The 47,093-nt window shown below is 39.3% G+C and carries 44 protein-coding genes and 2 tRNA genes; 39 read left to right on the top strand and 7 right to left on the bottom strand.

Going from position 1 to position 47,093, the window contains the following annotated elements; genetic code table 11:
• The first annotated feature begins 80 nt into the window (after positions 1 to 80).
• The 3 genes from FC85_RS12735 to FC85_RS12725 all read left to right on the top strand — a co-directional run bounded on the left by FC85_RS12735 (position 81) and on the right by FC85_RS12725 (position 2,666).
• Positions 81 to 154, top strand: a tRNA-Met gene (locus tag FC85_RS12735).
• Between the two features lie 4 nt (positions 155 to 158).
• Positions 159 to 233 (top strand) — tRNA-Asp (locus FC85_RS12730).
• A 258-nt stretch (positions 234 to 491) separates the two neighbouring features.
• A complete protein-coding gene (locus FC85_RS12725) occupies positions 492 to 2,666 on the top strand; it encodes a copper-translocating P-type ATPase (protein WP_057865918.1) in 2,175 nt (724 codons plus the stop codon).
• Between the two features lie 199 nt (positions 2,667 to 2,865).
• On the opposite strand, the gene FC85_RS12720 is transcribed toward FC85_RS12725, so the two are convergent.
• Positions 2,866 to 3,369 carry a hypothetical protein gene (locus FC85_RS12720; protein ID WP_057865917.1) on the bottom strand — a complete coding sequence of 168 codons (504 nt, stop codon included), beginning with the start codon at positions 3,367 to 3,369 and terminating at the stop codon, positions 2,866 to 2,868.
• Positions 3,370 to 3,515: 146 nt separating this feature from the next.
• On the opposite strand from FC85_RS12720, the gene FC85_RS12715 reads away from it, so the two are divergent.
• The 3 genes from FC85_RS12715 to FC85_RS12705 all read left to right on the top strand — a co-directional run bounded on the left by FC85_RS12715 (position 3,516) and on the right by FC85_RS12705 (position 5,561).
• Positions 3,516 to 4,256, top strand: a complete 741-nt coding sequence (locus tag FC85_RS12715; RefSeq protein WP_057865916.1) for an MBL fold metallo-hydrolase — start codon at positions 3,516 to 3,518, stop codon at positions 4,254 to 4,256.
• 119 nt (positions 4,257 to 4,375) lie between these two features.
• The gene (gene spx / locus FC85_RS12710; protein WP_057865915.1) at positions 4,376 to 4,774 is read left to right on the top strand and encodes a transcriptional regulator Spx; all 399 of its coding nucleotides are present in this window, start codon (positions 4,376 to 4,378) and stop codon (positions 4,772 to 4,774) included.
• 115 nt (positions 4,775 to 4,889) lie between these two features.
• The gene (locus tag FC85_RS12705) at positions 4,890 to 5,561 is read left to right on the top strand and encodes an adaptor protein MecA (RefSeq protein ID WP_057865914.1); all 672 of its coding nucleotides are present in this window, start codon (positions 4,890 to 4,892) and stop codon (positions 5,559 to 5,561) included.
• 118 nt (positions 5,562 to 5,679) lie between these two features.
• Here FC85_RS12705 and FC85_RS12700 read toward each other — a convergent pair whose 3' ends face one another.
• The 3 genes from FC85_RS12700 to FC85_RS12690 are packed head-to-tail and all read right to left on the bottom strand — an operon-like array spanning position 5,680 to position 9,443.
• Entirely contained in the window at positions 5,680 to 6,675 is a 996-nt protein-coding gene (locus FC85_RS12700) for a glycosyltransferase family 2 protein (RefSeq protein ID WP_057865913.1), read from the bottom strand.
• A gap of 13 nt (positions 6,676 to 6,688) precedes the next feature.
• Positions 6,689 to 9,007, bottom strand: a complete 2,319-nt coding sequence (locus FC85_RS12695; RefSeq protein ID WP_057865912.1) for a glycosyltransferase family 39 protein — start codon at positions 9,005 to 9,007, stop codon at positions 6,689 to 6,691.
• Complete coding sequence (locus FC85_RS12690) at positions 8,991 to 9,443, bottom strand: GtrA family protein (RefSeq protein WP_225427588.1); 453 nt, start codon at positions 9,441 to 9,443, stop codon at positions 8,991 to 8,993. The genes FC85_RS12695 and FC85_RS12690 overlap by 17 nt, the downstream gene beginning before the upstream one ends.
• A 113-nt stretch (positions 9,444 to 9,556) precedes the next feature.
• Between FC85_RS12690 and FC85_RS12685 the strand changes: the two genes are divergently transcribed.
• Both FC85_RS12685 and FC85_RS12680 read left to right on the top strand, forming a co-directional pair.
• Positions 9,557 to 10,249, top strand: coding sequence for a response regulator transcription factor (locus FC85_RS12685; RefSeq protein ID WP_057865911.1), 693 nt, complete (start codon positions 9,557 to 9,559; stop codon positions 10,247 to 10,249).
• Complete coding sequence (locus tag FC85_RS12680; RefSeq protein WP_057865910.1) at positions 10,246 to 11,559, top strand: sensor histidine kinase; 1,314 nt, start codon at positions 10,246 to 10,248, stop codon at positions 11,557 to 11,559. Before FC85_RS12685 ends, FC85_RS12680 begins: the two co-directional genes overlap by 4 nt.
• A gap of 357 nt (positions 11,560 to 11,916) precedes the next feature.
• Here the strand turns inward: FC85_RS12680 and FC85_RS12675 are convergent, their stop codons facing one another.
• Positions 11,917 to 13,449, bottom strand: coding sequence for a gamma-glutamylcysteine synthetase (locus FC85_RS12675; RefSeq protein ID WP_057865909.1), 1,533 nt, complete (start codon positions 13,447 to 13,449; stop codon positions 11,917 to 11,919).
• 159 nt (positions 13,450 to 13,608) lie between these two features.
• Here FC85_RS12675 and FC85_RS12670 point away from each other — a divergent pair, with 159 nt between their 5' ends.
• Entirely contained in the window at positions 13,609 to 14,748 is a 1,140-nt protein-coding gene (locus FC85_RS12670) for a competence protein CoiA (RefSeq protein ID WP_057865908.1), read from the top strand.
• A 38-nt stretch (positions 14,749 to 14,786) separates the two neighbouring features.
• Positions 14,787 to 16,592, top strand: a complete 1,806-nt coding sequence (pepF, locus tag FC85_RS12665) for an oligoendopeptidase F (RefSeq protein WP_057865907.1) — start codon at positions 14,787 to 14,789, stop codon at positions 16,590 to 16,592.
• Positions 16,593 to 17,214: 622 nt separating this feature from the next.
• On the opposite strand, the gene FC85_RS12660 is transcribed toward pepF, so the two are convergent.
• The gene (locus tag FC85_RS12660) at positions 17,215 to 17,835 is read right to left on the bottom strand and encodes a DsbA family protein (RefSeq protein WP_057865906.1); all 621 of its coding nucleotides are present in this window, start codon (positions 17,833 to 17,835) and stop codon (positions 17,215 to 17,217) included.
• A gap of 302 nt (positions 17,836 to 18,137) precedes the next feature.
• Here FC85_RS12660 and yjbM point away from each other — a divergent pair, with 302 nt between their 5' ends.
• The 6 genes from yjbM (at position 18,138) to FC85_RS12630 (ending at position 24,353) form a co-directional block, all read left to right on the top strand.
• Complete coding sequence (yjbM, locus tag FC85_RS12655) at positions 18,138 to 18,791, top strand: GTP diphosphokinase (RefSeq protein ID WP_057865905.1); 654 nt, start codon at positions 18,138 to 18,140, stop codon at positions 18,789 to 18,791.
• Positions 18,769 to 19,581, top strand: coding sequence for an NAD kinase (locus FC85_RS12650; protein WP_057865904.1), 813 nt, complete (start codon positions 18,769 to 18,771; stop codon positions 19,579 to 19,581). Before yjbM ends, FC85_RS12650 begins: the two co-directional genes overlap by 23 nt.
• Positions 19,574 to 20,470 carry an RluA family pseudouridine synthase gene (locus tag FC85_RS12645; protein WP_057865903.1) on the top strand — a complete coding sequence of 299 codons (897 nt, stop codon included), beginning with the start codon at positions 19,574 to 19,576 and terminating at the stop codon, positions 20,468 to 20,470. The genes FC85_RS12650 and FC85_RS12645 overlap by 8 nt, the downstream gene beginning before the upstream one ends.
• Before the next feature lie 98 nt (positions 20,471 to 20,568).
• Complete coding sequence (locus FC85_RS12640; RefSeq protein ID WP_057865921.1) at positions 20,569 to 21,417, top strand: methyltransferase domain-containing protein; 849 nt, start codon at positions 20,569 to 20,571, stop codon at positions 21,415 to 21,417.
• Positions 21,418 to 21,432: 15 nt separating this feature from the next.
• Positions 21,433 to 21,945, top strand: coding sequence for a tRNA (cytidine(34)-2'-O)-methyltransferase (locus FC85_RS12635; RefSeq protein ID WP_057865902.1), 513 nt, complete (start codon positions 21,433 to 21,435; stop codon positions 21,943 to 21,945).
• Between the two features lie 95 nt (positions 21,946 to 22,040).
• Positions 22,041 to 24,353: a DNA translocase FtsK gene (locus FC85_RS12630; protein WP_057865901.1), complete on the top strand. Its 2,313-nt coding sequence runs from the start codon at positions 22,041 to 22,043 to the stop codon at positions 24,351 to 24,353.
• 163 nt (positions 24,354 to 24,516) lie between these two features.
• Here the strand turns inward: FC85_RS12630 and FC85_RS15570 are convergent, their stop codons facing one another.
• Positions 24,517 to 24,660 (bottom strand): DUF4044 domain-containing protein, encoded by a 144-nt coding sequence (locus FC85_RS15570; RefSeq protein WP_225427590.1) that lies wholly within the window; start codon positions 24,658 to 24,660, stop codon positions 24,517 to 24,519.
• Between the two features lie 64 nt (positions 24,661 to 24,724).
• Between FC85_RS15570 and FC85_RS12625 the strand changes: the two genes are divergently transcribed.
• The 23 genes from FC85_RS12625 (at position 24,725) to FC85_RS12515 (ending at position 46,964) form a co-directional block, all read left to right on the top strand.
• The gene (locus FC85_RS12625) at positions 24,725 to 25,108 is read left to right on the top strand and encodes a DUF3397 domain-containing protein (RefSeq protein ID WP_057865900.1); all 384 of its coding nucleotides are present in this window, start codon (positions 24,725 to 24,727) and stop codon (positions 25,106 to 25,108) included.
• A gap of 346 nt (positions 25,109 to 25,454) precedes the next feature.
• Positions 25,455 to 25,880, top strand: a complete 426-nt coding sequence (mraZ, locus tag FC85_RS12620; RefSeq protein ID WP_057865899.1) for a division/cell wall cluster transcriptional repressor MraZ — start codon at positions 25,455 to 25,457, stop codon at positions 25,878 to 25,880.
• A gap of 29 nt (positions 25,881 to 25,909) precedes the next feature.
• The gene (rsmH, locus tag FC85_RS12615; RefSeq protein WP_057865898.1) at positions 25,910 to 26,857 is read left to right on the top strand and encodes a 16S rRNA (cytosine(1402)-N(4))-methyltransferase RsmH; all 948 of its coding nucleotides are present in this window, start codon (positions 25,910 to 25,912) and stop codon (positions 26,855 to 26,857) included.
• Between the two features lie 21 nt (positions 26,858 to 26,878).
• Complete coding sequence (gene ftsL, locus FC85_RS12610) at positions 26,879 to 27,256, top strand: cell division protein FtsL (RefSeq protein WP_057865897.1); 378 nt, start codon at positions 26,879 to 26,881, stop codon at positions 27,254 to 27,256.
• On the top strand, positions 27,253 to 29,412 hold the full coding sequence (locus tag FC85_RS12605) for a penicillin-binding transpeptidase domain-containing protein (RefSeq protein WP_057865896.1): 2,160 nt from the start codon (positions 27,253 to 27,255) through the stop codon (positions 29,410 to 29,412). The genes ftsL and FC85_RS12605 overlap by 4 nt, the downstream gene beginning before the upstream one ends.
• A 23-nt stretch (positions 29,413 to 29,435) precedes the next feature.
• On the top strand, positions 29,436 to 30,395 hold the full coding sequence (gene mraY, locus FC85_RS12600) for a phospho-N-acetylmuramoyl-pentapeptide-transferase (protein ID WP_057865920.1): 960 nt from the start codon (positions 29,436 to 29,438) through the stop codon (positions 30,393 to 30,395).
• A 132-nt stretch (positions 30,396 to 30,527) separates the two neighbouring features.
• On the top strand, positions 30,528 to 31,910 hold the full coding sequence (gene murD / locus FC85_RS12595; protein WP_057865895.1) for a UDP-N-acetylmuramoyl-L-alanine--D-glutamate ligase: 1,383 nt from the start codon (positions 30,528 to 30,530) through the stop codon (positions 31,908 to 31,910).
• Positions 31,907 to 32,998 carry an undecaprenyldiphospho-muramoylpentapeptide beta-N-acetylglucosaminyltransferase gene (murG, locus tag FC85_RS12590; protein WP_057865894.1) on the top strand — a complete coding sequence of 364 codons (1,092 nt, stop codon included), beginning with the start codon at positions 31,907 to 31,909 and terminating at the stop codon, positions 32,996 to 32,998. The genes murD and murG overlap by 4 nt, the downstream gene beginning before the upstream one ends.
• A gap of 24 nt (positions 32,999 to 33,022) precedes the next feature.
• Complete coding sequence (locus tag FC85_RS12585; RefSeq protein WP_057865893.1) at positions 33,023 to 33,826, top strand: cell division protein FtsQ/DivIB; 804 nt, start codon at positions 33,023 to 33,025, stop codon at positions 33,824 to 33,826.
• Between the two features lie 124 nt (positions 33,827 to 33,950).
• Positions 33,951 to 35,255: a cell division protein FtsA gene (ftsA, locus tag FC85_RS12580; protein WP_225427589.1), complete on the top strand. Its 1,305-nt coding sequence runs from the start codon at positions 33,951 to 33,953 to the stop codon at positions 35,253 to 35,255.
• A gap of 26 nt (positions 35,256 to 35,281) precedes the next feature.
• Entirely contained in the window at positions 35,282 to 36,574 is a 1,293-nt protein-coding gene (ftsZ, locus tag FC85_RS12575) for a cell division protein FtsZ (RefSeq protein WP_057865891.1), read from the top strand.
• A gap of 53 nt (positions 36,575 to 36,627) precedes the next feature.
• A complete protein-coding gene (locus FC85_RS12570) occupies positions 36,628 to 36,996 on the top strand; it encodes a cell division protein SepF (RefSeq protein WP_057865890.1) in 369 nt (122 codons plus the stop codon).
• 52 nt (positions 36,997 to 37,048) lie between these two features.
• A complete protein-coding gene (locus FC85_RS12565; protein ID WP_263862678.1) occupies positions 37,049 to 37,324 on the top strand; it encodes a YggT family protein in 276 nt (91 codons plus the stop codon).
• Between the two features lie 21 nt (positions 37,325 to 37,345).
• A complete protein-coding gene (locus tag FC85_RS12560) occupies positions 37,346 to 38,137 on the top strand; it encodes a YlmH family RNA-binding protein (RefSeq protein WP_057865889.1) in 792 nt (263 codons plus the stop codon).
• A 15-nt stretch (positions 38,138 to 38,152) separates the two neighbouring features.
• The gene (locus FC85_RS12555; protein ID WP_057865888.1) at positions 38,153 to 38,830 is read left to right on the top strand and encodes a DivIVA domain-containing protein; all 678 of its coding nucleotides are present in this window, start codon (positions 38,153 to 38,155) and stop codon (positions 38,828 to 38,830) included.
• A 267-nt stretch (positions 38,831 to 39,097) separates the two neighbouring features.
• Positions 39,098 to 41,905, top strand: a complete 2,808-nt coding sequence (gene ileS / locus FC85_RS12550; RefSeq protein WP_057865887.1) for an isoleucine--tRNA ligase — start codon at positions 39,098 to 39,100, stop codon at positions 41,903 to 41,905.
• A 225-nt stretch (positions 41,906 to 42,130) separates the two neighbouring features.
• Positions 42,131 to 42,334 carry a cold-shock protein gene (locus FC85_RS12545; protein ID WP_057865886.1) on the top strand — a complete coding sequence of 68 codons (204 nt, stop codon included), beginning with the start codon at positions 42,131 to 42,133 and terminating at the stop codon, positions 42,332 to 42,334.
• A 66-nt stretch (positions 42,335 to 42,400) separates the two neighbouring features.
• Positions 42,401 to 42,943 (top strand): NUDIX hydrolase, encoded by a 543-nt coding sequence (locus tag FC85_RS12540; RefSeq protein WP_057865885.1) that lies wholly within the window; start codon positions 42,401 to 42,403, stop codon positions 42,941 to 42,943.
• Between the two features lie 11 nt (positions 42,944 to 42,954).
• Positions 42,955 to 43,254 (top strand): hypothetical protein, encoded by a 300-nt coding sequence (locus tag FC85_RS12535; RefSeq protein WP_057865884.1) that lies wholly within the window; start codon positions 42,955 to 42,957, stop codon positions 43,252 to 43,254.
• Between the two features lie 12 nt (positions 43,255 to 43,266).
• Positions 43,267 to 43,956: a 5'-methylthioadenosine/adenosylhomocysteine nucleosidase gene (locus FC85_RS12530; RefSeq protein WP_057865883.1), complete on the top strand. Its 690-nt coding sequence runs from the start codon at positions 43,267 to 43,269 to the stop codon at positions 43,954 to 43,956.
• A gap of 18 nt (positions 43,957 to 43,974) precedes the next feature.
• On the top strand, positions 43,975 to 45,138 hold the full coding sequence (locus FC85_RS12525; RefSeq protein ID WP_057865882.1) for a cysteine desulfurase family protein: 1,164 nt from the start codon (positions 43,975 to 43,977) through the stop codon (positions 45,136 to 45,138).
• Positions 45,138 to 45,479 carry a DUF1831 domain-containing protein gene (locus tag FC85_RS12520; protein ID WP_057865881.1) on the top strand — a complete coding sequence of 114 codons (342 nt, stop codon included), beginning with the start codon at positions 45,138 to 45,140 and terminating at the stop codon, positions 45,477 to 45,479. Before FC85_RS12525 ends, FC85_RS12520 begins: the two co-directional genes overlap by 1 nt.
• 453 nt (positions 45,480 to 45,932) lie before the next feature.
• Positions 45,933 to 46,964: a branched-chain amino acid aminotransferase gene (locus FC85_RS12515; RefSeq protein WP_057865880.1), complete on the top strand. Its 1,032-nt coding sequence runs from the start codon at positions 45,933 to 45,935 to the stop codon at positions 46,962 to 46,964.
• The last annotated feature ends 129 nt before the right edge of the window (positions 46,965 to 47,093 follow it).

Below are 47,093 nucleotides of genomic sequence, written 5' to 3'. Positions count from 1 at the left end.
GGTTAAGACACCGCCCTTTCACGGCGGTAACATGGGTTCAAATCCCGTACGGGTCATTCACATAAACAATATAATATTATCGCGGGATGGAGCAGTCTGGTAGCTCGTCGGGCTCATAACCCGAAGGTCGTTGGTTCAAACCCAGCTCCCGCAATTTTGGTTCGTTGGTCTAGTTGGTTTAGGACGCCTGCCTGTCACGCAGGAGATCACGAGTTCGAGTCTCGTACGGACCGGTGCTTACAAGTTACAGAGGTAGCTTGTTTTTTTTGCACTTAACGTTTACAATTGTAGTCGAACGGTAAGACTCATTGTTAGGAAAAACGAGTCAAAAGGGGTTATGATTTTTCGATAGATAATTGAAAGGGGATTGTTAGTGATTCAAAGTGATTGGTGTATCTGAGAAAAAGTTAACGCCTGCGTCAACTCGTAGCAAAAGGTGATGATAACATTTTCACCTTAAGTTTGAGACTAAATCACTAGGGAGTGATTAAATGACAAAGAAAAATGAATCAATGAATATGGAACATCTGGATTCTGAAAATAGAAATATGCATATGACAGATAAGATGGCTCACAGTCATGAAGAAACTGAGCATGAAAAAAGCCCAAATATGCTGGATTCAGCCATGCAAAAGCCTGATGACCACATGAATCATGATATGCCCAATATGAATGTGACGAATAACTCCCATGATGGAATGTCGGGTCATCACATGATGATGGACATGGCGGATCTAAACCGTCGTTTATGGATTTCAATTATTTTGACGATTCCAGTTGTCTTATTATCTCCAATGGCTGGCATGGGTGGCTTTAATATTCATTTTAGTTGGTCACCGTTATTGTTGGTTATCATTGGTTCCATTCTTTATTTTTATGGTGGTAAACCATTCTTTTCAGGGGCCAAAATGGAAGTTCAAATGAAACAACCAGGCATGATGTCGCTAATTACTTTAGGAATTACGGTTGCTTATTTTTACAGCATGTACTCCGTTATCGCAAATAATATTTTCCATACTACGCCAATGGTTGATGAGTTTTTCTGGGAGCTTTCAACATTAATTGATATTATGCTGCTTGGCCACATTATTGAAATGAAATCAGTTGATAGTGCTGGTTCAGCGGTTGACTCTTTAGCAAAGCTGCTGCCTTCAAAGGCAAAAGTTATTCGTCATGGAGAACCCGTTGAAATTGACGTTGCTGAGTTAAAGATTGGTGATGTTGTTCAGGTCCAAGCGGGTGAAAAAATTCCAGCAGATGGGAAATTAACGACTGGTTCTACAACCGTTAATGAATCACTTGTAACTGGAGAATCTAAACTCATTTCAAAAGGGGTCAATGATGAGGTGATTGGCGGGTCAATCAATAACGATGGCACATTTGAATTCAAAGTTGATAAGGTGGGTAACGATAGCTACTTGAACAAGGTTATGAATCTGGTAATGAATGCCTCTAACGATAAGTCGCATACCCAAACGCTTGCGGATAAGGTTGCAGGTTATCTCTTTTATGCAGCTTTGGCCGGGGCCATCATTGGTTTGGTAGTCTGGATGGGGATCAGTGGTGTTAATGTTGCGTTGCCAATTGCCGTTACAGTTCTCATCATCGCCTGCCCCCATGCACTCGGGTTAGCGATTCCACTGGTTGTTTCACGATCGACAGCTTTGGCAGCTAAGAATGGACTGCTGATCCGTGATTCGAATGCACTCGAACATACTAACAAGGTGAAATTTGTTCTAATGGATAAGACGGGGACGTTAACTGAAGGTAATTTTAAACTTAATATTTATCGTAGTTATGATCCTAAATATAGTGATGATCAAATATTGTCACTTGCTGGTAGTCTTGAGGAAACTTCAAGTCATCCACTTGCAAAAGGGGTGATGGACGCTATTTCAACAAAGAAAATTAAAATCAGCGAAGCAACAAATGTCCAACAGATCCCTGGATTTGGTGTTACCGGTGATGTTGATGGTGAGCAGTATCAGTTGGTTTCGGTTAAATACTTTGAAACTCATCATATCGACTTTGACGAAGCTAAGTTTGAAAAGTTGATCGCGGATAAAAATAACTCTATTAGTTTTCTACTAACTCGTCAGCGAGTGATTGGTGCCATTGGTGAGGGCGATGAAATTAAAGCTAATTCGAAAAAAATGGTAACGTTCTTAAAGCAACGTGGTATTCAACCAGTCATGTTGACTGGTGACAACCGCGCGATTGCTAAGAGTGTTGCCGATCAACTTGGTATCCAGAATTATCGATTTGAATTACTACCGGAGAATAAGCAAAAAATTGTCGCCGAATATCAACAAAAAGGCCAGACAATGTTTATTGGCGATGGCGTGAACGATGCCCCAAGCTTAAGCCGGGCAGACGTTGGGGTGGCAATTGGTGCTGGAACTGACGTAGCAATTGATTCCGCAGATATTGTTTTAGTTAGAAGCGATCCGAAGAACGTGATTGATCTGTTCGGTCTGGCACAAAAAACAGCAACCAAGATGAAGCAGAATCTTTGGTGGGGGGCCGGATACAATATTGTGGCAATTCCATTGGCTGCAGGTATTTTGGCGCCAGTTGGCATTATGCTGAGTCCAATGGTTGGGGCTGTGTTGATGTCATTAAGTACCGTTGTTGTTTCTGTGAATGCATTAACTTTAAAGGTGTAAAAATGAATTCAGTTGTTGATCGTGAGTATTCATCCAGATGGTAAAAATAGAACAACCATTGCGTACATTGGTTATCAGTCAGCGATATTTTCATTGAGTTGAATGTTTATAAAATTGATTGGTTAAAAAATAAGTGTCACTCGGATAAGGATTACAGTAACGTAATCGGGTTATCCAAGTGACACTTATTTGTAACCAATTATTCTGCTTCTTTTTTCTCAGCGGGCGTGTAGTAAGCTTCGTGTGAGTAAAAACTTGGTGAATCTCGATATTCTTTAGGAATAAATTCATGTGAGCTATTCTTCCAAATTTCAAAGTTGGAATAGGAATCCCATGTTCCTAGAATCACTCGTTGATTAATATCTTTATGGTAGTTTAACGAATAGATCGAATGCATCCCAATTGGTAATCCATCACTCATCAGCTTATTTAGCCGGGCATCAAACACTTTTTGCTGATCAAAGTTTAAATCTAATGTAGAAAAACTAATAAAGCCTTCCCATTTATCAGTGCCAGTGTGTCCTAAGATATCATAATAAACTGGTGATTTAAAAATTGATTCTTTGCCAGAATAATCTAACATCATCATTTTTCCCTGCTGATTCAAAGCTTGGTAAATAACTAAATGCCGATCTGGATATTTGTCTCTAATTGTTGATAATATTTGCTCATTTCCAAAAGTAATTGCAATCTGTTGTTTCACGATGATCCACCTCCTAGACTCACTTTAATTATACTTTCTTTCATGCCATTCACCAAACATTTACTTTTGATAATGTGACACCTATACTAGCAAATATAAGAGATCGTTTTATAAATCACTTAACTCATTATCAAGGAGATGCTTTTTTGAAATTAACAGTGTTAGGTTTTTTGGGCGGATATCCCGCAAATGGTAACGGGACCAGTAGCTATTTGCTAGAATCAGGAGATTTCAAACTTCTGATTGATTGCGGAAGTGCAGCTTTGCTAAGTTTGGAGGAGGTTAGCGATCCTTTGAAACTGAACGCAGTAATTCTAACCCACTACCATCATGATCACACGGCCGACGTTGGTGTTTTGCAATATTATTGGCAGCTTCATGAAAAACGTTATGCTGAAGCGGTGTTGCCGATTTATGGGCATCAGCTTGATCAGGAGAATTTTGCTGGCCTTAGCTGGCCAAATTCAACGAAAGGGATTGCTTATGATCCTAAGGAAACACTTGATCTGGGACCATTTTCCATCACCTTTTTTAAAACTCATCATCCTGTTGCTGCATTTGCATTGCGGATCGTGGAAAAGCTGACAAAGAAAGTTCTGGTTTTTACTGCCGATACAGCTTATTTTTCTGAGCTGACAGCCTTTGCAAAAAGAGCTGATTTGTTAATGACCGATACCAACTTTTTTGCTGACAAAACTGGTCAAAAATGGCATATGACCTCAACGGAATCCGGTAAACTCGCAAAAGATTCTGCAGCCAAACAGTTATTGATCACTCATTTACCAGCTAACGGTGATTACAATCAATTGCGCGCAGAAGTTGAAAAGTCGGCTGGTGTTCAGATCCCGGTGACAGTTGCTAGCCGTCACTTAACAATTGAGGTATAAAAACGGTTAATTTTGATGAAAGTTTGTTATTTGTAAGTTTATTCTGTGAAACTTATGATTTTTATAAGTTAATCCTTTATAATTTGGTTACAAGCTAAATTACTAGGAGGATGAAAATCATGACAATTCAATTCTTAACAACCCCAAGTTGCACTTCTTGCCGAAAAGCCAAAAAATGGCTCGTTGAACATGGCATTGAATTTAAGGAACGAAATATGTTTGCCAACCCGTTAACGCGAGATGAATTAAAGCAAATCTTAATGTTATCGGAAACCGGGACGGATGGCTTGATTTCCACCCGCTCATACGTTTATGATCAATACAAGGATAAGATTAATTCATTAACGATTGGTGACTTATTAACATTACTTGCTGCACATCCTGAAATGATTCGACGGCCAATTATGATTGATCATAACCGGCTTCAAATAGGCTTCAATGATGATGAAATTCGTTGCTTCTTACCAAGGAAGGTTCGAAAGAGCGATCTTGAGCGGATGATTCGAAACGTTCAATAACAATGTGTTTAATTACTTGTTAATCACCATTTTTAGCCGTATTATTTACTTGGACAATATTCATGTTACAATGTTAGTATTAATGACCCTCAGATATTGAAAGGGGTGGCTAAATATGGAAATGGAACGGATCAACGAAAATACAATTCGTGTATTAATTGGCAACGACGATCTTGATAAACGTGGGATTACAGTCCTTGATTTGTTAGGAAACCACAAACAAATCGAAAGCTTCTTCTATAGTATTCTTGAAGAAGTTGATAAAGATCATCAATTTCAGAATAACGATGCCGTCACTTTCCAAGTTCTGCCAAATCAAAATGGGCTTGAACTGTTCATTAGTAAGGATGTTGATATGTCCGATAACGAGATGCTGCTTGATTCAAGTAAGAGCCATGATAAGCGCGATCGGGTATCAAAATATATTGATGACCATGCTGGTGATAAAAAACACATGAGTGATAGTGATAATAAGACGGATGATGAAAACAAACGGCCTAATCGGACAATAATTCTCGAATTTGATCAATTTGATGATTTTATCTCTCTAGCTAAGGCATTACGGCTGGAAGATGGCACATCTGATTTGTATCTATATCAGGGTAAGTATTACCTGGAACTGGTTCTCTACAGCAGCGATCCAGTTGACATGATTGTGAGCGATGAGGTTGCGATTGCTAACGAGTACGGGAAAAAGACAACTGTTACCGATGATGTGTTACATGAATATGGTGAACACTTGATGGAAAACAGTGCCTTGGAATTAAGTCGGTATTACTTTAAGTAACTCGGTTGTGATTATCCACTGGAATACTTGTAGTTAATTAACAAAGAATCAGACAAAAAGCTTTATCATCAAATAGCCTAATAAGGGCACTGATGATAAAGCTTTTTTATTTAATCTTTTAGTAGGTATTGGTTCTTGGTCTTACCGTAGTCGTGTAATACGTCGATGATTGACCATTAGTTTTCTTTGAGGGGTGAAATCCACTTGTTTTGGAAACAATGTAAAGAGGCCGATTACGTGATGCTTCAAAAATTCTGTACAGGTAAGCCCCAATCATTCCTAGTGACAATAGGATAACACCAACCATTAAGAAGAGTGAGAAGACAGCGAAATGAACGGTGTTCATTGTTGTTAGTAGTGAGACAAGCAGGTATCCCATGCTAAAGATGATCGAAGCCGACCCCAGCCAATTTGCCATCTGGAGAGGAAATGAGGAGAACGAAGTAACCCCATCCATTGCGAGACGAATCATCTTTGATAATGGATACTTAGAATAACCGGCAATTCGTTCTTGACGTTCATATTCAACCTTGGTCTGTTTGAAACCAACCCAGCTAACCATTCCACGAACATATGGATCTGGTTCGTTCATTTTTTGTAATTCACGGACCACCTGGCGATCCATTAAGCGAAAGTCTCCCGTGTCCAGAGGAATATTAACGCTGGTTATTTTCTGCAGAATTCGGTAAAAAACAGCTGCCGTCAATTTTTTAAACCAACTTTCACCGTCTCGAGAGACTCGTTTACCATAGACAACGTTAAAGCCTTCATGCCATTTGCTGATCATGTCAACGATCACTGCCGGTGGGTCCTGTAGGTCAGCATCCATTACGATAACGGCTTCACCACGGGTATAGCGGATACCGGCTGTGATTGCTAATTGATGGCCAAAGTTTCGTGAGAACTGGACTAATTTGATATTATTGTGGAACGCTGAGGCATCGCTGATTAATTCAGCGCTTTTATCTTTTGATCCATCATCCACGAAAATAAGTTCAAATTGTTGTGGTTGATTGGTAATAAACTTTTCCAGAGTATCGATTGTATTTTCAATGCCTTCAGCTTCATTAAAAACAGGCAGGACAATTGAGATGAGTTCTGAGCTTTCTTTCATAAAAAAACCTCCTTTATTTATAAATAGTTGTCAGATCATACAGAACGCCACTAGCTCCCATGCCACCCATACCACCGGTTGGTTGCTTTTGGCTGTTCTTATGTTTAACGGTTGTTTTCTGGGCTGTTTGATTCGGCTTGTGCTGTTTATTACCATCACTTGGCATTTTTTGCTTGTCATCCTGTGGCTTTGTTGGCATTTTGGAATTTGACTTTTTGCCATTGAATTTTGATTCGGCTTGTTTACTTGGTTTTTGAGAAGTCATTGATTTTGAAGTAGAGGCTGATTTACCGGTAGTGCCGAACTGGCCAAACCCCTGTTGCATATTTTGAGAACTTGAGCTTTGATACAGACTTGTTTTGACCTTAGTCGCGTGTTTCTTAATCCAGTTGACAATTTTGGTGTTACCGGATCGACCAGATAAATAGTAATACTTTAACTGGCCTGTTTTAACGAGTTGTTTAAATTGCTTAAGGGTAATTGCCGGATCAGTTCCGTTGAATCCACCCATCGCCATGACTGCTTTACCGGTCTTAATAATATAAGGCGCTGCGGTGGATGAATCACTTGTAGCAAACAGATATTTGGCGTTTCCCTGATGTTTTTCAAGGTATTTGAGCATTTTTGTATTAACTTGACTGGATCCCATACCGCCACTCATACCTGACCCTTGCCCAGAAGTTAGTAGCGATGGTCCCGCCGTTGGAATCATTGCGGATTCGGCCGCGATTGTTGGTGTAAGCGACCACCAGGTTGGGGCAACAAGAATCGTGATGATTCCAGCAACTGTTAGTGGTTTTGCCAATGAACGGTACCCGACCACAATCAGTGTGATGGCAATAATCAAGCCGGCTGCTAAGATTAACCATGTCAACCATGGATAGTAGCTGAAAACGTACCATGATTGAAGGGCTGCGGTTGCAACAATGGCGAGTGGTAATAAATAGAATTTCCAGTCAGTCCGCTGACTTTTCTTAAATAAACTGGTCAATGCAGTGACACCAACTCCAAATAGGGCAGCAATTGGTGGTGCCAGCATAATCATGTAATAGGGATGAAAGAAACTGGCAACGCTAAAGAAACCGTAAACGGGAACTAACCAGCCAGTCCATAAAACGAGTTGTTTTTGTTGATGAGTTAGGTTATACCAACGCTTTCGTCTATCGCGGAAGAATGCTAGCGCCCCGATTAAACCAATTAAAGCAAATGGTAATAGCCAGCTAATTTGTGGTCCAAGTGACGATTGGAATAATCTAAATGGTCCAATCGTCCCAATATCAAAGGCACCACCACCGCCACCACCAGTTCCCATTTTACCGGGACCACCTTTTTTACCAGTGTTACCACCTGGCATGTTGGTCATCTTTTTACCGCCAGGAGTACCTTGTCCCTGTTTGGCTCCCTGTTTCATATTCCCAGGGGCCTTGCCGCCGGTGGGCATACCACCTTTCTTATTTGAGTTTTTACTGTTCATACCGCCGCCAAACGTCCCACCAGTCCCGGTTGTTTGGCCTAGGAGCCGCTCGGTACCATTGTAGCCAAATGCGAGTTCCATTAAGGAGTTGGTTTCTGAACCACCGATATAAGGCCGCTTGCTGGCAGATGTCATATCAGTTGAGAGTGGCAGTGCGAGTGTAAAGACGAGCAGTGAAACAGTTGCAAATGTTAATTTCTTAAGCTTTTGTTGCCATTTTTCATTGGCTGCCAACCAATAAAATAGGTACATTGCGGGTAAGATCATGAAAGCTTGGAGCATTTTGACGTTAAAAGCGATCCCAATTAAAGCAAAGCTAATGAGCAATTGAAAAAGTTTTTGACTGGTAATTGCTTTTTCGAGCATTAATAAGGCCAGTAACAAGAAGAAAATTAATGTAGCATCCATGTTATTTGTTCGCGAATTTGCGACAACAATTGGTGTCAGTGTCATTGCCAGAGCTGACAATCGGCCAGCTGTTGTTCCGAAATATGGTTTTACCAGCCGATATATCAGGTAGACAGATCCAATTCCGAAGAGAACTGAGGGGAGAACAACGCTCCATCCGTGGACGCCGAAAATTTTCGCACTGATTGCCATAAACCACAGTGCAACGGGTGGTTTATCAACAGTAATATAGCCTGCAGGGTCAAAGCTGCCATACCAAAAATTTTTAAAACTTTCGGTCATGCTTTTAATTGCTGCAGTATAGAAAGCATTGGCTGAGCCTGCTTTCCAAATTTGCCAGCCGTAAAGAAAGGCTGCCAGAAGTAAAATGAGACCCAAAATCCAATCAAATGTTAAGTTACGATATCGCGAATTTTGGGAACGAGGGGTTGTATCATGGTTGGTTGCCATTCTGGCGGACCTCCTTTAATTTTTGTCTATGGAATACCCAAAACTTTGAAAGTAAAAAGTTTGTGGGAACAGTTAAAATTAAGCTAAACAATGGAATTAAGGTGGTATTCATTTGGCTCCAAGAGCTCGCTGCATTGGCGAATCCGACACTTATTATCCAAGTAAACAAATATGTCACATAGTATTTCATAACGACAGATTTGAACTGTGCATGGGCATTAAAGACCCAGCGGTTATTAAGTGTTAGGCCGATCAATGACGTCACACCATAACCAATTGCCATTGCAAAGGTTGCGTTTGTTGCTTTGATCAACAGTAAATAAATGACATATGTTAGCCCGGTATTTAACAAACCGATTATTCCAAATTTAAATAATTGCTTTGCTGCTTTGATTGCTGTTGCCTCCTTTTTAGATATTGAGATGAGTTTATCCAAAAGAGCATAAATCAAGCTTAAAAATTTAAAATCCCTAAAATTAAAGATTATTAGTTGACTGGTTTTAAAAAAAACATTATTTTATGAACAGCAGACAAAAGGAGAAAAAAGTTATGAAAGAACTTCACATTTTAATCATTGAAGATGATGTGCCACTGGCTAAGAGCCTCCAACTATTTTTAAGCGAAATTGCTCAGACAACTGTTTCAAATGATGGTTTTGAAGGTCAAATGCTGGGTGAAGAGGGTATTTATGATTTGGTAGTTCTTGACTTAATGCTCCCACAAATTAGCGGATATGATATTTTAAAACATTGGCGGACGGAAAATCATTTGAGTATGCCCGTTCTTATCTTGACAGCCAAAGACACCCTGGATGATAAGGTCCATGGTTTTGAACTTGGTGCTGACGATTATTTAACCAAACCTTTTCATCGCGAGGAGTTATTGCTGCGGGTTAAAGCATTACTGAAGCGTAGTGGTCATCTTGGCAGTGATAATCAGTTGACAGTTGGCCCGTTTACCGTTAATTTAAGTAATCGGACAGTAGCAGTAAAAACAACCCCCTTAGAATTAAATGGCAAGGAATTTGATTTGCTTGTATATTTTATTCAAAATCCAGATACAATTATTACCAAGGATCAAATTTTTGATCGTCTTTGGGGGTTTGAGTCCGAAACAGCAATTTCCGTGGTTGAAGTTTATATGAGTAATTTACGAAAAAAAATTAAGAAAGCAACGTCATTACAGCCAATAAAGACCTTACGAAATGTTGGCTATATGTTTGAAACGGAGGAACTTGATTGAAGAAAGGTGATCCGCAGCAAAAACAACAGTTATCACTATTCGTGAAAGAATTGATTGGTTTTGCGTTACTTTTTGCAGTATTGGGATTAGTTGTCAACTTCTTTTTCCACCAATCAATATATAAGAATATTGATCGGGGATTAGTCACACAGAAGCAAGTGGTATTAGATAATCGGAAGCAGCCTCAATTTCGGCGACCAAATAGCAACTCCAATCCGACTATTGGAAGTTCACCTTCCAATGGTGATACGCCCTTTCGAACCAACATTTTAGTGTTTAACCAAAAAGGCCAAATTGTGAATGCTCAAATGTTAGGAAATCGGATCTACAATTTGTTTATTAATACGCGCTTGGATAAGGCACAGATTAATAAGGTTCAGGAAACCGCCTTAATGTCAACGGATAATACGTGGCATTACTTTAGGTCGTTGTTGATCAAAGTGCCCGCAACAAATAAAAACCCATTATATGCTGGTCGATATGTGCTAATTATGGAAAACATTGATACCGATTTATTAGCAATTAGTAGCTTTAAAAGATCGTTATTAATTACATTAGTTTTCTTTTGGATCGTTGCGATTGGCATTGCTTACTTTTTGTCGCGGTCGAGTATGAAACCAATTCTAAAATCTTGGAAACGACAGCGTCAGTTTAGTGCAAATGCAGCCCATGAGTTGCGAACACCGTTGACGGTGATTCAAAATCAGATGGAATATTTATTGACTCAGCCTAAAGCCAGGGTGGTGGATCAAGTTGAACCAATTTCAACTTCGCTGGATGAGGTTCGCCATCTACAAACGCTTACTAATCGATTGCTGATGTTAGCTCGTTCGGATGCCGACATTATTCAAATTAATCGGCAAAGTACAGACCTAAAACCGTGGTTGGAACATGCATTGAAACCTTATGTTGAAATTGCAGCGAGTCAGCGCAAATCGCTGGTTCAATTAATTAAGGTGACAGGTCATGGGAACGTCGATAGTGATTTAATTCGCCAGTTATTAATCATTTTGTTGGATAACGCGATTAAATATACTCCGGAAGGTGGCACGGTAACCGTCAGTGCGGAACGAGTCCGGGATAAATTAAAATTGGAAGTCCGAGACACGGGGACAGGGATTCCAGACGCTGATAAAGGTCGGGTGTTTGAACGCTTTTATCGTTCAGATAAATCCAGAAATTCCAAAACGGGTGGTAATGGGCTGGGATTAGCAATCGCCAAGTGGATTGTAACTCAGCATCATGGCACGATTACGGTCAAGGATAATCACCCAAAGGGAACCGTATTCGCGGTGATAATTCCGCTGTAACCCGGATGTCTAGTAGCGTGGATAGCCTCGAAATTTGCCATTTTTTTGATTTCGAAGGCGATTTTACTTAAAAATCACTGAAGATCCAACAATGTAAAAGAAAAATAGGGTGAGACAAAAGGCGGTTAACTTCCAGAGTACAACCGAATTATCCGAATATGCTCCGGGTGGAATAGTGGGATAATTCAGTTGTATGGCAGGAAGTTGCCTTTTATCTCACGTTTTCGCTTGGTAATAGTCGTGATTACACAAAACGGGACTGGGACAAAATTACTTTTGTCTCAGCCCCGTTTGAGTTTCTAAATGATTAAGGCGCATTTGCGATAATTAATTTTATTTATCGATGTAAAAGTTGTTCTAGAGTGTCCATTTTTCAAAGGCGTCTTTTTTGATTTCCGGAAACAATTCGTAAAGATAATCAACTGGATTTTTTAGGCTAACCTTACTTGAATAAACAACTTGAGTGACGTTTTCGTAAGTCAACATTAACAATTCTTCACCATGCTCGTCACGGACTTCGTAGTAACGAATGCCTAATCGGATTGCATGAAAGATTAATTTTTGAGCGGCACCAGATAGATTGGCCATTGCTGGCAATAACTTTGGATTATTGATTCGATGGGCCTTCCATTTTTTGGCAACTTCAACCCCAAACGTCATCAAGCTATGATTTTTAATGTGTGGTAAAAGCATGGCCGATGCAGTCAGTTCGGGATGGGTAACCACCTCGCTAAAATCGTCCAGTGCCTGTAATTGCTCTGAATGAGCATGGAGCGACCTGGCCATTGAGATGAGGTCATCAAAAATGTGCACGGCTTCCGCTTCCTTAAAAGTTGGTTGATCAGGTGATTCCAAAGCGACCCGATTGTTATTCTCAAAAGATTGTTTAAGCTGCTCTTGAATATTATCCTGATTAACCGGTTTAACTAACAAATATATTAAAAAGAATTTAATAAAATACAAGGCATGACGACTAATTCCATTTGGAGTGAAGGGGGTGTTATCAAGGACCCGGAATTCTAAATATGAAATTCCCTTAGTTTGGTAATCTTTTAATTTTTCCTGACCACGAAGCCTGACAGGGCCATAAAATTCGGCGGGTGAGTACAAATGTCGGTTATTAATTGCCTTGGTAATTCCGTCGATATAGTGATGCAAGCTTGAATAAACAGTCACATTAACCTGGTCATCCTGGTTGTTAACATAGCCGTAAATACTATTGCGAATGCTTCGAACCGGATGGACTAATTCAGCAACTGGTTTTGGAAGATAGCCCATTTCGGCAATTGGACTGGCACCAAAAAGATAGGTTAGCAGCCATCGATGAAGGACAAAATTTTGAGCGAGTTGAAAGTAAAGGGCATTCTTAAACTCAACCAAACTTTTAAATTGATCCTCATAGTGGGTATATAAGCGATTGATAACGGGTTCAGGAACGCTAAAGTTAACATGAACACCAGTCACAATTTTTCTTTGAATACCATATTTATCCGTGAGGTAGTTACGATATTTGGCAAAAGCCGGCCGCTCGAAATGATTCTTAATAAATGAAATGTCATCTGATTCTAACACGGGTGGCATACTAAGCGGCCAGATGAACTCATCTTGACCCATTGATCGATAAAGAACGGTTTGTAATGTGTCCAACTGATCCAAAAAGCCGCCAATATTTGGATTAGGATCGGTTACAACTTCGTTCATTGATTCAGAAAAGTCCGATTGCAGGTAAGGATGATATTTTCTTGAGCCTAAGTTTGCGGGGTAAGGGTGTTGGCTTAATTTGCCATTCTTGTCGATTCGATGTTCCTCGATTTCAATGCCAACTAAACTGTGGTAAAGCTGTTCAGCGACGTCTTCCTGTTTTATGTATGTTAATAGGTTTTTAAGCATGGTTAAATCTCCTACTCGGAATAATTTACTGATAATTATAAACAATTTCAGACTAATTAGTAGCAATTCTGCTTTGCTTATCAAAATATTTCCTTTTTCTGATTTGGTTTACTGGAAAAAGCCTGAGTTTTTCGTAATTAGTATTTGGAAGGTGATTTTATGTTGATTGCGATGTCGGAAGGTCAATTAGTTCAGGCAGCGAAAATCAGTAGAACAAAAGCAACTCAATTAAACTTTATTTGTCCCGGTTGTAAACAGCGGGTTATTTTAAAATCTGGTAAGTATCGAATCCCACATTTTAGTCATCAATCTAAAGTAGCATGTGCTGGCTTTAGCGAAAACGAGAGTCAAACCCACCTTGAGGGCAAATTGTTTTTCAAGCAGGAAGTGGAAGCAATGGGCGAACAGGCAATCTTAGAATTTAACATGCCAGTCATTAACCAACGTGCTGATTTATTCATTGCGGGTAAAAACATCATTTTGGAGTATCAGTGCAGCCCAATTTCATTTGAAAGTATCCAGCAGCGAACAGCTAATTATCGACAACTCGGAAAAGAGACTTTTTGGATTCTTGGTGATCGACACCGTAAACGGCTATTTACAAACGAAATGATTGCAAAATTTGCTCGGTTTCATTCCCGGATTGGCTTTTACATTATTTTTTATTCAGCAAAGAATCACCAATTTTGGTTACACTATCAGATCCATGAAGTTGCCGGCAGGTTAGACAGCCGGGTAGAATTGTTTGATCACTTAGGAGAGGTTTTTAAGTTTATTAAACAGTTCGAATATCTGACTAATGGCAGAAGTAAAAAATCAAAAAACCAAATTCTGATGCTTAATCAATTGAAGCGGATTCAGCAGAGTAATACGAGGAGAAATCGGGCATATTTAGATATGGTGACAATGTGTTACATACAAGGACGACGTTTTGTTGGCTGCCCAATGATCTGTCATAATAAACAAGCGGAAGGAAGACCCATTTTTAAGAAATCAATTTTATGTTGGAAGGTTTGGGTCATCTTAGCAATTTTCGAACGTCAAAATAGTCAAATCAGCAACCAACAATTAAATCAAATATTTAAAGAATCAGTTCAAAAGTATGGTTATGAAATGGCTCAGGTCCAAAATTATGTGAGATTTTTTCAAATGGAATTTACTAGTTTCATTTTGAGCTTGCGGTCTGCAGGCTACATTATCCATACCGTTTCTGGAATTAAAATCATAAACTTCCCGCGGTGGTTTGAAACCTATGATCAGAAAAAGAATTATATTATGACGAATGATCAATTGTTGTGATAGGCTAATATTAATTGAATTAAATAAAGGAGGATATTATGGCAAAAGCAAAAGAATTACCTCTCAGAAAAGATGTACCAGTTCAATTAACGTGGGATTTAACCACCGTTTACAAAAATGATGACGCATTTGAAACAGATTTTAACGAGATTGAAAAAGAGTTAGTCCCCGTTAAAAAGTTAGCTGGCAGTTTATCAGAAGGTGCCGGCCAATTATTAAAAGCCACAGAGTTTATTTTAGCTGTAAATCGTAAACTTGAAAAAGTTTACGTGTATGCACAATTAAAAAATGATCAAGATACCAGTGACGATAAGTATCAGGCGATGTTTGCCCGGTGTGAATCCCTTGCTGCTCAGTTTGGGGCAGCCATGGCTTGGTTTGACCCGGAGTTACTGCAACTTTCCGAAAAGACAATGAGTAAATATTACCAAGATGAACCTAAGTTGAAGGCATTTAAACGATTATTTGATCAAACTTTTGAGAAGCGCGATCATATTCTGGGTAATGATGTTGAGGAAGTTTTGGCCGGTGCTGGTGATATTTTTTCATCTGGTGAAAAGACGTTTGGAATTTTGGATAATACAGATTTATCATTTCCGGTCGTCACCGATGAGAATGGTAAGCAGGTTAAGCTGTCGCAGGGTGTTTATGCAATCCTTCTGGAATCAGCCGATCAAAACATTCGGAAGCAGGCATTCGAAAAACTATATGAGGTCTATGATCAGTTTCAACATACGCTGGCTGCCACTTTAACAACAAATGTTAAAAATCATAACTTCAAGGCAAAAATCAGAAAGTACCATAATGCCTTACAAGCGGCACTTTCAGCAAATGAAGTACCAACTGTTGTGTATGACAATTTAATTAAAGTGGTAAATGAACATTTGGATTTACTTCATCGTTATGTTGCTCTAAGAAAGAAAATCCTTGGTGTTGATGAACTGCACATGTATGATCTTTATACTTCCTTGATAGGGAAAAAATCGCCGCGTTACACTTTTGATCAGTCGAAACAAATTGCACTTGAGGCGCTTCAAATTATGGGACCAGACTATGTGAGTCACGTGAAAGAAGAATTTGATAATCGTTGGGTTGACGTCGTCGAGAATCAATTCAAAAGAAGCGGTGGCTATTCTTCTGGAACCTATGATACCAATCCATTTATTCTTTTAAACTGGAAGGATAATCTGGATAATTTATACACGTTAATTCACGGAACTGGGCACAGTATGCATAGTTACTATGCACATCATAATCAGCCTTATCAAACGGGCGATTATTCAATTTTTGTTGCTGAAATTGCTTCAACGACTAATGAGAACATTTTGACGGATTATTTGCTAAATAAGTTCAAAAATAATGACGAAATGAAAAAACAAATTTTAAACTATTATTTGGATGGTTTTAAAGGAACCGTTTTCCGTCAAACACAATTTGCTGAATTTGAACAGTTTATCCATGAACAGGATGCAAGCGGCAGACCATTAACAGCCAACTTTATGAATGATTATTATCTTAGTTTAAATCAAAAATATTATGGTGATGCAGTAGTTTCTGACAGGCAAATCGGCTTGGAGTGGTCAAGAATCCCGCACTTTTATTACAATTTTTATGTTTATCAATACGCAACTGGATTTGCAGCTGCTTCAACGCTAGCCGACAACATCGTTAATGGTGATTCATCAAATGTTGAAAAATATTTGAACTATTTAAAATCAGGTAGCTCTGATATTCCAACAAATGTTATGAAAAAAGCGGGTGTTGATATGACCAAACCAGAATACTTGGAAAAAGCGTTTGCTATATTCGAAAATCGATTGGATGAGTTTGAGAAATTGTTTTAGAGGGAGATGTGGCGACTATATTAAATAGTTTGAGCTTGACTTCTCAATGAAAAATTGCATTCTCGTTGACTTGGATTGTTTTAATCCAACTAGTAACTGATTTAACAAGTTGTTAAGTTGATTATCTGTAAGGCATCAGATCTTTTAGATTTGAGTTTATAGTTTGTGAGGTCTGATCTCTGGTTGGTTTTGACTGACCTTGAATAGACAGTGACAGGTGTGACTGATCCAGCTGAGGAGGCAAATTGAGGAAAAGTTTCTCTTATTAGCTGCCTATTATTCACTTATCACATGGTTTAGCTGGGTTAACCACAATCCGTGCTTTAATGGCCAATGGTTTTGAACCACAAGTTAATGAGTTATGGGATGTGAGTGTACTTAGTTGGGGCAGCTAAATACCTTGTTAGTTACGCTGTTGCGTTTAGATTCAGTTACTATTTAGGTGTTTTATTATGATTCAAGGTAAAAATCGACATTTTTCAGAATAGATATGATTGAATCAAACATCATCATTTGGCATATAAAAAAGTCTGAAAATCAGGTTAGATCATCCACTGATTTTCAGACTTTTAATATTGAATTTCAAGGCCATTAATAGTTGATATGTACCAACTTCAGGCACTCAAAACGATAAGGGGTATTTGATAATTCTGGGATTGGCTTTTTCTTGACGTGTTAAAGCTTCAAAGTGTTTTGCTGAATGAATGCTTCGGTCACAAAAACTAAATAGTGATTGGTAATCATAATCTTTAATTAAAATTCCGCTATTGTCGACGGCCGAGTTAAATAAAACTGCGGTGGACGGATCTTTGACAGACATTTCATGAGCCATTTGTTGGTCAGTATGGAACATCTTTTTTGCAAGCTGAGAACGGCGGTCTTCACGGAACATGTCGCAGTCCAAACCGTTTTGTTCAGCTAACCCTAAGACCAAATCATCATTGTAATCCTCTGCATTGATGAGAAGTTCTCGTTGTAGATCCATCAAAAAATGCCTACCAAATCTTTTTCCTTGAAACGATGCGGCTTTAGAATCTAATACCATGTTAAATGGAAGCTCGTGGTTAAAGTTGGTGATTTCGCGATGAGCTGCCACATCGTTCAAAATCTTGATATTTAACATGGAAACAAACCGAACCGACACACTTGTCTTAAGTTTACTGGAAATTTTATCAATTGTTTTTTCGGCGTCGTAACAATGTCGATTTAGCGGATCAATAAATAAATATATTTCTAGTACCATATTGCCCCTCCAATTTTTAATCGACAAATTAATATACTAATTATTTACTCAACTAAGAATAACAAATTTCAGGATAAAAACAATAATTTTGCTCATAAATGGTTGAGCGATTTTTGGGATTGAATCATTAATATGTTAAAATGGAATTTGTGTGAGCATGGAAATATGCTGTAGTGCTTAGCAATTTACAACTATAATGTTTTAAAATGAAAAAAGTATGTTGAAGAATGATACTTTTATCCTTATTAAAATTGTTGGCATCAAAACTTGTGTCAGCTCTTGGACAGATTGGAAGTGGTAGCTTGGTTGAAGATTGGGATGACTTTTTAATTCCTTACAAACAAGCTGTTGATGAATTAAAAGTAAAGCTGCGGGGAATTAGAGCGCAGTTCTTAAAAATAGATGGTCGTAGTCCAATTGAATTTGTAACCGGTCGAGTAAAACCGGTTGATAGCATTAAGGAGAAAATGGTTCGTCGCCATATTTCCGAGGATCGACTCGAAGAAGATATGGAAGACATTGCCGGACTGCGAATTATGTGTCAGTTTGTTGAAGATATTTATCAGGTGGTTGATTTGCTGCGTAAGCGAACCGATATTAATATTCTCGAGGAGCGTGATTACGTTCATAATAAGAAGCCAAGTGGTTATCGTTCCTATCATATTATTTTTGAATATCCAGTCCAAATGCTTTCCGGGGAGAAAGTTATTTTAGCTGAAATTCAAGTCCGAACGTTGGCAATGAACTTTTGGGCAACGGTTGAACATTCATTAAACTACAAATATCAAGGCGTTTTCCCGGATGATTTAAAAGCTCGACTACAGCGTTCTGCTGAAGCGGCATTCAAACTTGATGAGGAAATGTCTGAAATTAGGGATGAATTACAAGAAACAAATCAGAAATCTTCGGATGGATCTTTAAGGAAGTTGCCAGATGAGAATAGCCATATACAGTAACTTAGGGGAAGCATCAAATATTGTTGCAACTTCTTTGAAAAAGAAAATCGAAGCATCAAAGGCCCTCAAAATTGATGGGCTTAACCCAGAAATTGTCATTTCCGTTGGTGGGGATGGCACGCTTTTGTCGGCATTTCATCATTACCAGGATATTAGCGGTAAAATTCGATTAGTTGGGATCCACACAGGTCATTTGGGATTTTATACCGATTGGCGTGATTACGAGGTTAGCGAGCTGGTTGAAAGCCTTGAACATGACAATGGTCAAAGTGTGACCTATCCTCTCCTGGACATTAAGGTAAATTATGCAGGGGGCGGTCCAGCTGACATTGGGTTGGCACTAAATGAATCGACGTTAAAACAAATCAATGGATCAATGGTTGCAGACGTCTACATTAAGAATCAATTGTTTGAAAGCTTCCGAGGTGATGGGTTATGTGTTTCAACACCGAGTGGCTCAACTGCTTACAATAAATCAGTCGGTGGGGCGATTATTAATCCATCGTTAAATGCGATTCAGGTCTCTGAAATTTCATCCATTAATAACCGAGTATTTCGGACATTAGGCTCACCTTTGATTATTGCCCCTGATGAATGGGTTAAAATTATCCCCAAGAATAATAATCGGACAGTCTTGACTTGCGATCATCAGGTGATTTCAACGGCCACAATTGCATCAGTTGAATATCGAATTTCCCAACGTCGAATTGCATTTGCCCAGTATCGACATACACAATTCTGGCGACGGGTAAGTAATTCGTTTATTGGCGAGGTTAATTTGGATGACTAAGTTTTCCTGGACATATGTAGGTGATCAGCCAATTAAGGTTCGAACTTTTGTGATGGGGCACGGTGTCACTCGAACGCTTTTAAAGAAGATCAAATACCATGGTGGTCAAACGCTGGTTAATGGTGAATCCGCGTTTACTAATCGAATGTTAATTAAGAACGATGTTGTGACTGTTGTTCTGCCACCTGAGCCGGAAAATGATCATGTGCCCGTTTCGGATGTTCCAATTAATATTATTCATGAGGACGATAACTTTTTGGTGGTTAATAAACCGGCTGGCGTGGCTTCGGTCCCATCTCATGATCGCTTGAATGATTCGTTGGTTAATCGAGTGAAGGGCTATTATTTGCGGCACCAATATCAAAATCAAAAAATTCATATCGTGACCCGATTGGACAAGGACACAAGTGGATTGGTTATTTTTGCCAAGCATCATTTTGCTCATTCGGTTTTAGATAAGCAGTTAAAAGATCATCTAATTCAAAAAACTTATTTGGCAATTGTTGCAGGACAAATCGATAATCCACATTTTGAAGTTTATCTGCCAATCGGACGAGTAACTGATTCATTTGTTAAACGACAGGTAGTTGAGGGCGGCAAAATGTCAATTACGGAGGCGTGGACGGCCAAACAGTTGGTTAATCAGACTTTGCTGCGCATTCAGATTCATACCGGGCGAACGCATCAAATTCGTGTTCATATGAGTGCACTAGGACATCCGCTAATTGGCGATTGGCTTTACAATCCTGATGATGAGTCAATGGCAAGACAAGCGCTTCACTGTGCCAAGCTGAGCTTTTATGATCCATTTGTTGGTAAATGGATCAACTGTGAGGCACCTTTACCTGTTGACATGGCATCGTACATCAATGCAAATAAAAGACAATGATTTAAAGCTTCCACAAAATCCGATTTTGGGGTTCTGAGATGGGAGCTTTTTCAATTTTTGATTATGATATAATGGATTGCGTTTATGGAGGACAAGGCTTGAAAAAAATTGAAGTTGGTCAAAAATTTGTTAGTCAGCATATTTATCTATTTAGATGTCCGCTTTGTGATACGCCATTTGAAAAAGTTATTGGGTTAAGTCTGGTTTGTCCCAATGGCCATGCGTTTGATTTTTCAAAGAAAGGCACCCTCTATTTTTTAACGAAACAGGCAAATAATGAATATGATCGAGAAATGTTATTAGCACGTCACCGAATCTTACAGGCCGGTCTGTTTGATCAAATTATTCAAGAAATTAGCGGCCATCTCAATGACAAGTCAGAGACCATCTTGGATGTTGGGTGTGGAGAAGCAACCCCGTTGACAAGGCTTTTGCAGTCACGAGTGTCCCATGATATTGCCGTTGGATTTGATATTTCTAAAGATGGCATTCAACTGGCAACGCAACAACCGGTGGATGCGTTTTTCTGTGTTGCCGATTTGGCACATCTGCCATTTAATGACCATCGATTTTCGACGATTATTGACTTATTCTCGCCATCCGCATATGGTGAATTTAATCGAGTTATTCAGCCAGGTGGCAAGTTGATTAAAATTATCCCCAATAGTGGGTATTTACGCGAGTTAAGGGAGTTGCTCTTTGGTCAGCATCAAAAAAACAGTACCTACTCAAATCAGCAAGTTTATCAGTTGTTTTTAAAGCACTATCCCAATGCGACAATTAATAAAATTAATTATCAATTTGAGATTCCAGCTGAATTACGACATGATATGATGATTATGACTCCCATGCATTGGGGGAAGGACAAGTATCCAAATGCTGATCAACTAGTTGACCGTCTAACCTCAATCACGATTGATGTTTCAATACTAATTAATCAATTTTAAAAAATGGAGGAAAAAATGACTAACCACATTGTTTTATTTGAACCTTTAATGCCTGCAAATACAGGTAATATTGCTCGGACCTGCGCGGGAACCGATACCGTGTTAGATTTAATTGAACCACTTGGATTTAGTATTGATGATAAGCATTTAAAACGTGCCGGCTTGGATTATTGGGATAAAGTTCAAATTAAGTATCATCAAAATTTACCGGCGTTTTTAAAGACAGTTAAGAATCCTCAGAATCTCTTTTTAGTATCGAAATTTGCAAATCAGGATTATACAGATCCAGATTATTCGGATCCCAACGAAGACTATTATTTATTATTTGGCAAGGAAACAACAGGGTTGCCTGAGCCATTTATGCGTCGAAATCCAGAAAAAGCAATTCGAATCCCACAAGATGATGCGCATATCCGTGCCTTAAACTTATCGAACACATGCGCAATTGTCATTTATGAAGTTCTTCGCCAGCAAAACTTCAATGATCTGGAGCGAACACATCGGTATCCTCATGACAAGCTAAAATAATTAGCAAATTAGGATTTTCGGAATTTATGAGATTAATTATTGGTTATTTAGGATGATGTGTTAATTTTTTTGAAAGCTAGGAGGTGTTTTATTTAATGGCTGCACGCAAGAAAACACGCAAGAGGACGACTCGTAAACGTGGTCGACCTCGAAAAAAAACGGCATTAAATCAATCCTTTTTCTCTAAATATGCAATTAATTTAATCGGGGTAATCGTTGCGATTCTTGCCATACTAGGGCTTTTTCATGCTGGAATTCTGGGTATTCTCATTATTAATGTTGTCCGAATTTTTGTTGGAAGCCTTTATCCGTTAGGCCTTGGGGGTTGCCTAATTGTTGCGTTATGGTTAGCCGGTTTTTCTAAATTTCCTAAACTGAAGCTGCGTTATGTAACTGGTGCTGGGATGGCATTATTGGGAGTTTTACTTTGGTTAACGTTGGCTGAATATGTCCAGACTGCCGAACCGGTTAATTTTATTAGTGTTAACTGGGGAAAGTTAACTGATGATATTGCCTCCGCAAATGTGAACTCAAATATCGGTGGCGGCATCATTTCAGCAGTCGTTTTTTATTGCCTTCATATCCTTGTTGGCAAAATTGGAACGGGAATTGTTGCCGGCTTAATTGTTATTGGGGGAGTATTCGTCTTATTTAACATTTCTTTTGCAAAAGCCTTTTTAGCACTCCACCAAGTAATGACCTTTTTAAAGGGGCAGATAGTAACTGTTGCTCATAAAATTAATCGTATTCGAAACCAACAGCGAAAGGATGACACCAGTTCTATAAAGAAGACGCCGGCGAAGCCAATTGAAACGCCTCAAAAAGCCGACTCAATGCCAGAGGATGATGCCAAATTTTCAACATCATCAATTACGATTTCGGGGATGCCAGTTACCAAGGATGCTGATAAACAAGCGGTTCCCCAGAAGACCGAATCCGTTAAGAAGGAAAAACCAACGGGTGATATTAACCTTATTGATGTTCAAGAAGATGATTCTTATAAATTACCAAGTCCTGACTTGTTAACTCAGGTCCCTCAAGAGGATCAATCTGGAGAGCTAAAATCAATTGATCATAACGCTCAGGTGCTTCAAAAGACGTTGCATAGTTTTGGTGTTAAAGCAGAAATTAAACACGTTAGTTTGGGACCTTCAGTTACAAAGTATGAGCTCCATCCAGACATAGGTGTGAAGGTGAGTCGGATTGTTAATCTTTCTGATGATATTGCACTAGCGTTAGCCGCCAAGGATATCCGAATTGAAGCGCCAATTCCAGGGAAATCATTGATTGGAATTGAAGTTCCTAATAAAAAAATTGCGACGGTTTCGTTTAAGGATGTTGTGGAACATCAACCAGATAAGCATGGTCATCTGCTGCAGGTGCCTCTTGGCAAGGATGTCAATGGAAACGTGATTACTGCTGATTTAACTAAGATGCCGCATTTGTTGATTGCTGGATCGACCGGTAGTGGGAAATCAGTTGCAATTAATGGCATTATTACCAGCATCTTGTTAAACGCGAAGCCAAGTCAGGTTAAATTGATGCTCATTGATCCTAAAAAGGTAGAGCTGGGTGTATATAATGGCATTCCTCATTTGTTGAGTCCGGTCGTATCAGAGCCTAAGAAGGCTGCTCGGGCATTACAAAAGGTCGTTTCTGAAATGGAAAACCGTTATGAAATGTTTGCTAAATATGGTCAGCGAAAGATCAGTAATTTCAATGAGTTTGCGGCAAAGAACAACCGCGAAAATGACACAAAAATTCAACCAATGCCTTATATTGTGGTTATTGTCGATGAATTAGCTGATTTGATGATGACTGTTTCTAACGATGTCGAGGCAGCTATTATCCGATTGGCCCAAATGGGTCGGGCAGCTGGAATCCACATGATATTAGCCACTCAGCGACCTTCTGTTGACGTTATTACCGGATTAATTAAGGCAAATGTCCCATCGCGAATGGCGTTCGCTGTTTCTAGTGGTATTGATTCACGAACGATTATTGATACCAATGGGGCCGAGAAATTGCTTGGTCGTGGTGATATGCTATTTTTACCGATTGATTCTAATACACCAGTCCGTGTTCAAGGTGCTTTCATCTCTGATCAGGATGTTTCAAAGGTCGTTAAGTTTATTACTGATCAGCAAACAGCCGATTATGATGAATCTATGATGGTGAGTGACGAAGAAATTAAAGCTGAAGACCAACAAGCTTCTGAGGATGATCTATTTCCGGATGCACTTGACTTTGTCGTCGAGCAGCAAAAGGCCAGCACTTCATTACTTCAAAGACATTTTCGAATTGGTTATAATCGGGCGGCTCGACTGATCGATGATTTGCAACAACGTGGTTACATTGGCCCCCAGGATGGCAGTCGGCCACGCCAAGTTTATAAGAAAGACATTTAAATAAGCTAAATCAATTTGTTGTTTGAAACCAGGGATGCGCTAAGAGATTGTTTTATATCCTTTCGAAAGTTTTCCCTGTCGGATTCAGTTTCAATATTGACAACAATAAAAAAAGGCCAAAGCAAAGTATTTCTTTGCTTCGACCTCATTCATCCAATCTGATTTAGACGAATGTCATTACGGCTGATACAATCAATGTTCCAACGGTTGAAATAATCATTAACCAGACAAATACGTAAGTTATTTTCTGAAATCTTGTTTTCTTTTTTCGCGCCAATATTTGCACCACTTTCTCAAAGTATTCCATAAACAGTTTAACGATCATTATGATTGATTGCAACACGTTTTGTCAAAATTAGGAGGAAAGCCGCATGCATGTATCTTTATTGATGACTAACATTGCAATCTTTTTGGGTCAACTTCTGGTTTTACTAATTGTTGCGGGTATCGTGATCAGCATTAAGAAGAAAGTCCTGACCCACCACCAAGTTCGAATGACGCCAGTCGATTTTTGGCCACCAATTCTTTTATTATTTATTCATCAAATTAGTATAAACGGACTGTCGAATTCGTTGTTACCACAAGTAGTAGTGATCTGGATTGGAATTAGTTTGCTGATTTTATTCTGGCAAATCTTTTCTAATCAAGAGCTTACATATAAGAAGTTTTTTGTGATATTTTGGCGATTCGGTGATCTGATCGTGTTTATTAGTTGGGTCGGTGTTGTAATCTATGTGATCTATCAGAGTCTATAATGAGAAAATCTCCTTTTGTCACGTTATTTTGGCATCAATTTTGATTATTTTTAGTTAAAGAAAACCCGTAAAGTCAACTTTTTATAAACGTTGATTTTTACGGGTTTTTTGATGCCATAATCTTGAGTGCAAATTGAGTTAAAGGTGGTGCTATCAAGATTTATCAAAATATGGGGAATGTCCACCACTGGTCCTGAAGCTGACCACTATGCGGATTTGAATCCGAATGATATATTTAATTGGCATGTTATAACATTAATTGAATAAAAATTGAGTGCGTGTGGTTGATAGTGGGGAATTGTGGTAGAATGTGATTGCAAGTTGAAATTTAAGGGGGATGACGATATTGTTCATGGGTGAATATCAACACACCATTGATACCAAAGGACGACTCATCATCCCCGCAAAGTTCCGTCATGAACTTGGTAACAAATTCGTTATGACACGAGGCATGGACGGGTGCTTGTTCGGTTATCCGATGAGCGAATGGCAAGAAGTGCAGAGTAAAATCAATGTACTTCCGGTCAGCAAAAAAGATGCCCGATACTTCACCCGTTTTTTCTTTTCTGCCGCTGTCGAATGTGAATTTGATAAGCAGGGTCGGATCAATATTCCCGGCATCTTAAGGGATTATGCCAAAATTCAAAAGAAGTGCGTGGTTGTCGGAGTTTCTAATCGATTTGAAATCTGGAGTGATAGTCGTTGGCTAGATTTTAGTACCGATGCGGAAAAGAATTTTAACGAAATTGCAGAGAATATGATTGATTTTTAAACTGAAACAAGGTAAAGAGTGGTGATTAGATGGCTAGTTTTAAACATGTGACCGTATTACTTAATGAAGCAGTTCAGGGATTAAATATTGATCCAAGTGGTACATATGTTGACGCAACGCTAGGTGGTGGGGGACATACCACAAAAATATTAGAACAATTACAAACGGGGCATCTCTTTTCATTTGATCAGGATGAGGTTGCAATTGCTTACAATCAAAAGCATTTGAGCAAATTTATTGATGATGGTAAATTGACGCTCATTCATGATAATTTTCGAAATCTAAAAGGAGCTTTAGCAGCTCAAAATGTAAAAGGAATCGATGGTATTGTCTACGATCTTGGCGTGTCATCGCCTCAATTTGATGATGCCAGCCGGGGATTCAGCTATCGATTCGATGCTCGCCTTGATATGCGGATGGACCAGGATAATCCACTCGATGCATGGAAGGTTGTGAATGAATGGCCATATGAACAACTTGTTCGAATCTTTTATCGTTATGGAGAAGAAAAATTCTCCAAACAAATTGCTCGTCATATTGAGCGCCAACGAGAAGACCATCCGATTGATACAACTAATGACTTGGTTGCAATTATTAAAGATGCGATCCCGGCAGCAGCTAGGCGTCATGGCGGTCATCCTGCTAAAAAAGTGTTTCAGGCAATTAGAATTGCCGTAAACGATGAACTTTCTGCGCTTGAGGCTTCATTAGAACAAGCGCTTGAGTTATTAACTGTTGGTGGCCGAATTACTGTTATTACATTTCAGTCACTTGAAGACCGATTAGTTAAAACGATGTTTCGTGAAAAAACGTCATTGCCTGAATTGCCGCCTAATTTACCAATTATTCCAGATGGCGTTAAACCCAAATTCAAAAATGTAACTAGAAAGCCAATTACGCCAAGCGAAGACGAGTTAACTGAAAATCATCGCGCTCACAGCGCAAAATTGAGAATTATTGAACGGACTAAAATCTAGAAAAAGGAAGAATACATAATTATGGAACAAAATAATTTGGCACGTAGTTTTGCTCAAGCGGAACCCAAAAAAGTTGTTTCAACACCTGATCAAGTGGTCACAAAAAAAGTAAGGGTCTCTCAAAGACTTAATCTTTCAGTTTTTGAAAAGTTACTAATCGTTTGTGGAAGTGCACTATTAACTGTGCTAATGTTAGTAGTTGTATCTTCCAAGATTGCATTATCTAATTCTCAGCATCAGTTGCAACATTTGGATAGTCAGACAGTTAATGTTCGCAATGATAATACCAATTTAAAGCAACAGATTGGTGAGCTTCAAAGCAGCAGTCGACTTGATAAGATTGCCAAGCAGAGTGGAATGTCACTTTCGAATCACAATATAAGGAATGTTACTAAATGAAGGATTCATCTGATCGGGCCACAGATAATTTAAAATCACGAAAAAATCGAAAAACTGTCGGTGTTTGGCTGTTTTTCATTTTTATTGTGGTCTTTTTTGTTCTTGTGTCGCGACTCATGATTATTGCGGTTGGCAAGAATGTTAAGAATGTCAATTTGAATAGTGAGGCCCAAAAGTTGTATACCCAAACCCAAACATTAAAGGCGAAGCGGGGAACAATTTATGATGCAAATGGGAGCCCAATTGCTGAGGATACAAGTACATATTCACTTTATGCGGTTTTGGATAAGAGTCAAATTGGAATTAATAATAAGCCTTTGTATGTTACAAATAAAACGAAGACAGCAAAAATCCTTGCCAAGTATTTACCAATTAGTAACAAAAAGGCACTTCAATTTTTAACACCCAAAAAAGGGCATCCATTTCAGGTGGAGTTTGGCAGGGCGGGTCAGAACATTTCCTTAATTACTAAAAAGAAGATTGAAAGTCAGCATCTTCCAGGAATCAATTTTATCCAGCAACAGGCAAGATTATACCCGAACGGTGTTTTTTCATCTAATTTAATTGGTGTGGCGACGTCTCAAAACAATAAAAAAACGGGTACAACAAATTTAGTTGGTCAAATGGGAATTGAAAAGGCCTTTAACCGTCAGTTAGCGGGCCAAAACGGATATAAGGATGCCCAATATGATGTCTATGGATATAAATTACCTGGTAAAAAGCAAAAAGAAAAACCTGTTAAAAATGGGGACAATATCTATACAACAATTGATTCACGGATTCAAACTTTACTTGAGAGTGAAATGAATTCAGTTCAGTCCCAGGTTCATGCTGCCGGAATGAATGCAGTGCTGATGGATGCAAAGACCGGAAAGATTGTGGCTGCAACGCAACGACCAACTTTTAATGCTGCAACCTTGAATGGTATTGGGAATGCTTGGACTAACACATTAACTGCCGACACTTATGAACCAGGATCAACGATGAAAATTTTTACATTATCTGCCGCAATTAACTCTGGGCATTTTCACGGGAATGATACGTATCAATCCGGGCAATATTCAATTGATGGCAAGATTGTTCCAGATTGGGATCCTAATGGTTGGGGCTATATTACTTATAATAAAGGATTTGCACTTTCAAGTAACGTGGCAATGTCTCATTTGGAACAACAAATGGGCCCCAAAACTTGGAACAAATACATTCATAAGTTTGGCTTTTTAAAGAGCACCAACAGTGGTTTGCCGGGTGAACTTTCTGGTCGAATTCAATTTAAATATCCAATTGAACAGGCCGATACCTCGTTTGGTCAAGGAATTGAAGTAACTACAATGCAGATGATGCAGGCACTAACAGCAGTTTCAAACAACGGTACAATGATGAAACCATATTTCATTTCAAAAATTACTGATCCTAGTTCTGGCAAGATTGTTAAGCAATATGGTCAGAAAGTTTTAGGCCATCCAATCAGTTCGGCGACGGCTAAGAAAGTTCGTGAGCACATGCAGGATGTCGTCTATAAAAGCTACGGAATTGGTCAGGACTATAAGATGAAAGGCTACCGAGTAGCTGCTAAAACTGGAACGGCTCAGGTAAGTAACGGGTATGGTGGTTATGCATCTGGCGATGACAGCTATCTTTATTCAGTTGCTGGAATGGTTCCTGCTAATCACCCCAAGTATGTGATGTTTATTACGATGAAACAGCCTAAGCTGACGGGTACCAAGACTGCTACTCAATTATTGGCAGAGATCTTTAAGCCGGTAATGACTCGGGCACTTCAAAATGCAAATACAAAGCAGGCAACGGTTAAACGACAAATGCCTTCAGTTGTTTATAAAACCACAACTGAGGCCAAGCGGATTTTAGAAGAAAAGAACTTTGATGTGATGTCAATCGGAACTGGTGATACGATTATCAAACAATCACCAAGTGTTGGAAAGTCAATTCGTGAACAAAAGCGAGTCTTCGTTTTGACAAACCATGGTTGGAAAATGCCTAGGATTATTGGTTGGTCAAAAAATGATGTGGAGACGTTCTGTCATTTAACTGGCTTGAAGCTGGAATCAACCGGTAAGGGGTATGCTGACAGTCAGAGTATCGCATTTTCAACGTCAATTAAAAATAAACAAATATTAAAAGTAAATTTTGAATAATTTAAGGATGGTTAATAAGAATGATGGGTAATTGGGTACTACCTTTGCTAAGCAGTTTTTTTATAACGGCATTATTGATGCCGAGCTTAATTAAATACTTCCGTAGCAAACATGAGGGTCAGATGATTCGTGAAGAGGGACCGCGATGGCATGAAAAAAAATCTGGGACACCAACAATGGGTGGCATTTTATTTATATTTGCAATCGTGATTTCTGATTTAATATATGGCTGGTTTAAAGACATATTGAATCCAACCTTATTGATCTTATTATTTGTACTAGTAACGTATGGCCTGATTGGAATGTGGGATGACAGTATCAAGTTGTTCAAACGCCAAAATGAAGGCTTGAAAGCTTGGCAAAAGTTGCTGGGTCAGATCGTTGCGGCAGTCATTTTTTCATGGGTTTATATTCATGAGGGTTTTCCATTAGGAATTAAAATGCCGTTTGGGAATGATTGGCACATTGGCCTATGGTACATTTTATTTATCGTTTTCTGGTTAGTTGGTTTTTCAAACGCTGTTAATTTAACTGATGGACTAGATGGTTTAGTTTCGGGTTTGGGTGTTATTTCTTTTGCAACTTATGCGATTATTGCAATGGTTCAGCACCAAGTTGAAGTTGCCATCTTTTGTATGTCGGTTGTCGGCGGATTGCTTGCCTTCTTTATTTTTAATCATAAGCCAGCTAAAATATTTATGGGAGATATGGGATCGTTAGCTTTGGGTGGCGCATTAGCTTGCGTTTCGATCTTAGTTCATCATGAATTTTCACTATTGATGGTTGGGATTATTTATGTGATGGAAACAGCAAGTGTTATGATTCAGGTGGCATCATTTAAGTTAACTGGTAAACGAGTTTTTAAAATGACACCGATCCATCATCACTTTGAAATGCTTGGCTGGTCCGAATGGAAAATTGACCTGACATTTTGGTCGATTGCCCTCATTGCATCGGTCATCAGTATTATGACGATTATATAAGGGTTGGGACGAAATGATGAGTTTTGTTGCCAACCTATTTGGCTATTTGAAATTCTGCAATTTTTTACGAAATTAAGCGAGTTAAAATAATGACATATATTCTATCTAAAATAAACCGAGGTAATCATACAAATGAAAATGATCGATGACTATAAGAATAAAAAAATTCTGGTTCTTGGTGCTGGAAAAAGTGGCACTCATGCTGCAGAATTGCTGCAGGAACTTGGTGCGACTGTTGTATTAAATGATTCTAAGCCGGCGTCTGAGTTGCCTGAGGTAAAGGAGCTTACAGATCATGGGATTAAAACAATTACGGGTAACCAGACACCTGATATTTTGAATGAACATTTTGATCTGATGATTAAGAATCCTGGGATCCCATACGATAACCAAGTGGTTGCTGCTGCTGTTCAACAGGGGATGCCGATCATTACGGAAGTTGAGTTGGCTTCCCAAATTACGGATGCTGAAATTATCGGGGTTACAGGAAGTAATGGAAAAACAACGACGGTTACGATGATTACCAAGATTTTGAACCAGGAACGACCCAAAGGCCGTGCTTACGCGGCTGGTAATATTGGTATTTCTGCGACCCATACCGCATTGAAAACGACTGCTGATGATACAATGGTCATGGAATTGTCGAGTTTCATGCTTTTGGGAATAAAGACGTTGCATCCACACGTAGCTGTTCTGACAAACATTTTTTCCAATCATTTGGATTATCATAAAACTCGGAAAAATTATGTAAATGCCAAGATGAGAATCACAATGAATCAGACAGCGGATGATTATTTTGTTGTTAATTTTGATTCGGACGAATGGCGGCAGCTCAGCAAACGCAGCCGTGCCAAGGTTGTTCCATTTGCGCGAAAAACTGAAATCAGCCACGGTGCATATGAAAAAAACGGTAAGCTTTATTATAACGATGAATTTATCATGAATGCCGACGATATTAAAGTTCCAGGTAAACAAAACGTTGAGAACGCGTTGGCCGCAATTGCCGTTGCAAAGATTTTAGGAAAATCAAATTTAGCAATTACAAACGTTTTGGAAACCTTTAGTGGTGTTCGTCATCGAGTCCAGTATGTTCTGGAATCTGAGGGTCGGCGCTTTTATAATGACTCGAAAGCCACTGACATTGAAGCCACCGAGATGGCATTAGATGGCTTTGATCGCCCCGTTGTACTGCTCGCTGGTGGGCTGGATCGAGGGTATACGTTTGAAAAGCTTATTCCCCAATTTAAAAAACATGTTAAAGCAGCTGTCTTGTTTGGCCAAACTGCTGATTTGTTGGCGGATGCGTTAAAGGATGCCGGTGTTCAAAAAATTACTAAGGTTGATAATTTGGATCAAGCTGTACCAACTGCTTATCAATATAGTGATACGGGTGACATTGTGTTGCTTTCACCTGCAAATGCCAGTTGGGATCAATTTAAAACATTTGAACAACGCGGTGATGAATTTATCAAGGATGTCGAAAAGTTGACCCACAAGCAGGAGGAACGGCAATGAGACTTATTATTTCAGGTGGCGGGACTGGCGGACATATTTATCCCGCATTGGCAATCGTTGAAGATTTACTCAAGCAAGAACCAAATTCTAAAGTCCTTTACGTTGGGTCCAAACGGGGATTGGAGAGCTCAATTGTCCCCAAACAGGGTCTTGATTTTATTGCATTAGAGATCCAAGGATTTCGGCGATCATTATCGCTTGAAAATTTTAAAACACTTGCATTGTTCTTTAAGAGTGTCCACCAATCCAAAAAAATTATTAAAGACTTTAAACCGGATGTTGTAATCGGAACCGGGGGCTACGTTTCTGGTGCGGTTGTTTACGCGGCAGCTAAAGCCCATATTCCAACAATCATTCATGAACAAAATAGTGTTGTGGGGCTAACTAACAAATTTTTAAGTCGGTATGTTGATAAAATTGCCATTGGATTTCATGAAGCCAAAGACCAGTTTCCTGCCCAAAAGGTTGTTTTCGCCGGTAACCCACGTGCACAACAAGTTGCTCACATGAAAAGTGATTTTAAATGGTCAGAGATTGGCTTGGCAGATAATGAGCCCACAGCGCTGATTTTTGGTGGGAGTCAGGGTGCTCCTGCGATTAATAATGCCGTTGTCTCTGCGATGAGTGGTTTTAATCGACGTAAATATCAGGTTGTTTTTGTGACTGGTCAAAAACGGTATGATGAAGTTATGCATCAATTAGCCAAGAATAAAATTAATGACAATATTAAAGTCCTACCTTACATAGACAATATGCCAAAGGTTTTACCAAGAGTTGATTTGATTGTTGGTCGGGCTGGCGCAACGAGTATTGCTGAAATCACTGCGTTGGGAGTTCCATCAGTATTGATTCCAAGTCCTTACGTTACTGCCGATCATCAAACTAAAAATACCATGAGTCTTGTTAATCGGGGAGCTGCATTAATGATTAAGCAGGCCGACCTTGATGGTGAAAGTTTATTAAAAGCTGTTGACCAATTGATGCATGATCAGCAGGCACGTGAGAAAATGTCAGATAATTCAAAAAAACTTGGTGTTATTGATTCAGCTGATAAGATTTTGGAGATGGCACGGGCGTTAATGCATTAAAAAAGTTATCGGGGGTTAGTAACTTTGGGAAAGAAGAATGATAATCAAACTAATATGACGCCCTGGCAGCAGGCAAACCAGCATGTTGGTCAAGATCCGGTTACTAAACAGAAACGACATTTTTTAAAAGCGTACCAGCGGCATAATTTAAAGAAGATGTCACCACTAATTTTGTTAGCGCTGTTGATTATTGCGGTTATGGGGTTCTTCATTTCACCTTACAGCCGGGTTAGCAGCGTGCGAATTACTGGAAACGAGATTGTCAGTATTAAACAGATTAAGCATTATTCACCAATTAAAAAGGGGACACCGCTGATTTCGGTTTGGGGAAAGACGGAAAAGATGGCCGCAGAGTTAAAAAAACGTAGTCAACGGATGCAATCGGTTGAAATTAAACTCCTTCATTTTAATCAAGTGACGATAAAGGTTGCTGAATATCCAACAATTGGTTACTTATATGGAAATGGTGGTTACCAGCCGATTTTAAAAAGCGGTGTCATTATCAAAGATAAAGTGCTAAACCCACGGGCTGGTTTTCCAATTTTAAAAAAATTCCATAATGCCAAGCGACTCCGACGAACGGTTCAACAGTATCGCCGAATTGATCCGCCGGTTCGTGCCAGTATTGGCACCATCAGCTATTCGCCCACAAAGAGTAATCCCGATCGAGTCTTCTTGCATATGCACGATGGTAATCGCGTGTATGCTTCGATTGATAGTTTTGGCGATAAAATGGACTACTATCCAAGTATCAATTCAAAGCTCAAAGTTAAAAGTATTATCAACCTGGAAGTCGGGGCTTATTCATATCCGATTACAAAGAAATGATTAACTGAATAAGTAAGGCTCATCGCTTGCTATTCGCTTCGATTTAACTTTTTCCGGTGTTGTGATTGTGTTAAACTTATGTTATGTTCAGAAAATATTCTAGATGTGGAGGTTCCTTACATATATGGATAATTCGGGTTTGTATGTGGGACTTGATATAGGAACTACCTCAATAAAAGTAATTGTTGCAGAAAAAGTAAAAGGGCAATTGAACGTTATTGGTGTGGGGAATAAGCCTTCTAATGGTTTAAGCCGCGGTGTGATTGTTGATATTGATCAGGCGGCTGAGGCAATTAGAGGTGCCGTAAGTCAAGCTCAAGAAAAGGCAAGTATTGAAATTAAAGATGTTGTTGTTAGTGTACCGGCAAATATGCTGCGAATTGAACCGTGTAATGGTTTAATTACCCTTGATGATCAATCAAGAGAAATCACGGCCGAAGATGTTCGTAATGTTGCAGCATCTGCTCTGGGCACTAGTCTGCCCCAAGAGCGAGAAGTGATTGATATCCAACCGGAAGAATTTATCGTTGATGGATTTGACGGGATAAAGGATCCACGGGGAATGGTGGGCGTGCGACTTGAAATGCGTGGCAAGCTAATCAGTGGATCAAAGGGTATCATGCACAATCTTCAAAAGGCAGTTGAAAAAGCTGGCTTGAATATTGTATCAACAGTATTAACCCCATTGGCTGAAAGTCATGTGATATTAAATGATGGTGAACAAGATTTTGGGACAATTATTGTGGATCTTGGTGGCGGTCAAACGACGGCTTCGGTTATTCATGATCATCAATTAAAATATGCAACGACTGACTCAGAAGGTGGCGGCTACATTACCAAAGACATTTCAATTGTTTTGAATACATCGATGCAGAGCGCAGAAAAAATTAAGCGCGATTACGGTTATGCAGATTCTTTGCAGGCTTCAGCTGATAATGAGTTTCCAGTTGAAGTCGTTGGCCAAACAGAGCCGACATATATTGATGAACGGTATCTTGCAGAGATTATCGAGGCTCGTCTCAGCCAAATCTTTGATCGAATTAAAGATCGTTTAAATCAAATTCAAGCGTTGGATTTACCTGGTGGAATTGTTTTAACTGGTGGGGTAGCTGCACTTCCGGGAATTGCCGAATTAGCCGCTGACCAATTTAACACAAATGTCAGAGTCTATATTCCTGATCAGATGGGATTGCGACATCCATCATTTACAGCTGCACTTTCACTAGTATCTTATTTTGCCGATTTGGCAGACGTTGATATGATTGTTAGATCGGCCGTTGGTGCCACATTAACCAAGGTTCCTAAACTAACAGATTCTCACGATACACCAGACCCTGTGTCAGATAAACCAAATAAACCGAAACGACAAACACAGAAAAAGAAACGTGGCCAAGGAATCCGGAATTTCTTTAGCGATTTCTTCGATTAGGCACTTTAACGGAGGTAAAAACAATTATGGAATATTCATTAGACTCCACCGATAATCACGGTGCAAATATAAAAGTCATCGGAGTCGGTGGCGGTGGCAGTAATGCCGTTAATACAATGATCAGCTCAGATGTCAAAGGCGTAGAATTTATTGTTGCCAACACTGATGTACAGGCTCTGGCAACTTCGAAAGCAGAAACCAGAATCCAACTTGGTCCCAAATTAACTCGAGGCTTAGGGGCAGGTTCTAATCCAGATATTGGTGCCAAAGCTGCAGAAGAAAGTGAGGAAGCTATTACCGAGGCACTTGAGGGTGCTGACATGGTTTTCGTTACTGCCGGAATGGGCGGTGGCACTGGTAATGGTGCAGCACCAATCGTTGCCAAGATTGCTAAAGATCAGGGCGCATTAACTGTAGGCGTTGTTACCCGGCCATTTAGTTTTGAGGGCCCCAAGCGTGCAAAATATGCTGATGAAGGGGTGACACAACTTAAGCAGAACGTCGATACTTTAATTGTGATCTCGAACAACCGACTTTTAGAAATGGTTGATAAAAAGACACCAATGATGGATGCCTTTAAAGAAGCAGATAATGTATTACGCCAAGGTGTTCAGGGAATCTCAGATTTAATTACAAGTCCAGGATACGTTAACCTTGACTTTGCTGATGTTAAGACTACAATGCAAAATCAAGGGTCTGCCCTTATGGGAGTTGGAACTGCTAACGGTGAAAATCGAACGGCAGAAGCAACTAAGAAGGCAATCTCATCACCACTATTAGAAGTTTCAATTGATGGTGCTGAACAAGTATTACTGAATATTACCGGGGGTCCGGATCTGTCATTGTTTGAAGCCCAAGATGCTTCGGACATTGTTTCCCAAGCCGCAACCAGCGATGTTAATATCATCTTTGGAACCTCAATTGATGAGTCTTTGGGTGATGAGGTTCGGGTGACGGTTATTGCAACTGGAATCGATAAGAAGAAGGCTGAAGAAGGTCGACTGGCATCCAGAAGAACTCGGAGTGTCCGACCACAACAGCCAACTGCGCGTCCGCAATCAACTGATCGTAAGACGACAAATTCTGATGATAACAGCCAATCAGCCCACAATGATCCACTGGGTAATTGGGACATTAGAAAGCAACCATCAGCAGCTAGACCAGCCGTTTCTGAAGATGACGAATTTAGCGATGTTGAAAAGAAAGATTTTGATCCATTTCAACCTGATGTTGGTTCCGATGATAAGAAGAAGGAAGATACTGGGAATTCTCAGGATGATGTTCCACCATTCTTCAAACATCGTCGTAATCATAGATAGTTGATTAGCGTGGCCGGTATTTATCGATTAGGGTGAATACGAAAGGACACAACATGTCACAAAAATTTAATTTAGCCAATTTCTTCGGAATGGAAACCCCAAAGCCGAATATTGATACTGAAACAGATGTTGAAAAACCAGCTAAGACAGGCGGTAATGTAGTACCAATGAGCCGACAACAAATAGAATCCAGTAAGATCGTCGTATTTGAACCAGCAAATTATACAGATGTTGAGCCAATTGCTCAAAAATTGTTGGATGATAATGCAGTTATTATCAAGCTAGACAAACTTGATGTTCGCTCATCCGCTAGAATGGTTGATTTTTTGAATGGTGTATTATTTGCCATTCATGGCTCAATTAACCGGTTGGGCGAAAATATTTTTATTTGTTCGCCGAAAAATTTCCAGGTTACCAAGTAAAATGATTAGGTTTGGCAATTAGCTTAGATAAGTAAATTTAAGGAGCAGCATATTGGTATCGATAGTTTTATTTGTAGTTTGGTTATTAAACAAAATAATCAGTATATATATGTTGGCGATCGTCGTTTATGCATTGATGAGCTGGTTTCCAAATGCGTACGGAACGGCTATTGGCCGTTTCTTGGCTCGGATTGTTGAACCATTTGAACGCTTATTTGATTTTGCAACAGTGGGGATGATTAGTTTGGCCCCGGTTGTTGCCTTAATTGTGCTGTCACTAGTTCAGGGTGGGATTACCTACCTTGGCAGATTACTACTCGGCGTTTAAAGTAAGAAGAGGGGTATTACCGTGGTGGAGTCCAATGTTTCCCAACATTATCGACCTGATGAACTGCCTTTTTTGGAATCGATTGATAATTTAAGTGGCCGGGTACAGAATGAATACCGGCCGATCCTTACTAATTTTTTGAATCCACGCCAATTATACATTCTTGAGACAATTGTTAATCGGTATGATGGTATTACATTTAAAACTTTTGGTGGTTATCCAAATGCTGAAATGAAGCGGGCAATTGCTTTTCCAGATTACTTCACGCCCACTGCTGATGATTTTCAAATAACTGCGTTTCAGATTGATTACCCAACAAAATTTGCCACGCTATCGCATGGTCAAATTTTGGGTTCAGTTATGGGGGCTGGGATTGATCGGGATGTGATTGGTGACATTATTAGTGATGGTTTAACATGGCAATTTTTATGTGAAAATGAAATGGCTGATTATTTGCGTGCCCAAGTTGATCGAATCGGTAAAATTAAAATCAAGCTAAAAACCATTTCGCCGGAGGAAATAATTGTCCCAATTGACGAAAGTGAGTCTGCCACAACAACAGTATCATCGCTGCGTGTTGATGCGTTAATTAGCGAGGGCTTTCATATTTCCAGGCATCATGCTAAAGAATTAGTCGATGGTGGTTTTGTCCGAATTAATTGGGTTCAAACTGATCGTCCTGATTTGGAATTATCGATTCAGGATATTATTTCTGTGCGTGGCCATGGCCGAATTATCATTAAGGAAATTGCCGGCGTTACTAAAAAAGGTAAAATTCGGATTGTGATTAATGTGTATAATCGAAATAAATAGGAGGATTGATTCATTATGGTATTAAGCCCACAGGATATTCATAATAAAGAGTTTTCAACAAAATTACGAGGGTATAACGTTGATGAAGTTAATGATTTTTTAGATCAAATTATTAAGGATTACCAAATTATTTTGGAAGAGAATAAGGATTTAAGATCTCAGTTAAGTGAGTCAAAGGATAAACTTTCGTATTTTAATGATTTAAAGGACTCACTGAATCAATCAATCCTAGTTGCCCAAGAAGCCGCCGACAAGGTTAAAACAAATTCTAAAAAGGAAGCTGAAATTACAAATCGTGAGGCTCAAAAAAAAGCTGACGATATTTTGAATGCTGCTCATGAAAAGTCTAATCAAATTCTAGAAGAAGCCTCAAAACGAGCAAAGAAGTTGGCAATCGAGACTGATGATTTGAAGAAGAATACCCGAGTATTCCGACAACGGCTTCAAGTAATGCTTGAAAGCCAATTGGAAGTTATTAAAGGATCCGACTGGGATCATTTGGTTGAAGATACACCGACGACAACTTACGAAGATATTGAAAAAGTTGTTGGAGACCTTGACAATCCTGTAAGTGCTGGGGTAGAATCAGAAACCAAACAGGATAATAATGCGGACATGGTTGAGAATACACCCGCTAGGAATGATGATTCGTTGCAGGCAGTTGTCATTTATCCCGATAAATCAAATAAATAGTTTTAATCGATTAGAGACCAGAAAGTTACTAACTGAAACAATAGCGAGCTAAAGATGGTGAAAGTTTAGCAGTCAACAGTTAATGAAATTGATCATCTCTAGTACATATCGATTATTTTAAGAGATAGAATTGAGAAATTCTAAAATTGGGTGGTACCACGAAAAAGATTTCGTCCCTTGCGACGAGATCTTTTTTTGTATCATGAGATTCCTAGCGATCTTAGTGTTATTAATCCTATTAATATTTCAGAGAAGGGAAGTTCAGGAATGCGAGTAAAAGATACTTTAAACTTAGGAAAAACGAAATTTAAAATGCGCGGTAATCTTCCTGTAAAAGAAGTGGAACGCCAAAAAGCATGGGATGAGAATCGTGTTTATGAACAACGCCAAAAATTAAATCAAGGCAAACCAACATTTGTCTTGCATGATGGACCACCATATGCAAATGGAGACATTCACATGGGCCATGCGATGAACAAAATTTCAAAGGATATTATTGTTCGATATAAATCAATGACTGGGTTCCGGGCACCCTATGTTCCCGGCTGGGATACTCATGGTCTACCAATTGAGCAGAAATTAACTCAAGCAGGTTACGATCGGAAAAAGATGTCAACAAATGATTTTCGTAAATTGTGCCATGATTATGCGATGAAACAAGTTGAGCGACAAAAGGCTGAGTTTAAACGGCTAGGTGTATCGGGTGATTGGGACGACCCGTACCTTACTTTAAAGCCTGAATTTGAAGCTCAAGAAGTTCGTGTCTTTGGTGCATTTGCAAAACGTGGACTCATTTACAAAGGCAAGAAGCCCGTCTACTGGTCATGGTCTTCTGAATCGGCGCTTGCTGAAGCCGAAGTTGAATACCACGATGTGACTTCACCATCCGCCTTTTATGGGGAAAAAGTGGTTGACGGTAAAGGCGTCCTTGATGATGAGAACACTTACATGGTTGTTTGGACGACGACACCGTGGACCATTCCAGCTTCAGAGGGAATTACTGTGGATGCCGGTTTTGACTATTCTGTTGTTCAGCCAGAAGGTGACGATCGTAAGTTTGTGATTGCTACTGAGTTGGTTGAAAAGGATGAAGGGTTGTTTGACTGGAAAAATGTTAAAACACTCAAGACCGTCAAAGGCGAACAACTTGAAGGGGTGCTGGCTGAACATCCATTTGATCATAGTAAAAAATTATTAACAATGTTGGGCGACTTTGTCACGTTGGATGCCGGGACCGGATTAGTGCATACTGCCCCTGGTTATGGGGATGATGACTACAATATCGGTAAGAAGTATGGCTTACCAATTTTTGCCCCTGTCGATGATAAAGGGTATCTAACAGAAGAAGCCGGAAAAGATTTTGCGGGGGTCTTTTACGATGATGCTAACAAAATCTCACTTGACAAGTTAAGATCAGCTAATTTATTACTTGATTACATGCCGATCAAACATAGTTATCCATTTGACTGGCGGACTAAAAAGCCGATTATTTTCCGGGCGACGCCACAGTGGTTTGCATCAGTTGACAAAATTAAAGATGATATTTTAAAAGCAATTGATGAAGTGACATTCTACCCAAGTTGGGGGAAGGTTCGGCTTGCCAATATGATTAAGGATCGTGGCGACTGGGTCATTTCTCGTCAACGGGTTTGGGGTGTTCCACTACCAATCTTCTACGGTGAAGATGGCGAAGCGATTATCACTGAAGAAACAATTAACCATGTTGCGGATCTATTTGAAAAGTATGGATCAGACGTTTGGTTTGAACGTGATGCCAAGGATCTGTTGCCTGACGGATTTAAGAGTGAACATTCTCCCAATGGTAACTTTACTAAAGAAAATGACATTATGGATGTTTGGTTTGATTCTGGTTCTTCTCACCAAGGGGTCCTTGCTGAGCGGCCAGAATTAACTTATCCTTCTGATATGTATCTTGAAGGTTCGGACCAGTACCGTGGTTGGTTTAATTCAAGCTTGATTACCAGTGTTGCTGTTTCAAATCATGCACCATATAAGTCCATTGTTTCGCAAGGATTTACACTTGATGGCGAAGGTCACAAGATGAGTAAATCATTGGGGAATACGATTGCACCAATTGATATTATTAAAAAAATGGGTGCTGAAATTGTCCGACTTTGGGTCACATCGGTTGACACTTCTGCCGATGTTCGTGTCAGTACAGAGAACTTTGTCAAAGTTTCGGATTCCTATAAAAAGATCCGAAACACAATGCGGTTCTTGTTAGCTAACACAACTGATTTTGATCCAAAGACAAATGCAATTCCATTTGCAGAACTAGAAAGTCAAGATCAGTACATGACTGTTCTATTCAATCGATTCCTTGGCGAAGCACGAGATTGTTATGAAAAGTACGATTTCTTAACGCTTTACAAGAAATTCCTAGGCTTTGTGACAAGTGACCTGTCAGCTTTCTATTTGGATATGGCTAAGGACATTGTTTATATCGATAAGGAAGATGGTCATAAACGTCGATCAATGCAGACGGTGATGTACAACATTGTCACGTCGTTAACTAAATTGATGACACCAGTTCTACCGCATACTGCTGAAGAAATTTGGGGCTTTTTGAAGGAGCCTGAATCGTATGTTCAACTGACTGATATTCCTGAACCCAAACATTTTGATAATGATGATGCCATTTTAACAAAATGGACTAAGTTTATGGGTTATCGTGATGATGTCTTGAAGGTATTGGAAGAAGCACGGGATGCTAAGGAGATCGGTAAAGCTTCCGAAGCCGCCTTAACCATTTACGCAACTTCCGAAGTTGCTGATTTATTAAATGATCTCCATGTTGACATGGCAACTGTTTTGCTGGTTTCTCAATTAGAGGTTAAGGCGTTCAGTGATGCACCGGCTGACAGTACGAAATTCGATAGTGATGGCCTTGCATTATCAGTTAAGCCGGCTGAAGGCAAGACATGTGAACGTTGTCGACTAGTTAGAAAAGATGTTGGCTCTGATCCGGATTATCCAACGTTCTGTAAATCATGTGCCGATATCGTCCGCAGTGAATTTCCTGAGACGGTTGGTGCAGGATTCGAAGAAAAGTAATTTATTAATTTGGTTTTTGCTATGAGATGATATGGAGACTCCAGCTTCTTTGTAGGTGTTGAATGAATGAGATAAAGAATATTTTATTCATATTCCTTCAATTTCGCTTATATTTTATGGAATACCATTTCAATAAAGTGATTAAACCAGTAGAATGAGACTGTGGCAGTTATGTCGACAGTCTCATTTTTTGTAGACTAATCATAGTCGTTAAGGAGAAAATTAATGTTAAAGGGAACAATTAAAAGTTATAATTCAAAAAATGCATTTGGGTTCATTAAACAAGAAGCAGGAGAGGACCTTTTCTTTTTTAAAAATGCCTTTCCTGAAGATCAGTATCACCGAATTCAGGAAAATGCCAAGGTGACCTACGTTGTCGTTGAGGGACAAAAGGGGCCTCAGGCTGCCAAAGCCCAGATTGAAGATTAAATAACCGATTCGATTGCATTGATATCGGTTTGTTTGTAGAATAAAGATATTGAAAAAGGTGATTTTTTGGATTTTGAAGAACGCGTAACTAGTTCCACTGAAATTTACAAGGGCGCTATCATTAATGTAGAGAAACAATCTGTGGAGCTTCCCAATGGGCAATTGGCTTTTCGGGAAATTGTTCATCATTCGGGTGCTGTGGCAATTTTAGCGTTAACACGAGATAATAAAATAATCCTTGAGAAACAATGGCGGGCACCTGCAGAAACGACAACCATTGAAATTCCCGCTGGCAAAGTAGATCAACGCGACTCTAATTTTCATCACGCCGTTATTCGGGAATTAAATGAAGAGATTCGCTATGTTCCCCAGAAGGTAAGAGCTTTATATGGGTTCTATACTTCAGTGGGTTTTTCTGACGAATATATGCGTTTATATTTAGCCACTGATTTGGAACCTGTAAAAAATCAATTGCCAAGAGACAAGGGCGAATTTTTGGAAATCTTTGAGAAAACACTTGATGAAGCCATTCAAATGATTGCGAATGGTGAAATTCGGGATGCCAAAACGATTATGGCCATCCAGTATTGGCAATTAATGCAAAAGTAGGTGACTGATTTTTGGCAAGTGATGACGATAAAACAACAAAATCGACGTTAACGCGTGAACAATATCGAAAACTTAAGGGGCAACAGGAAAAAGATTTCGAGCAGCGTGATAAACGCCGTGTTCAAGTTGAACGACAATATGCGCGGCAGCATCATCAGGATCTGCCAAACGATGAAGCGCCAACTACAGATCAAGCACCTGATTTTAAAACATTTCGATGGAGAAAGACCAATCGACGATTAAACTGGATTATTTCAATTTTAGCAGTTCTGATTTTGATCGTTTACTTGGTGCTTTTCTTTGTTAATTAAGGAGAATCTTTCATGGTTTATGGAATTATTTGTGCAATGGACGAAGAACTTGCTGTCTTATCTGAGGCACTTGAAAATGAGGCAACAATTGAGTACGCTCAGATGAAATTTTATCTCGGTAAAATTCATAATCAAGACGTTGTATTGGTCAAATCGGGAATTGGTAAAGTTCAAGCCGGTATTACCACGTCAACGTTGATTAACGAGTTTCACGTTGACGCTGTCATTAATTCTGGTTCCGCTGGTGGGATTGGCACGGGATTATCGATTGGCGACATTGTGATTTCAACGGAAACTGCCTATCATGACGTTGACGTGACCACCTCTGGTTATAAGGTTGGTCAACTGCCTGGCTTTCCTGCCAGATTTCCCGCTTCCTCGGAGCTGGGTGATAAGATTGATCGGGCTGCTAAAGATAGCAACGTGATCGCTCATCGTGGCTTGATTGTTTCCGGTGACCAATTCATTGCAGATTCGAACCGTATTAAAGCAATCAAAAAAGATTTTCCAGATGCGCTTTGCTCGGAAATGGAAGGTGCTGCAGTGGGGCAGGTTGCCTATCAGAACCATGTGCCTTATGTTGTGATTAGAGCAATGTCGGATGTCGGTGATGAGAATGCTGAAGTCAGCTTTGACCAGTTTATTATTACGGCGGGTAAAAAGTCTGGTCAGATGTTAATTGATTTGTTTGAAAACGAATGATTTAGGAAGTGAAAATTCTTGAAAGAAATATATTTAGATAATGCGGCAACAACAAGGGTTTCCGATGAAGTTTACGCCGAATTGATGGATAAATATAAAAATGTTTATGGCAATGCATCAACTTTGTATGGCTTAGGGCGCCAGGCGCGTGAGGTAATGGAAAGTTCACGTGAAACAATTGCTAAAAGTATCAATGCAAACCCCGATGATATTATTTTTACAAGTGGTGGTTCTGAAAGCGACAATACCGCCGTTATGCAAACGGCAATTGCCCGTAAATCCTTGGGAAATCATATTATTACAACCGCTATCGAACACGAAGCGATTCTAAAACCGGCAGCAGCTCTCGAAAAAATGGGCTTTCGAATTACTTATTTACCAGTAGACGAATACGGTAATATTTCATTGGATGATTTGAAAGCGGCCTTAGATGACGAAACAATTTTAGTTTCAATCATGACTGGAAATAACGAGGTTGGTTCAATAATGCCAATTCATGAAATTGGTGAACTCTTGAAAGATCATCAGGCCTGGTTTCATACCGATGCAGTTCAGGCATACGGCTTGCTCGATATTGATGTTAAACGTGACCACATTGATCTGTTATCAACTTCTGCTCATAAGATTAATGGGCCGAAGATGATTGGCTTCTTGTACAAGCGTAATGGGATTAACTTTCCACCTTTAATCAAGGGTGGTGATCAGGAAACCAAACGTCGTGCAGGGACCGAGAATGTACCAGCAATTGCTGGATTTGCCAAGGCGGTTGAGACGATTACCCCTGAAGAAAAGGCTCATCGGCAGGAAAAGTATTTAAAGTTCAAAAAATATATTGCCGACAAACTGACCGCTAATGGCATTGATTTTGAAGTCAATGGCCGGATTACTGAAGATAACTTGAATCACGTTTTCAACATTTGGATTAAAGGAATTTCAACCTATGTTTTACAAACTAATCTTGATTTGGCGGGAATTGCCGTCTCCGGGGGATCCGCTTGCACAGCTGGGAGTATTGAACCGTCTCACGTTTTAGTTGCAATGTATGGAAAAGATAGTCCACGAATTTCTGAATCATTGCGGGTTAGTTTTGGCCGGTATAATACTTATGAAGATCTTGATAAACTTGTTGATTCAATCACTCAAATTGTGACTCGAATTAAAAGCAAAGAGGTGAAGTCGTAATGGCATTTTCAAAAATTGCTAAAGTGAATGGTGATCCAACTCAATATGAAATTAGTGAAAACATTAAACGATATACATTAAAAGACCTTGGGTTTGTCGAAACCAAAGCTGGTAATTTTTCACTAGAACGATCATTAGATCCCAATTCGCCGTATAATGCCGGATATAAATTTAAAATGATGGTCTCAAAAAACATGGACGGCTTTAGAATGGCTATCACAACTGGTAACGGGTTACAGAAATACAATATTTTTAAAACACAAGACACTAAGGAAAGTGTTGAACAGTATCACTTTTTAATTGATAATTTGATTAGTCGTGAGGTTATTAAGCGCGGATAGCTTTGTGTGTTCTGCTAGCTAAACTTGAAGATCTTGCAGTGACTTTTTATAACGGCGGTCGAGACAACCACAATTTTGTCTTGGCCGCCGTTTTTGATTATGAGATTTTTTTGCCATTCAATACATAGAGGTTGTCAATTTTTATAAAAGGTTTTCTAAGGATTGAGGGATTAAAAGTGGCTTTTCTAAGTTATTTCTTATTGATAGTCAGGAAAGGCCAGTAACGGTAATACAGCCGTTTAGTGAATTTGAAGTTTGGGTTGACAGGTAATTTCAAAAGGATTAAATTAGATATTGACTAGGAAATAATGATAAACTATTTTGAATAGTCATTTTAATGATTTGGGGGAGCGTTCAGATATACTATGACCGGTCATCTCTAATTGGAAAAACATACTTAGTCTACAGGCTTATCATTATTACCTAATATTAATTTAAGGAGGTTATTTGCGAATGGCAAAACAAGATGTTAAGGATCTTGATTGGTCCAATTTAGGATTTACATATAGAGATTTACCATATAGTTATGATGAAGAATTTAAGGATGGTAAATGGCAAAATGGTGGGTTAACTACTGATTCGACGCTAACATTTTCTGAAGCAGCTGAGGACTTACATTATGGCCAAGAAGTTTTTGAAGGAATGAAGGCTTACCGAACCAAAGATGGTGGTATTAATCTATTTCGACCTGAAATGAATGCTGAAAGAATGGCAAATTCAGCTAAACGATTAGTCATGGAAGAATATCCAAAGGACAAATTTGTTGAAGCAGTTAAAGCCGTTGTTAAAGCAAACCAAGAATTTGTTCCCCCTTATGGAAGTGGTGGCTCCTTATATATTCGACCATTCATGGTTGGCACGCAACCGGTTGTTGGTGTTTCGCCATCAGATACATATCGTTTTCATATCTATGCCACACCAGTAGGCGCCTACATCAAAGGATTGCATCCAATGCCATATACAGTTAGTGAGTATGATCGAGCTGCATATGCTGGAACTGGTCAGGCCAAGACTGCCGGTAACTATGCAAGTAGTTTATTGCCTTCTATTCTTGCTAAAAAGGCTGGCTTTGCTGATTGTTTATATTTGGATCCACGTGAACACAAGTACATTGATGAATTTGGTGGTGCCAACTTCTATGGTGTTACTAAGGACGGTCAATTTGTGACGCCGAAATCCAACTCGATTTTGCCATCAATTACCAAAAAATCAATTTTGCAAATTGCTAAAGACCAAGGATTAAATCCAGAAGAAACCGAAATCGATATTAATAAGCTTGATAATTTAACAGAAGCTGGTGCCATGGGAACTGCTGCTGTTATTTCACCTGTTGGTTCGTTGACCTATAAAGGCGATAAACATGTCTTTTATAGTGAAACAGAACCAGGTCCTGTTACTCAGAAACTTTATGATACGTTATTCGGAATTCAAGAAGGCGATGTTGAAGATAAGTATGGCTGGGTTGAACCTGTTGATTTGAATTAAACAGTTAAACCAGCTTTGAGATAATTTCATTATTAAAAAGTTAGCTGAGAGAGACTGGACAATCTTCTTTTTGTGGTTGTTCGTCAACTGTTGTTGGTGAATTCAAATATTAAAGTTCTAATCATTTCG

The organism is Lentilactobacillus diolivorans DSM 14421 (assembly GCF_001434255.1).
Taxonomy (GTDB): Bacteria; Bacillota; Bacilli; order Lactobacillales; family Lactobacillaceae; genus Lentilactobacillus; species Lentilactobacillus diolivorans.
Note: the sequence above shows the minus strand (reverse complement) of the source record. Positions and strands in the feature narration are given on the sequence as shown.

What these genes read in the sequence shown, in the direction of transcription:
- FC85_RS12725 (WP_057865918.1), top strand. Translation starts at nt 492, where the DNA reads ATGACAAAGAAAAATGAATCAATGAATATGGAACATCTGGATTCTGAA.
- spx (WP_057865915.1), top strand. Translation starts at nt 4,376, where the DNA reads ATGACAATTCAATTCTTAACAACCCCAAGTTGCACTTCTTGCCGAAAA.
- FC85_RS12705 (WP_057865914.1), top strand. Translation starts at nt 4,890, where the DNA reads ATGGAAATGGAACGGATCAACGAAAATACAATTCGTGTATTAATTGGC.
- FC85_RS12700 (WP_057865913.1), bottom strand. Translation starts at nt 6,675, where the DNA reads ATGAAAGAAAGCTCAGAACTCATCTCAATTGTCCTGCCTGTTTTTAAT.
- FC85_RS12695 (WP_057865912.1), bottom strand. Translation starts at nt 9,007, where the DNA reads ATGGCAACCAACCATGATACAACCCCTCGTTCCCAAAATTCGCGATAT.
- FC85_RS12685 (WP_057865911.1), top strand. Translation starts at nt 9,557, where the DNA reads ATGAAAGAACTTCACATTTTAATCATTGAAGATGATGTGCCACTGGCT.
- FC85_RS12675 (WP_057865909.1), bottom strand. Translation starts at nt 13,449, where the DNA reads ATGCTTAAAAACCTATTAACATACATAAAACAGGAAGACGTCGCTGAA.
- FC85_RS12670 (WP_057865908.1), top strand. Translation starts at nt 13,609, where the DNA reads ATGTTGATTGCGATGTCGGAAGGTCAATTAGTTCAGGCAGCGAAAATC.
- pepF (WP_057865907.1), top strand. Translation starts at nt 14,787, where the DNA reads ATGGCAAAAGCAAAAGAATTACCTCTCAGAAAAGATGTACCAGTTCAA.
- FC85_RS12660 (WP_057865906.1), bottom strand. Translation starts at nt 17,835, where the DNA reads ATGGTACTAGAAATATATTTATTTATTGATCCGCTAAATCGACATTGT.
- FC85_RS12650 (WP_057865904.1), top strand. Translation starts at nt 18,769, where the DNA reads ATGAGAATAGCCATATACAGTAACTTAGGGGAAGCATCAAATATTGTT.
- FC85_RS12645 (WP_057865903.1), top strand. Translation starts at nt 19,574, where the DNA reads ATGACTAAGTTTTCCTGGACATATGTAGGTGATCAGCCAATTAAGGTT.
- FC85_RS12635 (WP_057865902.1), top strand. Translation starts at nt 21,433, where the DNA reads ATGACTAACCACATTGTTTTATTTGAACCTTTAATGCCTGCAAATACA.
- FC85_RS12630 (WP_057865901.1), top strand. Translation starts at nt 22,041, where the DNA reads ATGGCTGCACGCAAGAAAACACGCAAGAGGACGACTCGTAAACGTGGT.
- FC85_RS15570 (WP_225427590.1), bottom strand. Translation starts at nt 24,660, where the DNA reads ATGGAATACTTTGAGAAAGTGGTGCAAATATTGGCGCGAAAAAAGAAA.
- FC85_RS12625 (WP_057865900.1), top strand. Translation starts at nt 24,725, where the DNA reads ATGCATGTATCTTTATTGATGACTAACATTGCAATCTTTTTGGGTCAA.
- rsmH (WP_057865898.1), top strand. Translation starts at nt 25,910, where the DNA reads ATGGCTAGTTTTAAACATGTGACCGTATTACTTAATGAAGCAGTTCAG.
- ftsL (WP_057865897.1), top strand. Translation starts at nt 26,879, where the DNA reads ATGGAACAAAATAATTTGGCACGTAGTTTTGCTCAAGCGGAACCCAAA.
- FC85_RS12605 (WP_057865896.1), top strand. Translation starts at nt 27,253, where the DNA reads ATGAAGGATTCATCTGATCGGGCCACAGATAATTTAAAATCACGAAAA.
- mraY (WP_057865920.1), top strand. Translation starts at nt 29,436, where the DNA reads ATGGGTAATTGGGTACTACCTTTGCTAAGCAGTTTTTTTATAACGGCA.
- murD (WP_057865895.1), top strand. Translation starts at nt 30,528, where the DNA reads ATGAAAATGATCGATGACTATAAGAATAAAAAAATTCTGGTTCTTGGT.
- murG (WP_057865894.1), top strand. Translation starts at nt 31,907, where the DNA reads ATGAGACTTATTATTTCAGGTGGCGGGACTGGCGGACATATTTATCCC.
- ftsA (WP_225427589.1), top strand. Translation starts at nt 33,951, where the DNA reads ATGGATAATTCGGGTTTGTATGTGGGACTTGATATAGGAACTACCTCA.
- ftsZ (WP_057865891.1), top strand. Translation starts at nt 35,282, where the DNA reads ATGGAATATTCATTAGACTCCACCGATAATCACGGTGCAAATATAAAA.
- FC85_RS12570 (WP_057865890.1), top strand. Translation starts at nt 36,628, where the DNA reads ATGTCACAAAAATTTAATTTAGCCAATTTCTTCGGAATGGAAACCCCA.
- FC85_RS12555 (WP_057865888.1), top strand. Translation starts at nt 38,153, where the DNA reads ATGGTATTAAGCCCACAGGATATTCATAATAAAGAGTTTTCAACAAAA.
- ileS (WP_057865887.1), top strand. Translation starts at nt 39,098, where the DNA reads ATGCGAGTAAAAGATACTTTAAACTTAGGAAAAACGAAATTTAAAATG.
- FC85_RS12545 (WP_057865886.1), top strand. Translation starts at nt 42,131, where the DNA reads ATGTTAAAGGGAACAATTAAAAGTTATAATTCAAAAAATGCATTTGGG.
- FC85_RS12530 (WP_057865883.1), top strand. Translation starts at nt 43,267, where the DNA reads ATGGTTTATGGAATTATTTGTGCAATGGACGAAGAACTTGCTGTCTTA.
- FC85_RS12520 (WP_057865881.1), top strand. Translation starts at nt 45,138, where the DNA reads ATGGCATTTTCAAAAATTGCTAAAGTGAATGGTGATCCAACTCAATAT.
- FC85_RS12515 (WP_057865880.1), top strand. Translation starts at nt 45,933, where the DNA reads ATGGCAAAACAAGATGTTAAGGATCTTGATTGGTCCAATTTAGGATTT.